General features: G+C 40.5%; 51 protein-coding genes and 1 pseudogene (1 of these 52 running past the window's edge). 28 read left to right on the forward strand and 24 right to left on the reverse strand.

Annotated elements, in window-relative coordinates:
* Positions 1-938: IS1634 family transposase (locus BM308_RS06330; protein ID WP_143098577.1), on the forward strand; the 938-nt coding region annotated here is incomplete at its 5' end.
* 229 nt (positions 939-1,167) lie between these two features.
* Here the strand turns inward: BM308_RS06330 and BM308_RS06335 are convergent.
* From BM308_RS06335 to BM308_RS06355, 5 genes are all read right to left on the reverse strand, one after another.
* The gene (locus BM308_RS06335; protein WP_074943817.1) at positions 1,168-1,611 is read right to left on the reverse strand and encodes a hypothetical protein; all 444 of its coding nucleotides are present in this window, start codon (positions 1,609-1,611) and stop codon (positions 1,168-1,170) included.
* Positions 1,612-1,641: 30 nt separating this feature from the next.
* Entirely contained in the window at positions 1,642-2,307 is a 666-nt protein-coding gene (locus BM308_RS06340) for an L-threonylcarbamoyladenylate synthase (RefSeq protein ID WP_373604442.1), read from the reverse strand.
* 201 nt (positions 2,308-2,508) lie between these two features.
* On the reverse strand, positions 2,509-3,918 hold the full coding sequence (locus BM308_RS06345; RefSeq protein ID WP_074943821.1) for a DUF3322 domain-containing protein: 1,410 nt from the start codon (positions 3,916-3,918) through the stop codon (positions 2,509-2,511).
* Positions 3,919-4,127: 209 nt separating this feature from the next.
* Positions 4,128-4,616 carry a tRNA adenosine(34) deaminase TadA gene (tadA, locus tag BM308_RS06350; protein WP_306705582.1) on the reverse strand — a complete coding sequence of 163 codons (489 nt, stop codon included), beginning with the start codon at positions 4,614-4,616 and terminating at the stop codon, positions 4,128-4,130.
* Between the two features lie 5 nt (positions 4,617-4,621).
* Positions 4,622-4,996 carry a diacylglycerol kinase gene (locus tag BM308_RS06355; protein ID WP_074943822.1) on the reverse strand — a complete coding sequence of 125 codons (375 nt, stop codon included), beginning with the start codon at positions 4,994-4,996 and terminating at the stop codon, positions 4,622-4,624.
* A 284-nt stretch (positions 4,997-5,280) separates the two neighbouring features.
* On the opposite strand from BM308_RS06355, the gene BM308_RS06360 reads away from it, so the two are divergent.
* The gene (locus tag BM308_RS06360) at positions 5,281-7,221 is read left to right on the forward strand and encodes a PP2C family protein-serine/threonine phosphatase (protein ID WP_074943824.1); all 1,941 of its coding nucleotides are present in this window, start codon (positions 5,281-5,283) and stop codon (positions 7,219-7,221) included.
* 112 nt (positions 7,222-7,333) lie between these two features.
* On the opposite strand, the gene BM308_RS06365 is transcribed toward BM308_RS06360, so the two are convergent.
* The 4 genes from BM308_RS06365 to BM308_RS06380 form a co-directional block, all read right to left on the reverse strand.
* Positions 7,334-8,203 (reverse strand): PHP domain-containing protein, encoded by an 870-nt coding sequence (locus BM308_RS06365; protein ID WP_074943826.1) that lies wholly within the window; start codon positions 8,201-8,203, stop codon positions 7,334-7,336.
* Positions 8,204-10,096, reverse strand: coding sequence for an ATP-binding cassette domain-containing protein (locus tag BM308_RS06370; RefSeq protein ID WP_074943828.1), 1,893 nt, complete (start codon positions 10,094-10,096; stop codon positions 8,204-8,206).
* Positions 10,096-12,618, reverse strand: a complete 2,523-nt coding sequence (rlmKL, locus tag BM308_RS06375) for a bifunctional 23S rRNA (guanine(2069)-N(7))-methyltransferase RlmK/23S rRNA (guanine(2445)-N(2))-methyltransferase RlmL (RefSeq protein WP_074943830.1) — start codon at positions 12,616-12,618, stop codon at positions 10,096-10,098. The genes BM308_RS06370 and rlmKL overlap by 1 nt, the downstream gene beginning before the upstream one ends.
* A 77-nt stretch (positions 12,619-12,695) precedes the next feature.
* On the reverse strand, positions 12,696-13,814 hold the full coding sequence (locus tag BM308_RS06380) for an SLC13 family permease (RefSeq protein WP_074943832.1): 1,119 nt from the start codon (positions 13,812-13,814) through the stop codon (positions 12,696-12,698).
* Between the two features lie 333 nt (positions 13,815-14,147).
* Here BM308_RS06380 and BM308_RS06385 point away from each other — a divergent pair, with 333 nt between their 5' ends.
* From BM308_RS06385 to BM308_RS06395, 3 genes are read left to right on the forward strand one after another with little or no spacing between them, the layout of a single operon-like run.
* On the forward strand, positions 14,148-15,821 hold the full coding sequence (locus tag BM308_RS06385; protein ID WP_074943834.1) for an alpha-glucosidase: 1,674 nt from the start codon (positions 14,148-14,150) through the stop codon (positions 15,819-15,821).
* A gap of 22 nt (positions 15,822-15,843) precedes the next feature.
* Positions 15,844-17,238 carry an MFS transporter gene (locus BM308_RS06390; protein ID WP_074943836.1) on the forward strand — a complete coding sequence of 465 codons (1,395 nt, stop codon included), beginning with the start codon at positions 15,844-15,846 and terminating at the stop codon, positions 17,236-17,238.
* 14 nt (positions 17,239-17,252) lie between these two features.
* Positions 17,253-18,149: an AraC family transcriptional regulator gene (locus tag BM308_RS06395; RefSeq protein ID WP_074943838.1), complete on the forward strand. Its 897-nt coding sequence runs from the start codon at positions 17,253-17,255 to the stop codon at positions 18,147-18,149.
* Positions 18,150-18,463: 314 nt separating this feature from the next.
* Here the strand turns inward: BM308_RS06395 and BM308_RS06400 are convergent, their stop codons facing one another.
* Complete coding sequence (locus tag BM308_RS06400) at positions 18,464-19,819, reverse strand: ATP-binding protein (RefSeq protein WP_074943841.1); 1,356 nt, start codon at positions 19,817-19,819, stop codon at positions 18,464-18,466.
* A gap of 659 nt (positions 19,820-20,478) precedes the next feature.
* Here BM308_RS06400 and BM308_RS06410 point away from each other — a divergent pair.
* Positions 20,479-20,955: a hypothetical protein gene (locus tag BM308_RS06410; protein ID WP_074943844.1), complete on the forward strand. Its 477-nt coding sequence runs from the start codon at positions 20,479-20,481 to the stop codon at positions 20,953-20,955.
* A gap of 102 nt (positions 20,956-21,057) precedes the next feature.
* On the opposite strand, the gene BM308_RS06415 is transcribed toward BM308_RS06410, so the two are convergent.
* The gene (locus BM308_RS06415; RefSeq protein ID WP_074943846.1) at positions 21,058-22,059 is read right to left on the reverse strand and encodes a GGGtGRT protein; all 1,002 of its coding nucleotides are present in this window, start codon (positions 22,057-22,059) and stop codon (positions 21,058-21,060) included.
* 14 nt (positions 22,060-22,073) lie between these two features.
* Positions 22,074-22,772 carry an iron-sulfur cluster assembly scaffold protein gene (locus BM308_RS06420; protein WP_074943848.1) on the reverse strand — a complete coding sequence of 233 codons (699 nt, stop codon included), beginning with the start codon at positions 22,770-22,772 and terminating at the stop codon, positions 22,074-22,076.
* Positions 22,773-23,199: 427 nt separating this feature from the next.
* On the opposite strand from BM308_RS06420, the gene sstT reads away from it, so the two are divergent.
* The 5 genes and pseudogenes from sstT (at position 23,200) to BM308_RS06445 (ending at position 27,841) form a co-directional block, all read left to right on the forward strand.
* Positions 23,200-24,441 carry a serine/threonine transporter SstT gene (sstT, locus tag BM308_RS06425; RefSeq protein ID WP_083425480.1) on the forward strand — a complete coding sequence of 414 codons (1,242 nt, stop codon included), beginning with the start codon at positions 23,200-23,202 and terminating at the stop codon, positions 24,439-24,441.
* Between the two features lie 214 nt (positions 24,442-24,655).
* A pseudogene (locus BM308_RS06430) lies at positions 24,656-24,943 on the forward strand (HU family DNA-binding protein); the annotation flags it as partial.
* 229 nt (positions 24,944-25,172) lie between these two features.
* The gene (udk, locus tag BM308_RS06435) at positions 25,173-25,793 is read left to right on the forward strand and encodes a uridine kinase (protein ID WP_074943852.1); all 621 of its coding nucleotides are present in this window, start codon (positions 25,173-25,175) and stop codon (positions 25,791-25,793) included.
* Positions 25,794-25,821: 28 nt separating this feature from the next.
* Positions 25,822-27,024: a NupC/NupG family nucleoside CNT transporter gene (locus BM308_RS06440; protein WP_074943853.1), complete on the forward strand. Its 1,203-nt coding sequence runs from the start codon at positions 25,822-25,824 to the stop codon at positions 27,022-27,024.
* Positions 27,025-27,268: 244 nt separating this feature from the next.
* A complete protein-coding gene (locus BM308_RS06445) occupies positions 27,269-27,841 on the forward strand; it encodes a manganese efflux pump MntP (protein WP_074943855.1) in 573 nt (190 codons plus the stop codon).
* Between the two features lie 106 nt (positions 27,842-27,947).
* Here the strand turns inward: BM308_RS06445 and BM308_RS06450 are convergent, their stop codons facing one another.
* Positions 27,948-30,404, reverse strand: a complete 2,457-nt coding sequence (locus BM308_RS06450; RefSeq protein ID WP_074943857.1) for an inorganic phosphate transporter — start codon at positions 30,402-30,404, stop codon at positions 27,948-27,950.
* Positions 30,405-30,683: 279 nt separating this feature from the next.
* Between BM308_RS06450 and BM308_RS06455 the strand changes: the two genes are divergently transcribed.
* Both BM308_RS06455 and corA read left to right on the forward strand, forming a co-directional pair.
* Positions 30,684-31,337, forward strand: coding sequence for a GntR family transcriptional regulator (locus BM308_RS06455; RefSeq protein ID WP_031491146.1), 654 nt, complete (start codon positions 30,684-30,686; stop codon positions 31,335-31,337).
* Between the two features lie 217 nt (positions 31,338-31,554).
* Positions 31,555-32,508 (forward strand): magnesium/cobalt transporter CorA, encoded by a 954-nt coding sequence (corA, locus tag BM308_RS06460; protein ID WP_074943858.1) that lies wholly within the window; start codon positions 31,555-31,557, stop codon positions 32,506-32,508.
* Between the two features lie 103 nt (positions 32,509-32,611).
* Here corA and BM308_RS06465 read toward each other — a convergent pair whose 3' ends face one another.
* Positions 32,612-33,142 carry an NUDIX domain-containing protein gene (locus tag BM308_RS06465; protein WP_074943859.1) on the reverse strand — a complete coding sequence of 177 codons (531 nt, stop codon included), beginning with the start codon at positions 33,140-33,142 and terminating at the stop codon, positions 32,612-32,614.
* A gap of 66 nt (positions 33,143-33,208) precedes the next feature.
* On the opposite strand from BM308_RS06465, the gene BM308_RS06470 reads away from it, so the two are divergent.
* From BM308_RS06470 to asnS, 5 genes are all read left to right on the forward strand, one after another.
* A complete protein-coding gene (locus BM308_RS06470; RefSeq protein ID WP_074943861.1) occupies positions 33,209-33,418 on the forward strand; it encodes a SlyX family protein in 210 nt (69 codons plus the stop codon).
* Positions 33,419-33,433: 15 nt separating this feature from the next.
* A complete protein-coding gene (locus BM308_RS06475) occupies positions 33,434-34,075 on the forward strand; it encodes a hypothetical protein (RefSeq protein ID WP_074943863.1) in 642 nt (213 codons plus the stop codon).
* Between the two features lie 231 nt (positions 34,076-34,306).
* Entirely contained in the window at positions 34,307-34,780 is a 474-nt protein-coding gene (locus tag BM308_RS06480) for a hypothetical protein (RefSeq protein ID WP_074943864.1), read from the forward strand.
* Entirely contained in the window at positions 34,764-35,297 is a 534-nt protein-coding gene (locus tag BM308_RS06485; RefSeq protein ID WP_074943866.1) for a hypothetical protein, read from the forward strand. Before BM308_RS06480 ends, BM308_RS06485 begins: the two co-directional genes overlap by 17 nt.
* A 19-nt stretch (positions 35,298-35,316) precedes the next feature.
* Positions 35,317-36,717 carry an asparagine--tRNA ligase gene (gene asnS, locus BM308_RS06490; RefSeq protein WP_074943868.1) on the forward strand — a complete coding sequence of 467 codons (1,401 nt, stop codon included), beginning with the start codon at positions 35,317-35,319 and terminating at the stop codon, positions 36,715-36,717.
* A gap of 120 nt (positions 36,718-36,837) precedes the next feature.
* On the opposite strand, the gene BM308_RS06495 is transcribed toward asnS, so the two are convergent.
* Positions 36,838-37,266 carry an EamA family transporter gene (locus BM308_RS06495; protein WP_074943870.1) on the reverse strand — a complete coding sequence of 143 codons (429 nt, stop codon included), beginning with the start codon at positions 37,264-37,266 and terminating at the stop codon, positions 36,838-36,840.
* Positions 37,267-37,628: 362 nt separating this feature from the next.
* Between BM308_RS06495 and BM308_RS06500 the strand changes: the two genes are divergently transcribed.
* The 7 genes from BM308_RS06500 (at position 37,629) to BM308_RS06530 (ending at position 45,891) form a co-directional block, all read left to right on the forward strand.
* Positions 37,629-39,131 (forward strand): anthranilate synthase component 1, encoded by a 1,503-nt coding sequence (locus tag BM308_RS06500; RefSeq protein WP_074943872.1) that lies wholly within the window; start codon positions 37,629-37,631, stop codon positions 39,129-39,131.
* A 4-nt stretch (positions 39,132-39,135) separates the two neighbouring features.
* Complete coding sequence (locus BM308_RS06505; protein ID WP_074943874.1) at positions 39,136-39,723, forward strand: anthranilate synthase component II; 588 nt, start codon at positions 39,136-39,138, stop codon at positions 39,721-39,723.
* A gap of 407 nt (positions 39,724-40,130) precedes the next feature.
* Positions 40,131-41,147: an anthranilate phosphoribosyltransferase gene (gene trpD / locus BM308_RS06510; protein WP_074943875.1), complete on the forward strand. Its 1,017-nt coding sequence runs from the start codon at positions 40,131-40,133 to the stop codon at positions 41,145-41,147.
* 13 nt (positions 41,148-41,160) lie between these two features.
* Entirely contained in the window at positions 41,161-42,582 is a 1,422-nt protein-coding gene (trpCF, locus tag BM308_RS06515) for a bifunctional indole-3-glycerol-phosphate synthase TrpC/phosphoribosylanthranilate isomerase TrpF (protein WP_074943877.1), read from the forward strand.
* Between the two features lie 33 nt (positions 42,583-42,615).
* Positions 42,616-43,845, forward strand: coding sequence for a tryptophan synthase subunit beta (gene trpB, locus BM308_RS06520; protein ID WP_074943879.1), 1,230 nt, complete (start codon positions 42,616-42,618; stop codon positions 43,843-43,845).
* Between the two features lie 9 nt (positions 43,846-43,854).
* The gene (gene trpA / locus BM308_RS06525) at positions 43,855-44,673 is read left to right on the forward strand and encodes a tryptophan synthase subunit alpha (RefSeq protein ID WP_074943880.1); all 819 of its coding nucleotides are present in this window, start codon (positions 43,855-43,857) and stop codon (positions 44,671-44,673) included.
* 174 nt (positions 44,674-44,847) lie between these two features.
* Positions 44,848-45,891, forward strand: coding sequence for a haloacid dehalogenase-like hydrolase (locus BM308_RS06530; RefSeq protein WP_074943882.1), 1,044 nt, complete (start codon positions 44,848-44,850; stop codon positions 45,889-45,891).
* Between the two features lie 92 nt (positions 45,892-45,983).
* Here the strand turns inward: BM308_RS06530 and BM308_RS06535 are convergent, their stop codons facing one another.
* The 3 genes from BM308_RS06535 to BM308_RS06545 form a co-directional block, all read right to left on the reverse strand.
* Positions 45,984-46,271, reverse strand: a complete 288-nt coding sequence (locus BM308_RS06535; protein ID WP_074943883.1) for a helix-turn-helix domain-containing protein — start codon at positions 46,269-46,271, stop codon at positions 45,984-45,986.
* Positions 46,264-46,626, reverse strand: coding sequence for a type II toxin-antitoxin system RelE/ParE family toxin (locus BM308_RS06540; protein ID WP_074943885.1), 363 nt, complete (start codon positions 46,624-46,626; stop codon positions 46,264-46,266). Before BM308_RS06540 ends, BM308_RS06535 begins: the two co-directional genes overlap by 8 nt.
* A 180-nt stretch (positions 46,627-46,806) precedes the next feature.
* Positions 46,807-47,871 (reverse strand): PTS sugar transporter subunit IIC, encoded by a 1,065-nt coding sequence (locus BM308_RS06545; protein WP_074943886.1) that lies wholly within the window; start codon positions 47,869-47,871, stop codon positions 46,807-46,809.
* Between the two features lie 300 nt (positions 47,872-48,171).
* Here BM308_RS06545 and BM308_RS13335 point away from each other — a divergent pair, with 300 nt between their 5' ends.
* The 3 genes from BM308_RS13335 to BM308_RS06555 all read left to right on the forward strand — a co-directional run bounded on the left by BM308_RS13335 (position 48,172) and on the right by BM308_RS06555 (position 50,453).
* Complete coding sequence (locus BM308_RS13335) at positions 48,172-48,336, forward strand: hypothetical protein (protein WP_177214424.1); 165 nt, start codon at positions 48,172-48,174, stop codon at positions 48,334-48,336.
* A 273-nt stretch (positions 48,337-48,609) separates the two neighbouring features.
* Complete coding sequence (locus tag BM308_RS06550; protein ID WP_074943888.1) at positions 48,610-49,797, forward strand: MFS transporter; 1,188 nt, start codon at positions 48,610-48,612, stop codon at positions 49,795-49,797.
* Between the two features lie 437 nt (positions 49,798-50,234).
* Positions 50,235-50,453, forward strand: a complete 219-nt coding sequence (locus BM308_RS06555) for a hypothetical protein (RefSeq protein WP_074943890.1) — start codon at positions 50,235-50,237, stop codon at positions 50,451-50,453.
* A 290-nt stretch (positions 50,454-50,743) separates the two neighbouring features.
* On the opposite strand, the gene BM308_RS06560 is transcribed toward BM308_RS06555, so the two are convergent.
* The 6 genes from BM308_RS06560 to BM308_RS06585 form a co-directional block, all read right to left on the reverse strand.
* Entirely contained in the window at positions 50,744-51,391 is a 648-nt protein-coding gene (locus BM308_RS06560; RefSeq protein WP_074943892.1) for a hypothetical protein, read from the reverse strand.
* 57 nt (positions 51,392-51,448) lie between these two features.
* Positions 51,449-52,726, reverse strand: coding sequence for a 3-phosphoshikimate 1-carboxyvinyltransferase (aroA, locus tag BM308_RS06565; protein WP_306705611.1), 1,278 nt, complete (start codon positions 52,724-52,726; stop codon positions 51,449-51,451).
* Positions 52,723-53,838: a histidinol-phosphate transaminase gene (hisC, locus tag BM308_RS06570; RefSeq protein ID WP_074943893.1), complete on the reverse strand. Its 1,116-nt coding sequence runs from the start codon at positions 53,836-53,838 to the stop codon at positions 52,723-52,725. The genes aroA and hisC overlap by 4 nt, the downstream gene beginning before the upstream one ends.
* A gap of 254 nt (positions 53,839-54,092) precedes the next feature.
* Complete coding sequence (locus tag BM308_RS06575; RefSeq protein WP_074943896.1) at positions 54,093-55,343, reverse strand: GGDEF domain-containing protein; 1,251 nt, start codon at positions 55,341-55,343, stop codon at positions 54,093-54,095.
* A 13-nt stretch (positions 55,344-55,356) separates the two neighbouring features.
* Positions 55,357-56,574 (reverse strand): GGDEF domain-containing protein, encoded by a 1,218-nt coding sequence (locus BM308_RS06580; protein WP_074943897.1) that lies wholly within the window; start codon positions 56,572-56,574, stop codon positions 55,357-55,359.
* A protein-coding gene (locus BM308_RS06585) for a GGDEF domain-containing protein (protein ID WP_074943899.1) crosses the window boundary here: on the reverse strand, positions 56,561-57,671 show its 3' portion. The gene runs 35 nt beyond the window's last position; 1,111 of the gene's 1,146 nt are visible here — the last part of the coding sequence; the start codon falls outside the window, past its right edge; the stop codon is at positions 56,561-56,563. The genes BM308_RS06580 and BM308_RS06585 overlap by 14 nt, the downstream gene beginning before the upstream one ends.

The raw sequence follows: 57,671 nt of genomic DNA on the forward strand, positions 1-57,671 counted from the left end.
AATGGGCTTTAAACCGTGGCCGTTCCCTGGCTTTAGAGCCAATCAGAGAAGATGAAAATCCTGAGAAGGTATATGCTGAAATTGAACGTACCGGATGGAGAACAGAAGGCAGCAGCAGAGTATTCTCCCTGGATGATATTGATGAGGATGATCCGGAAAACTACAACCGAATTTTTTATAAGGAGAAATATGTAATCATTACTCCTTCTGGAAATTCAAAAAATAAGGGAAAGACTTTAGAAGAAAGACTGATTGTAACCTACTCAATCAAGTACAAGCATTTCATGCAGCATAAACGACTGCTTACATTGAATAAAGCCAGTCGTATGATTGCTGCGAAAAACAGCAAAAAGATAGATTTAAAGGTTTCTGATAATGTCAGAAAATTCATTAAGACTTCTACCGTTGACTCTAAAGGTAAAGCCATTACCGACAGCGCTAACAGGTATTCTCTGGATGAGGCTGCAATCATAGAAGATTCAAGATACGATGGATTCTATGCTGTAAGTACCAATATCAGTCCTGAAGTTATGCCGGTTAAAGAAATTATTACTGTAAACAAAGGCAGATGGGAAATTGAAGAATCATTCATGATTATGAAAACTGAGATGCGATCACGTCCTGTCTATCTGCAGAACAGTGAACGAATCAAAGCCCATTTCACAACCTGCTTTATGGCTCTGCAGGTTCTTAGAATACTTGAGCAGAAACTAAACGAGAAGATGGGAAGGATTATCCCTATTCAGCAGCTAATCTCAACACTGCGCAAAATGCAGATCACCTCAATCGACAAGTACTACACAGGCACCTATACCAGAACTGATATTACTGATGGTTTATATGATTTGATGGGAATGAGATTTGACTGTGAACTACTCACAAAAGGAAAAATTGAGACCGCTAAAAAAATTTCAAAAAAAGTTTTAAAAAATTTATAAAGCCTCAAAAATATTGCTACTTTTAAAGTTATTAACTCTTTGAAGTTAATAACTTTTTAACTAAAACCTGTCAAAGACGAGTTGTATTTAAATGACAAATTGATTATTTTTTGGGAAAATTATTCAAAAATGTGGAAAGGATTACATTTGAAAAGAGAAAACCAAACACCTTCTCCACGAAAATAATCGGTTATGTGAAGCAGGTCAAAGAAACAGATACAGAGAAATTCTAATCGATTTTCTTCTCAAAATTCTTTTTGGTCCAGTCTGAAAGTGAAGATGCTCTTCTCTGGGCGACACTCATCTGAGACTCTCTGGTAACAGTTCCATCTGAAGCCTGACCATGAGAGGATCTTTCTTTGATGATTGCTTCGCCACGCTTACGGGCAAATTCCTGATTGAGCATGAACATGCGCTCTCTTTCCAGTTTTGATTTATTCTCTGAAAGGGAACTTATAATTGAGCTTTTTACTCGGTTTTCCATTTCCCGAGCAGTTTTGCTTTTCACGATATTACGATGAATCTCGACTCTGCGGTTATCGTATTCTTTGATGTAGGAAGCTGAAGGAGCCGCGTATTGTCTAGGATAGAGCCAAAGGCCAAGGCAGCTGATAAGGATCAGCAGAATCATATACAGCTTGACGAACTGTATAGTGTTGCGACTGTATTTCAAAACGGACTCCTAATATGTTCTAGTTCTTTATCATTCAAACGGAGAAGTATCCCCTGCTCCGTATCTCTTAATGCTTGGCATGCTATCCTCAAAAACCACAACTGTGGTTGGATTTGGTGCCAGAACACCTCCATCAACTATCAGATCGGTTATTGAGCCGATTTCATCATTTATTGTTACAGGGTCAGACTCTGCCAGCTCTCTGTCTGGAAGAATCAGGGTACTGCTCATAAGAGGCTCATCCAGCTCATCTAAAATCGCACTTAGAATTGCGTTATCAGGAACTCTGATGCCAATGGTTTTCTTTTTTTCATTCATCAGTCTTCTTGGCACCTCTTTGGTAGCAGGAAGAATGAAGGTATATGCTCCAGGGGTATTGTTCTTCAGCAGTCTGAAAACAGTATTGTCCACCTTCGCATAGGTTGAGATTTCACTTAAATCTCTGCACAGCAGAGTAAAGTTATGATGCTTATCAACCTGTCTGATTCTGGCAATTCTCTCCATTGCTGATTTCTGTTCAAGCATACAGCATAAGGCATAAGCTGAATCAGTTGGCAGAACGGCAACACCACCATCTCTTAAAATCTGACAAATCTGTTTTACAAATCTTACCTGAGGGTTATCAGGATGAATACTTATAAACTGCGCTGACATATTCTTCCCCCTTGCATCAACACAATGAGAAATTGCTGTCATTTTCAATACGCCACAAGGCAGTATCAAATCCATTGAGAACACAAAGGTTCTGCAATGTTCAACATACACTCATCGCTGATGAATTTATTGTTTTTATATTTTTTGAGTCTGAAAACTCATTCGTTATTCACAAAAAAGATGATATCCCTTCATATAAAGAGAAATCATCTCTTGCATATATATCAGTATTTTAACACATTTTTACTGATTATCGTCAGGATCATTCTGTAATGCAGGAGGCAACGATGCGGTTGACTCAACAACATCAGGAGAATTGTCCTCACCAAGGATACTGTTATCAAAAGGATCGTTCTCATCAACCTTCTCAACAGGCTTTTCTACTGGTTTTTCATCAATAGAGGTAGATTTAACGATACTCTTCTCAAGAGTTTCCAGATCAACCTTAGACTTAATCTCAGGAACTGCTGGTTCCTCCTCAACAGATTCGTAATTGATCTCAAGCAGATCAAAAATCTGCTGCAGAGGAATTCGTTCCTGAGGGATTCTTGCTCTCTTGCCGAACACGCCGGCAGCAAGCATGTTGTAAAGCATGGATTCCTGAACAGTTAGAGCCATGGAGGAATTGAGCTCCTGAATTTCAATATCATCAAAAGACCACAGATCCTTGTTGGCATCGAAAACTTCCTTGTTCAGGGTCAGGCTTACAGCATTAGGGATATAAACACGAATGTTGTTTATAACCGCAAAAGACCTCATTTCAACACCTGAAATATAGGTTACCTGTGATCTTGAAACCCAAGGGATTTTGCAGATATCTGCAATATTTGAAGAAAGCACCAGAATAACCACACCAGGAATATCTGGAATTGAAAGAGCTGTAGCAAGATCATCAAATAAAAGAACCTTGCGAGGCTTGATATCCAGCTTGCTTAACTCTCTGATAGGGATCCCGACATCTCTTAAACCGCCAACCTTGCTGCGCAGTACATTATCAAGGAAGATAGCTCTGATTGGCTGGGTTGGAGGAACCAGACCAAGCTGCAGCACATCCTTGCGCATAGGGTTTAAATCCAGATAATCACGCAGGAAATTCAGAATCAGAACACGGTGTGACTCAAACCATTCTGTATCGACACCGCGAACAGGAATCTGTCTAATCATCATGCCGGAATTGCGGTTCTGACACAGCCAGCGACAGACATCCACAAAGCGGACGAAATCAGCATCATCCAGACTTGTCAGATAATTGATGTTCTCCACACCGGAATCAATAAGATCAGGAAGCTTTAACTGAAGAGTATTCAGACGCATTTCAGCAGTATGATACTCAACCAGATGACCTGCCCAGGTTGCAATCTGATCAATCTTTTCAAAGACCAGATGAATAGGAACCTCAATTGTACCGATCTCAGGATAGGTCTTTTCAATGAAATCAACTTTTCCTGCAGTCAGTTCCTTGTGCCAGTCCTCACAGAAAGCTAAAAATTCATCCTTATTAGATAATACATCCTCATCTTTTGTAGGAGCACCAAGATAAATTCTTACAGGATCAACGGCTGATTTGGATTTTACAGAATCACTAAGCCAGTTAATTACCTTATTTCTATATAGTGCGTTTATTTCAGCACGGATGCTGTTACGTGTCTTCACAGTTTAGCTCCCTATACAAGTCACTTATTCTCACATAGATAATTATACAAATTTTACCTGTAACAAATTTGCGCTATATCAAGTAATTAAGAATTAATAGTGAAGGATTGGGACTTTTGTTACCTTTGTTATCTTTTGAAAACAAAGGAAAAAAGATAAAGAATAAGGTGAGAGCAATACAGAATCAGATAGGAAAATATGAATGGATATTATTCAGACTTTTGTGCTTCAGCTTTCTTCTGAATACGTCTTTCCCTGAAAAAATCAGATAGCATTTTTGAGCATTCATCTGCAAGAATACCGCCGATACACTCTACACTGTGATTATGTCTTGGATCGGACATGACATTAAAAACACTGCCGCAGGCACCGGTTTTCAAATCACTCGCACCGTAATATACCTTAGCGATTCTTGCGTGAATAATGGCACCCGAACACATGCAGCAGGGCTCTAAGGTTACATAGAGTGAAAGCCCCGGCATTCTGTAATTATTAAGGATATTACCGGCATTACGGATTGCAACCATCTCAGCATGGGCAGAGGGGTCATTATCAGTAATTGAGCGGTTGTATCCTGTGGAGATAACATTACCCTCAGCATCAGCTATAACACAGCCGACAGGAACCTCGCCTATTCTGTATGCCTCTTTAGCCATTTCCATGGCAAGACGCATCAGTTCTTCAGGTGTCTTCTGCAATTTTATTAAGCCACAAAACGCTGAACTATTATTGCGCCCCAGGTAAACAGGGTTACCCCCAAAGCAACAAATACAGCGGCTGAGCCTAAATCCTTTGCACGACCAGAAAGCTCGTGGAATTCAGAACCTATTCTGTCAACCACCGCTTCAACAGCAGAATTTAAAAGTTCGGTAATCACTACAATCCATGGAGTAATCACTAAAAGAACAAGTTCAACAGCAGAGTTGAAGATAAAGAAAGCGGCGACAGTCATAATCGCAGCTAAAACCAGTTCCTGACGGATTGCAGCCTCGTTTTCGATACCGGCCTTAAAGCCCTTCATGCTGTATTTATAAGCATTAAAAATTCTTACTAAACCTTTTTTCTGAACTTTTGCCATTTTCGATGTCTCCAAAAAAATCCGGACAATTATAGCACTTAAAGAGAAACAACAAGTCACTTTGAGTAGCCTCGGCAAAAAAAAGACTATAAAAAAAATAAGATTCTTATCAATTTTTCTAAAATTCTTTTACCTAGATCAAGCAAATAAACTCTTTGATACTTAATAAATTAAGAAAATAACTATATAATTCTAATGAGAAAAGTATCGCTTATAACAATAAAGATATCGGAACGAACTTTTATACCGAATTCAATCAAGCACATGTTGGACTCAATACACAAATGCAATTAAAGTCAAAGATTATCGCTGCAATCACTGTATGTTTTGTAACCATAGGTACAGGACTGAGCGTATACAATCAAGAGGTTGTGTTGCCAAAGGCTGTCAGCACCCAGTTTGACAACCAGAAAGACTACATTAAGGTTATCTATGATGCAGTTAAAAAACATGCATCAGCCATATCAGAGTCCGAGAATCAGAAATACGGTCCTTTCTTTTCAAAGATTAAAGACAGAGCATTTGATAAATTTCAGATTGATTCAAATAAGCAGGGCCTTCTGGATTATACCGCTTTCCCTTATTTTGCCCAGTCCAACGCAGATGAGCAGTTCTTTGTAACCACTCAGGATATTCCGGATGAAGAGAACTGTCTTGATATGTTCAAGGTTCCAAAAAAGAGTCATGAGACAGTTTTAAATAATCTTAAGGCTTTGAACGTCAATATTTCCTCCTACTGGTGCAAGATTGCCGAGAACAAAAAGTTCGTAGGCTACAGGCTTCACAACGATGCTGACAAGAATTTTATATACGTTAGAGTCATAGATGAGAATCTGGACTATAAGGAGCTGAATATCAATCAGTCTATCTCCAAGATTGATGTCTCAGAGATTATCAATGAGGATTCAGTAAACTCCTTTGCTGTAATGGATCCAACAAAAAAAGTTCTTTTAAGCTCCACGGATAAATTCAGCAGTGATGAAATTCCAAATGAAATGTTTAACGCTGCAAGAGAGAAAAATGAGATTCAGTTTGAAAGCAAATCCGATAAGGTTAAGCTTTTCACCCTGATTTATGATCCTGAATTTGATGTTTTTGTATCAGTTCAGACTCCAAAGGGTCTTTTAATCAAGCCTGCAATTACCGGAAACTTCATACTGGTTGGCCTGTGTCTTTTAGGTTTATTCGGACTTATTGGCTTTGCAATTAAGAATCTTGAGAATCTCAGAAAAGACATGAATGCAATCTCCAATAACATTGATGTAATCTCAACCAATATTCTTTCCGACCAGAGCAAGATGAACGAAATCCTCTCAAAGGTCGACAAATCAAAGATTTCCTTTGAACCACTCTCTAAGATTGTAAGCTCCGTAGACGGACTCGGACATTCTATAGTTGACACCGTAAGCGGAAAGATTAAAGAGCTTGAGGAAAAAAATATTGAGGACTGCAAGAATGCAGCCAAGCTTGCCCGCATTGATCTTATTACCACTATGCATCGTGATCTGATGCCAAGTGGAAAAGATATGCCAAATTCTAAATTTCTGGATATCGCCTCCTTTATCATGCCATCAAAGGAGAATCCATCTGATTTCTACGATGTATTCAGAGTTGATCAGGATAATATCGGTATTGTCTTTGGCTCCTGCTCAAAATCAGATACTAAAACCATTAGTGCAATCAGCACCTGTACAACCTTTGTGCGCAATGCACTGGTTAATGATACCAGACTACCAGGTGAAACCCTTACAGCTCTTAACAAGCTGTTTGCCCTAAAGCCTACTGAAGATTTCAATATTTCAATCTTTGTAATGATCCTAAGTGAGTTTACCGGTAACTTTATTTACTCTGTTGCAGGAAAGAAAACTCCTGTTCTGGTTCACCTTCACAAAGCTACAGTTTTAGAACCTAAGCTGATGCAGAGTGAACTGTGCTCCACCAAGGATACCGTCTATATCGACTCAAAGGGTAAATTCTCCTATCTTGATACTCTGGTATTTGTCGGCAAGGGAATTGATTCTGTTGTCAATGACAAGGATGAAGAGTTCGGAATGGAAAAGACTCTTGATATCTGTCAGCTCAAGTCAGATGAATCTGCCACTGACCAGCTGATTGCCCTGTACAAGGCCTCAAAGGAATTTACAGGCGAAAGAGAGAATGACGTGGATATCTGCGCAATTCTGGTTAAAAAGAACGCTAATAACAAGGAATTTGAAGAGGTGTAGGATTACATTTCTAATGAAAGTAAGGCTCTTGTATACACAGGAGCCTTTTTCATTTAGACATAGCCTGAAGAAATGTCTTTTACTTTATGAAAAAGACTTTCCTGAGTTTGAACTATGACACCTCAGGAAAATGATAGCTCAGAGCCTGAGGACAGTCCCAGACCTTCTTTAGATCTTTTGGAACTGAAAGTCCCAAGCCCAATTCTCTGAAAGGTCCTTCATTATGAAAATCAGAACCTAGAGAAGCCATAAAATCATACTTCTTACATAAGGAGGTCATGTAGTTGAGATCATTTTGACTCATCTGAGAACAGCCGACCTCCATCGCCTCACCGCCACAGGATTTAAAATACTCCATCAGCTCGCGAAGCTTGGTATTGGTCATTTCATATCGACGGGGATGAGCCAATACAGCTATACCACCGGATGACTTTATAGCATCACAGGCTACCGAAATATCCGGCCACTGGGTTTTGACATAACAGCTTTTCCCTTTTTTAAGATAATAGTTAAAAGCCTCATTGGTATCCTGTGCCCTGCCCATCTCTACAATATAGCGGGCGTAATTGCCTCGGGTTATTGAGGCACCATCAGCAGCTCGTCTACGGCATTCCTCATAGGCATTGGCAAAGCCCTGTCGCTCCAGCTTCGCTCCAATCTGACGGGCTCGTTCTTCACGGAAAACCTTCTGCCCTTCAAGATACTTTGTAAGACTTTGAGATTCAATATCAATAAAAAGTCCGACAATATGGATCTGATAACCATTCCACATGGTAGAAAGCTCAGCTCCAGGAATAAGTTCAAGTCTGCCTTCGGCAGCTTCCTTGGCCTCTTTAATACCTAGAACAGTATCATGATCAGTTAAAGCCAGATGAGTTAAACCTCTATCTAAAGCTCTCTGTACCAGCTCTGAAGGAGATAGAGCTCCGTCTGATGCCTTTGAATGGGAATGGAGATCGATTTTAGAAAATACAGCCGGCATTTAATCCTCGCTTAGCAACTCAAGTTCTTCCCATCTCTCATACAGAGCATCCAGTTCTTCAACCAGTTTTGCTCTCTCATCAGAGATTTCCTTTGCAGTTGCACCGCCATCTGTATAAATTGAAGGATCATTGAGCTTCTCATCCAAGACTGAAATCTTTTCCTCTAAAGCTTCAACCTTGGCAGGAATTTTTTCAAGCTCATGCTTCTGGGTGAAGGACAGTCCTGAGTTTTTCTTTTCAGATACGCCTGCATCAACTCTAACTACTCTGCCCTCAGTGGAGCTCTTATTCGCTGCAAGCTCTTTTTCAGCCTTATCCCTCTGAACACGCTCATAGTAGGAAAGCACATCAGACCAGCCACCGATTACTGACTCAATCTCGCCATTTCCATCAAATACCCAGGTTTCAGTTGCAACCTTATCGATAAACTGACGATCATGGCTGATGACAATTACTGTACCCTCGTAATTGGATATCAGATCCTCTAAAAGCTCCAGAGTCTCAAGATCAAGATCGTTGGTAGGCTCATCCATAATCAGAAGATTGGACTTTTTGGCAAAGAGTCTGGCTAACAGCAGACGGTTCTTCTCACCACCGGATAAAACACGTACAGGACTTCTGGCACGACGTCCGGTGAAAAGAAAATTAGCAAGATATGAAATTACATGCTTGCTCTTTCCGTTGATGGTAACCTCGGTATGACCATCAGCAACATTGTCTGCCACACTCTTGTCCAGATCTAGTGCCTCATGGTACTGATCAAAATACTGTATCTCAAGATTAACACCGGTCTTGATTTTACCCAGTGTTGGCTTAATCTGTCCTAAAAGGGTTTTAATGAAAGTTGTCTTGCCGGCACCGTTAGGTCCGGTGATTCCGATGCGGTCACCACGCATAACAGTGGCAGAGAAATTCTTAATAATATCTCTACCGTCAAAACTTAAGGAGATATCCTTAATCTCATAGATAAGGTTGCCGCTGCGGGCAGCCTCATTAGCCTCCATAATAACGTTGCCTAGTCTGTCACGACGGTTGGCACGTACTTCGCGGAGATGTTTTAAGTCTCGAACACGACCTTCATTTCGGGCAAGACGAGCTTTAACACCACGTCTGATCCAGGCTTCCTCTTCGGCAAGGATCTTGTCAAACTCGATATTGGCAAGCTCTTCCTTTCTTAATCTCTCATCACGCAGTTCAATGTACTTTGAGAAACTGCCAGGATAAGAGTACATAAGCCCGCGGTCAAGTTCCACAATTCTTGTGGCACAGCTGTCAGCAAAGGAGCGATCGTGAGTTACAAAGATAATAGTTCCGTCGAACTTCTTAAGCTCTTCTTCAAACCAGAGAATAGATTCAATATCCAGATGGTTGGTTGGCTCATCTAAAAGCAGCAGCTTAGGCTCTGAGGTTAACGCCACAGCAAGAGCGGCTTTACGTCTGTTGCCTCCGGAAAGATCGGCAAGAGGTGTATCCGGATCAAGTCCGATACGGTTTAAAACCTTTTTTATAACCGCATCCTTAGCCCAGCCGTCATGCTTATCAATGAATGATGACAGCTCCATCTGCTCATGAGGATCGGTACAGCAGAAGAATTTTGCTAGAGCCTCTCCTACAACAGGAACGCCTGTTGCAGCAAGCGAATAGACAGTACCGCATTCATATTTTGGAGGATCCTGATGCAGTGCTGCTATCTTAAGGCCGTTCTGAATAATGATTCGTCCAGAATCGAGTTCGCGTCGACCTTCAATTAACGATAGCAGGGTGGATTTTCCGGTACCATTACGACCGACCAGACAGATCCTCTCGTTTTCCTCAACAGAAAGATCTGCCCCGTCTAAAAGTTTATCAGCACCGTTTGTAAGATGAGCATCAATAATAGAAATCAGGCTCATTACAGATCCTTAATTCCGTCAGGACCGAATACACGAGGCTTACGTTTAGGAGTTCTGCTCTTTGAACCAAAGCCGCGATTATTATCCTTACGATCCTTGGAGAATCTGCCAGTCTTTCCTTCCTCAAAACGGTTTCTGCGAGGAGCTGCGCCGTTAAACTCAGAATCAGAACGAGTAAATCTGCCCTGCTTCTGAGACTTGTAAGAGGAATTTGAAGTCTTCGCATTACCCCATACCTTGTTGGTCAGAGTTTCTCTTACAGATTCCTCATAATCATTTCTGTCGGTATAGTCGTGGAAGGTCTCATTCTTGACGGTAAGACTCTTCTGCCACTTAGGAGCAGACTTGCCGGAGGTCATAGGTTCAGGCTGTTTGAGCATATCTGCCTTGGTGAATACCAGTCGATAGCAGGTATGAATTTTCTTGTCACGGGCAAAATCACGAGGCAGAGTCTTCTCTGAGATATTCTCAAAGCTGAAACCGTACTCGGCAATAGACTCATCCAGAGTGAATCCTCTCATATTGTTGCAGAAGATCACTTCACCGCCGTCATTCAGATGACGGGTAAGATTTGCTAGTAGAGCCACATGATCACGTTTAACATCAAAGGATGATTCCATTCTCTTTGAATTTGAGAAGGTTGGAGGATCGATATAGATTAAATCAAACTTCTCCTCCTGATCCTTTGACAGCCAGGCAAGACAGTCTGCCTGAATAAATTCAGCCTTATCAAGAGACAGAGAATTGAGTCTGAAGTTATCCATACCCCAGTTCAGATAAGTGTTGCTCATATCCACAGACACAACACGGGAAGCTCCGCCTAACGCAGCAGCAACTGAGGCTGAACAGGTATAGGCAAAGAGGTTCAGAACAGACTTGTCCTTTGACTTTTCACGGATAAGCTTACGGATAAGTCTGCCATCTAGGAACAGACCGGTATCCAGATAGTCATAGAGGTTAACCTTAAATAAGGCGTTATCCTCATTCACAGTTAAAAATTCGCCACGCTGTTCCTCTGACTTTTCATACTGTTTATCACCAGACATAACCTCGCGGTTCTTTAGAATTACCTTATCACCGCTTACCCCTGCAACTTCAACGGTAGCACTGAGCATATCCAGCTCATGGCGTTTGGCAACACGAGGATTGACCTTGGCAGGAGCCTTGTAGGCCTGAATTACGTAGTAGCCGTTGTAGTAATCAATAGCAGCAGAATACTCAGGAACGTCAGCATCATAGACTCGATAGGCATTGGTATTTACGTTCTTGGCCCATTTCTGCATATAGGCAAGATTCTTTTTGAGGCGGTTGGCAAAATCTGTAGCAATGGCAAGATTCTTCTCTTCCTTTACGCTTAGAGTCTCGGTCTCATTGATATCAAATACTCTCAGCTGACACTCAAGCTCACCGTTGTAGAGTTTGTAAACCTTGTCGGCGTGAAGACGCATACAGGACAAAAGTTCTGCAGAGGTTGAAATAACAGCTGCTCTTGCGCCTTTGAAATAGTGTTTAAAACCGGCACCAATCTGAGTATACAGAGAAATAAGCTCATTGAAGTTACCCATTCTCTTTCCGTAAGGAGGGTTAGTAACAATGGTAACCTTATTCTCATTGGTAAATGGATTGTAAAGATTCTGCACATTGCTGTGGTATACCCTTACAAGATCGGCAAAACCGGCTTTCTGAGCATTCTCATTAGCAATAGCAACAATTCGGTCATCAAGGTCAAAACCTATAATCTGAATTCCCTTGGCAACAGCTGTTTCAATACCCTTGCGGCTACGCTCACGGGCATCTTCCACAAGCTTTAGCCAGACTTCGCGGTCAAACTGCTTTAAGGCAAAGAAGCCAAAATGCTCACGGCGAAGACCTGGAGCAGTATCAGTTGCAAAAGATGCAGCCTCAAATAACAGGGTACCTGAACCGCACATAGGATCAAGGAAATTCTCATTGTTGTAGCCTGAACGCTTAATCATGGCAGCAGCAAGATTTTCCTTCAAGGGAGCTGCACCGGTACCACGGTGATATTCTCTCTTCAAAAGAGCCTTGCCAGAAAGATCTAAAAGAATATTGGCACTGCCCTTCTTGTCCAGATGACAGTTGATAACTACATCAGGATTATCCTTATCCACATCTGGTCTTCCGCCCAATGACTTCTGCATACGGTCGCAGATGGCATCCTTAACCTTCAGGGCACCGTATTGGGTATTGCGGATTGAGGAATTGGTTCCGGAAAAACTTACGGAAATGGTATTGCTCTTATCGAAGTATTTTTCCCAGGCAACACCGTTGGCACCGATATAAAGTTCGGTATCGGTCTCGCAGAAGAACTCTGATAATTCAAGGAGAATACGGGATGCGAAACGTGACCACAGACAGGCCTTCATACCGGTGGTGAAATCACCTTTGAAAGACACACCTGCTACGGTTTCCTTAGCATCCTTAGCGCCTAAATCAATAAGTTCATTAAGTAAAAGACTTTCCAATCCCTTAGGACAGGTCGCAAAAAAAGATAATGCCATGAATATAATGCTCCATTAAAACTGACTACATTATACTTGCATATACCTTATTTATGTGAATTTTTTTGTCTTTACTCCTAGAAAACGGATGGGAAAAGAATATGGATAGGCACCAGTACAAACAGAAACTTGATGTTGTATTTGGTGAATTTTCTCAGGTAATAAAGAGGTCTTGAGCCATCCACCTTCATATAGGCCTTAAGTGAAATAAGGCTTGCCATTGAAGCAACACAGGTTCCCATACCGCCGACATTCACACCCTTTAAAAGACTATCAGAATCCAAGGCAAACTCAGCAAGCATTACAGTAGCAGGAACATTGCTGATTATCTGAGAAAGGGACAGGGACACAAAATACTCGTAGTTTTTAACAAAGTGATGAGCAACATCCGCAACCATGGCATAGGTGCAGATATTACTTACGAATATAAAGAGAAATACAAACAGGAGCAGCAGTTTGTAGTCAGCCTGACGGAACATCTTTCTGTCTACGACAGCAACTGAACACACCACAATCCAGGCCATGGAGTAGACATCTATGATTCTTAAAACCGCCATGAGGCAAAGCACGAACAGCATAATAAAGGCTATGGTTCGAAAAGGCTTAAAAGGAGTGGTCAGCTGTTCCTTAAGCTTTAGGGGGCTTTTATCAATAAACAGCGTAAAGATATATAAAAGAACAGCACAGACTGTAAAGACTGGACCTGTAACCTTTACAAACTCCAGAAGATCGTAATGATAGAAACTATATATAAAAAGGTTCTGAGGATTACCGACAGGAGTGAGCATACTTCCAGCATTAGCACCGATAGTCTGCAGAGAAACCACAGGAATAATCAGATCGTCACGGCCTAAATCCTGCAGTGCCTTAATGGCCAGAGGCACAAAGATAATCAGAGCCACATCATTGGTCACTGCCATTGAAAAAAAGAAACAGACAAAGATAAACAGTCTTGAAAGCGATCTTGCATCGTATACAAATATGAAACACTTCTTATATAGGTAATCAAGAACACCGAGCTTTCTGAAACCGGCAACCACAATCATAAGACAGAACAGCAGAACCAGAATTCTGAGATTAAGACCTTCTTCGATTCGGCTTAAGGTTACGTTAGGACCAAAGGATGAGATCACAGCAAGAATCAGAGCAATGTTCAGATCAAGATTCTTTTTAAAATAATACAGTAAAAGCTTCATATCACACACCAAAAATCAGTGTGCAAAGTATATAGCAAAATACGAAAGACGGCTTAATAAATTAAAAATATCAATTCAGTGTACTTATTTCGTGATCAGTTTCATAAAATAAAGTAAATATTTTATATTTTCTACAGTCATTTCTGAACACTATAAATACGCTCTTATCTTATACAATGACTTTGTTTTATAAAGAGTTTTTAATTTTATCCGGGATTAACATTACTTTTAACAGGTCAATTCTGTATATATAAATCCAAAATTGTTCACTATTTAACGCAAAATAAAAAATGTATACTCTGCGCATAATATGGTTAATGGAGTGTATAAGAAATGAAATTAAACTGGTGGCATGGAAAAATTGCATATCAGATTTATCCAAAATCCTTTATGGATAGCAATGGTGATGGTGTAGGTGATCTTAAGGGAATTATCTCTAAGCTTGACTACCTGAAAGACCTTGGTGTAGACATCATCTGGTTATCACCTATATATGTCTCTCCTTTTGTTGATAATGGATATGACATTGCTGACTATCGCAATATTGCTCCGGTTTTCGGAACCATGGAAGACTTTGATGAGCTTTTAGCCAAGGCAAAGAAACTGGATCTGCATATTATTCTTGATCTGGTTGTAAATCACTGTTCTTCAGAGCATGAGCTCTTTAAGAAGGCACTTAAGAATCCTGAGAGTGAAGAAGCTTCATACTTCTACTTTGTTAAAGGCAAGGATGGCAAGGCTCCTGATAATCTTCGCTCCTATTTCGGCGGTTCTGTATGGGAGAAGGTAGAAGGTTACGATGACATGTACTACCTTCACTACTACGCAAAGCAGCAGCCTGATTTGAACTGGAACAATCCAGTGCTGGTAAAGAAAGTCTACGACATGATCAACTGGTGGCTTGATAAGGGAATTTCAGGCTTCCGTGTTGACGCTATCATGAATGTGGCCAAGGACTTATCCTTCCCAGGACTTCCTGCAGATGACATCGACGGTCTATGTGCAGCCAACAAGATGACCGGCAAACTGACCAACAGAATTCCTAAGATGTTAAACGATCTTAAGGCTAACACCTTTGATAAGTACAACGCTCTGACTGTAGCAGAGGCTTTTGGTGTAAGCGATGAGGTTCTACCAAAGCTTTACGGCGATAACGGCTGTTTTTCAACACTGTTTGATTTCTCTGCCCGTGAGCTTTACGAATCTCTGCCAGGTTATTATGCATTCCCTCATTCAACAGTTAAACACTACAGGGACCATAACTTCTCAACTCAGAAAAAGGTTGGTTTAAGCGGCTTTATCTGCCCTATCCTGGAAAATCATGATGAGCCTCGTTCAGTAAGTCTGTACTTAAAGCCTCATCAGCAGAATGCCAACGGTGCCAAGGCACTGGCTACCGCCTTCATGTTCCTGCGCGGACTTCCATTTATCTTCCAGGGACAGGAACTTGGTATGACCAACACTCATTTTGATTCACTTGATGAGTTTAAGGATCTTCTGTCCCACGACGAATACAAAAAATGCCTTGCTCACGGCTTAACTGAAGAACAGGCCATGGAGGCTCTGAACAATCACGCCCGTGACAATGCAAGAACACCTATGCTGTGGAGCGATGCTGCTAATGCAGGTTTCTCTACCGGCACACCTTGGATGAAAGTTCATCAGGACTACAAAAAACTGAATGTAGAAACCCAGAAAAAGGATAAAGACTCAGTTCTTAACTACTATAAGAAACTGACTGCTCTAAGAAAGTCTGAGGACCTCTTAAACTGCTTTACTTATGGTCGTTTTGACGAAGTTGATCTGCATTCAGATGAAGTAATTGCATACACCCGAACCGATGATAACTGTAAGGTTGGAGTTTTCTGCAACTTTGAGGATTCCGATCTTGAGATTTCTTTAGGTGAAGGCGAAAAATTACTTTTACAGAGTTCTGATGCTGTCAGAGTTTCAGGCAACAGGCTCGTAATCGGCCCTTGTGCTGCAGCAGTAGTAAGATTGAAATAAATATTTTTAAAGGAGTAATAAAATGGTTATTGAAGCATTAAAAAACCGTGCCGATAAACCACTTCCAATTGGTGTAACTGAAAAGGTTGCATATGGTCTTGGAGATTTTGCAAGCTGCATGCTTTATGTGGCTACACAGGCTTTCCTGATGTTCTACTATACCGAGTACGTTGGAGTTAACGTTGGTATAGTTGCAACCATCATGCTGGTTTCAAGATTATTTGACGGTTTCTCAGATATCTTTGTGGGGCATCTGATAGAAAGAACCGAATCCCCTTACGGTAAAGCCAGAGCCTGGATCTTAAGAATGCTAGTTCCTTACGTTCTTGGTGCTACCCTGCTGTTCTCCGTACCTGAAGGTTTAGGTGAGACAGCAAAACTTATTTATATTTTCTTCTCATACAACTTTGCTATTACTGTAGTTTACACTGCAATCAATCTTCCTTACGGCGCAATGAGTACCATGATGACCAGAGACAGTTACGAGAGATCTGTAATTGTTATCTACAGAATGGTGCTCGCGGCTGCAGGAAATGCAACCATTACAGCTGTAACCATGCCTCTGGTTAACTTCTATGGCAATAACACCCGTGCATGGACCTATACCTTCCTGACCATCGGTTTGGTTGGTGCGGCAGTATTCTTTGTAACCTTCTTCTTCTGTCATGAGCGAATTGCCTCCCCAGTTCCTGCTCCAGAACAGCGCGACTTCAAGAAAGCAATGAAAGGACTGTTCGCAAACCGCTACTGGTTAATGCTTACTCTGGCTATGGTCTTCGTAGTTACCTCAGATGTTACCTTCAATACTGTAAACATCTATTTCTGCAAGTACTTCCTGAATGATCCTGAGCTGGTTGGATCTTACGGTCTGCTGGTTAACGCAGGAAGATTCTCTACCATGATTCTTCTGCTTCCTTTCATGCTGAAGATTGCAGGCAAGAGAAACTGTTTGCTGATGGCATGTGTAATGCTGTGTCTTGCAATGGGAATCAGATTTATCTTCCCTCACTCAGTTACAGCCTTCTACGTAACCTCATTATTCTATGGCTTTGGTCAGGGTTTCACCTGGACAACTCTGTTTGCTATGATTCCAGATACTGTTGAGTATGGTGAGTACCGTGACGGTGAACGTCATGAGGGATACATCTATGCAGGTGCTTCATTCGGAACCAAGGTTGGTGCCGGTTTAGGTCCTGTGCTAATGGGCTTTGTGCTAGACTTCGGTGGTTATGTGCCAAATGCTGTTGAGCAGACTGCTACTGCAAGCACTGCAATTCTGTGGACAAGCACCGTGCTGCCAATCGCAATTCTGGCATTAGGTATCATTTCTATGCTAGGCTACAAGCTGGATAAGGAATATCCAGAAATCATCAAAGCTCTTGATGAAAGAAAGAACGCCACTGTAGAAGCAGAATAATCGGAGACATAATCTTGACCACCGTTTTAGAAATAGAAAATCTTAAGGAATCTCTTAACCGAGGCGATATTAAATTCCCTCTTGAGAGCTACGTGTGGTCAGGATATAACTTTGATAACAATATAAAAATGCATTGGCACAGTGATGTGGAGCTGGTTCGCTTTATAAAGGGAGAATTCAGTTACACCATAAAAATGCAGGAATATAAAATAAAAGACAGAGCAATTGCATTTATCCCTGCCAATGTACTTCATTCTTTTATTCTTCCTTCTTATTCGTCCGAAAGTGCAGTGGTTTTCAATCCGAAAATGCTGCCTTTCAGTGAGTATGACGAGAACGAAAGTGCTTTAAGCAAAGCACTTATCAAAGGATACACATCCCTATATAATCCGATAACACCAGATGATCCGGATTTTGAATACCTTGATGAAGCTATTGACTACATAGTCAATAAATCAAAAGACAATTCTGTCTGTTCAAGACTTAGAATCAAATCTAAGCTGATTGAAATCTTTGCAATTCTGCAGAGCAAAGGTTATTTCTCAGATGAAGCTGTTTCTTCAGACAGCTCCTTCATGCAGCGAGAAGATCGAGTAAAGCTTCTGCTCAAATATATATCAGAGAATTACCCTAAGAATATCACTGTGAACGAAACCGCTGAAAAGCTTGGATTTACTACAGAGTATTTCTGCAGATTCTTCAAGAAGAATTTTGGTGAGAGTTTCATTGATTATCTCAATGACTATAGAATGGATCGTGCGGCGCAGGCTCTACTGCTAACAAATCTTCCGATTGCCAAAATCGGTGAAAATTGCGGATATCAGAATTCTGGTTATTTTTTTAGAGTGTTCAAAAAGAAATTCGGGTGCACACCAAATCAGTTCAGAACATTAAAGTCTACAAAGAGCTAGAGTTTAAAGCTCATCTAGGGAGTCCTTTCGGTTTAAGATCTTCTTAAAAGCGAATAAACCTGATAACTCCATCTTTACATAAAAACAAAATCTTTTGGTCATTTTCAAATCTCTCAAAAAAGAAACTTTGTACAGACATGCCATACAAAGTTATCAAACAAACACAAGAACTTTTGTAATTTCAAGAGGATAACCTCTTGTTTCTCTCCTGAGATTTGGCTCACTGGCCGGTTTAATAATCCGTCTAAATAACTTAACGGACGGAGAGAAAATTCCTTTAGTAAAAATTTTAAAAGATTTTAACTATTTGTTTTCTAAAGACATATTGTCATATATGGAGGAATACAGAGAATGTCATCTTTTATACTCAGATTCTTAGGATGTATGACATAGCACCCACCGATCCTCTTACTATATTTTTCCTTAAAACGAGTAAGTGACTTAGTTGTGTATCTTTTTCCTGATTTAACCTCTATAGGAAAAGTCTTGTATGTCAGCTTACTGTTATTGGAAATGAGGAAATCTATCTCTATATCGTTTCTATGTTTTTCTTCATTATATCTCGTATAGAAAAAGAGTTTATGGCCATTTGCAGTTAACATTTGGGCAATCATGTTCTCATATAGCATTCCTTCATTTAAGGATAGTTTATCCATCAGTATCTGTTTGTAGACTTCATTCTCCAATATTTCATTTTCATTAAACGCATGAGAAACTAGTAGTCCGGTGTCACTCATATAACATTTAATATAAGTTTCAGAGGCATTTAAAGAAGGCGCTATATTAGGATCATCTGTCTTTCTGCATTCATTAACAATCATACTGTCAGTAAGCCAGAAAAAAGTCTCAGCATATTGTTCAGCAAAGGATCCTTCAATAATATTGCTGAAAACAACTCTCTTTTCATGTTTTGATAAAAGAGCTGGCAACATATCATATAAGGAAATAACTCTAGATCTGTACATAGCTTTGATCTTCATTATGTCCTCACGATATAGATTAAGTATATTTCTCTTAACTCGGTCAACCTCACCCAAATTCTTATTTGAATCTATATAGGTCATAACTGCCTGAGGCATGCCACCTACAAGCATATATTCACGAAATAACTGCATTGCCTTTTCATGAATACCTTTCTCTAAAGGAACTTTCTTCTCAAAACAATCTTTGATATAGGAAACAATCGGCTTATTTCCAAGTGCAATACAAAATTCTTCAAAATCCATCGGATACATTTTTAATGCACGTTCCTCCGATGGAATAACAATATCCTTAATGTTTTCTCTGATGGAAATAAGAGAACCTGTTTCTATGTAATCATATCTTCCATCTGCTACAAGATACTTAATCATTTCTCTTGCAGTTGGGAAACGTTGAACCTCATCAAAAATAATCAGACTTTTTCTCTCTTTAAGTTCTACTCCATAGACATTCTGAAGCATCATAAATAGAGTGTTTAGATCATTATTAAACCTTACAAAATATTGTTTGATTTCATCAGATGTTCGAGCAAAATCAATCAAAAGAAAACTCTCATATTCTTTTTTAGCAAATTCCTGAACTATAGTTGATTTACCGATTCGTCTCGCACCTTCTATTAATAAAGCTTCTTTGCCTTCAAATTTTTTCCATTCCAAAAGAGAATCATAAATCTTTCTATTAAAAATCAATTTAATACTCCAGGTTTTCTATTTTTCTGCAAATAATACGCAGGTTGCTTGTTGTTATACTTTTGGTATATACGCAGTTTAATTATAAGCAGTCTTTGGTGTATGCGCAATTTAATTTCTTTTAAACTTTGGTGTATACGCAGTTTCATTTTTCATAAATTTTGGTGTATGCGCAGTTTCATTTTTCACAAACTTTGGTGTATGCGCAGTTTCATTTTTCATAATTGTAGTAGTTGTAGTAGTCAAGAAAAGTAGACATGAAAAAAACTTTTTATTGCATTTCTTTTTCAAAAGTGGACACGGGCCAAATTTTTTTAATTTTTTGTTTTTCAAAAGTAGACATGAGGGACTTTTTCTAGCAGTTTTCTTTTCCAAAAGTGGACACACCTTCTGAAGCTGTGTGTTTGCGCCTTTTCTGAACAAACTATGGTTCCTCTGTCAGAATCCTTTTTTCAAAAGTGTTTTTCTTTTCAATTTCCCCCAGTAGTCAAGATAAAGTAGACAAGAAAAACTATTTTCTGATTATCTTTTCCCCAAAAAAATATCATTTCGTTAAATGATCTCTTAACAGCATAATAAATCACTAATTTTCTTTATCGATAATAAAAACATAGATAACTTTAAAACACACAAACTTTTTATTATCGTGGGCTACTGCTATGAAATACCAGACAAAACTATTCTCAAACATCCTAAAGAAAATTAAATCCCAGTTCGATTACGACAATTTCCAGCCACAGAAAGTAATCGACAAAATCAACGGTAAGAAGGACCTATACATTGTTCCGGTAGATGAGGAATTCGATCCTGAGCTGAAAATTAAAAAGGATGTTGTAGGGATCCTGGAAAAGAACAGAGACGAAATTCTATCAAAGCTGATTAAATACTGGGATGATACTAAGGATAAGGCAGAGTTATTCAAATGGAAAATTGATTTCCCTTTAAATTCCTTAATCGGCGTGAAGTTTTCTGATTCAATTTCAGAGTCTAAATTTCAGTTTAAATCTGAGGAGCTGGTGAATGATACTGCTACTACCTGGTTTAAGGCCAAGCTTAACATCATTGACACCAATATGCAGGTTAAGGTTTCTGCTATGCCTTCAGTAAACGAACTTGTTTTAGAGGCTGCAGTTTAAATAGGACAATACTGAGGTTAACTCAAAATTGAAATGACATTTACGAAAAAGGCTTTCTCAACGAGAAAGCCTTTTCTTTACTTATTCAGATAAGGTTTTAAATTACTTGTTTAAAGCCTGTGAAACCTGAACAGCGATAGCTACAGTTGCACCTACCATTGGGTTGTTACCCATGCCTAGGAAGCCCATCATCTCAACGTGAGCTGGAACTGATGAAGAACCTGCGAACTGAGCATCTGAATGCATACGACCCATGGTATCGGTCATACCGTATGAAGCAGGACCTGCAGCCATGTTATCTGGGTGTAGAGTACGTCCGGTACCACCACCTGAAGCAACAGAGAAGTACTTCTTACCCTGCTCGATGCACTCTTTCTTATAAGTACCAGCTACTGGGTGCTGGAAACGGGTTGGGTTGGTTGAGTTACCGGTAATAGAAACGTCAACACCCTCGTGATGCATAATTGCAACACCTTCACGAACATCATCAGCACCGAAGCAACGTACGTTTGCACGCTCAGTATCTGAGTAAGCCTTGGTGTTAACAATCTTCAGCTCTGAAGTGTAGTAATCGAACTGAGTCTGAACATAGGTAAAGCCGTTGATACGTGAAATGATCTGAGCAGCATCCTTACCTAAACCGTTCAGGATAACGCGTAGAGGCTCTTTACGTGCCTTGTTAGCGTTACGAACGATACCGATAGCGCCTTCAGCAGCAGCAAATGACTCGTGACCAGCTAGGAAGCAGAAGCACTTGGTCTCGTCACGTAGAAGCATAGCGCCTAGATTACCGTGACCTAAACCTACCTTACGATCCTCAGCAACAGAACCTGGAATACAGAAAGCCTGTAGACCGATACCGATTGCCTCAGCAGCATCAGCAGCAACCTTGCAGCCCTTCTTAATTGCGATAGCTGCACCAACGGTATATGCCCAGCTTGCGTTCTCGAAAGCAATACCCTGAATATCCTTAACAGTCTGATATGGGTCTAAACCGTACTGAGCGCAGATTTCCTTACACTCTTCAACAGACTTAATGCCGTACTGAGCTAATACACCATTGATTTTATCAATACGACGCTCATAACTTTCAAATAATGCCATCTTTTAGTACCTCGTTACTCGTGTCTTGGATCAATATACTTAGCGGCATTATCCCACTGGCCGTAGTGACCGCGGATCTTGTCTAAACACTCTTTGCCAGATAACTCTGGGTGAGCCTTTAACAGATCCATTAACTTGCCAAGATTTACGAACTCGTAACCAACAATCTCATTGTCCTTGTTTAAAGCTACGCGAGTTACATAACCCTCAGCCATTTCTAGATAACGTGGACCTTTATCCTTGGTTGCGAACATGGTACCAACCTGACTACGTAGGTTCTTACCTAAGTCCTCAAGAGAAGCACCGATTGGAAGACCACCCTCAGAGAATGCAGTCTGAGTACGGCCGTAAACGATCTGAAGGAATAGCTCGCGGTATGCAGTGTTGATAGCATCGCAAACTAAGTCAGTGTTTAAGCCTTCAAGTAGGGTCTTACCGATAAGGATTTCTGAAGCCATAGCAGCAGAATGAGTCATACCAGAGCAGCCGATGGTCTCAACTAGAGCTTCCTGAATGATGCCGTCCTTAACGTTTAAGGTCATCTTGCAGGCGCCCTGCTGAGGAGCACACCAACCCACACCGTGAGTTAAACCGCTGATATCTTTGATTTCTTTAGCCTGAACCCACTTACCCTCTTCAGGAATAGGAGCAGGACCATGGTATGCACCCTTGGTTACAGGGCACATATTCTCTACTTCTTTAGAATAGATCATTGGTGGTACCTAATTTGAATGTGTTCAATAAATGTTATTTTCATGTTGTAGAACATCTGATTATTTCTTATTTCCATGCTTTTTCACAGATTTGTTAAATCCGTTTTAAAAGCAAAATGTTCTAAAACACAAAGATTATAATACACACCGCTTAAAATTTCCAAAAACTTAAACTCAAAATTCTATTTTCTTGGTTTTGATTCCAGAATAATAGACTTAATTATGCGGAACCAAAATCAGAATTCGTTTTTTGGATTTGCACACAAATGATACATAAATCTAAAAGTGTGATCTAAACTTGCACTTATGGACTTTTTATTGTAAAAATTCTTATCGGACAAAATTTCGATAAAAAAACAAAACAGATTTGAAATATAAGCTGTTAATAAAACGATGAGTTAATTTTAAGCATTTCAAGGAATTTACTATGCTAGAGAGTGAAAATCCAAAGGGACCGCTGTTCTTTATGGTTCTTTCAAGAACACCATTTATTCTTCAGATTGTATGCGGTCTGATTCTAGGTATATTTGCAGCTTATGTTTATCCAGATGACACTACCGTAATTCCAACATTCGGTGTTATCTTCGTTAAGGCACTGAAAGCTGTTGCGCCTATACTGATTTTCGTTCTTGTATCAGCAGCAATTGCAAAGCACAAATCAGGAATGCAGACCAACCTCAAGCCAATTATTGCACTTTACTTCGCAGGCATGGTTCTATCCGGCGGTCTGGCTCTTGTAATGAGCTATATGTATCCAAGCACCTTCAGTGAGCTGGCATCTAATGCAAATGTTTCCGCTCCTCAGGGTATCAAGGAAGTTTTAGTAAACTTCGTAACACAGGCTGTTGAAAATCCTGTTTCAGCATTCATCAACGGTAACTTCGTAGCAATTCTTCTATGGTCAATTGCTCTGGGTATGATGTTCAGATACTCACACGACAATACCAAGAGAGTATTAGATGATCTTGCAATTGCAGTATCCGGTGTTATCCGTATGGTTATCCGCTGTGCACCTCTTGGTGTATTCGGTCTGGTTTACTCTTCATGTACACAGGAAGGTGGCTTTGCCAACCTGCTAAACTATGTTCATGTTGTTGTAGTGTTGGTTGTTACAATGCTGATTATTGCTCTGATAATCAACCCTATTCTTGTATTCATTACTACCCACAAGAATCCATATCCACTGGTTCTAAAGTGTCTAGCTAAATCAGGTACAACAGCATTCTTCACCAGATCATCAGCAGCAAACCTGCCAGTTAATCTGGCTTTATGTGAAGAGTTAGGTTTAAACAAGGCTACCTATACTATTTCAATTCCTCTGGGCTGCACCATTAATATGTCAGGTGCCGGTGTAACCATCGTTATTATGACCATGGCAGCTGCCAATACATTAGGTATCCATGTTGATTTTGCCTCAGCATTCCTAATGTGTATTGCCTCTGTTCTATGTGCCTGTGGTTCTTCAGGTGTTGCCGGTGGTTCTTTAATGCTGATTCCTCTGGCCTGTTCAATCTTTGGTATTCCAAATGACATTGCAATGCAGGTTATCGGTATTGGCTTTATTATCGGTGTAGTTCAGGATTCATGTGAAACAGCTCTGAACAGCTCTACCGACGTTATCTTCACAGCTGCAGCTTGTGAAAGAGCAGAGAGAAAAGCTAACAACTAATTATTTGACTTTTTCAAATTTTAGAACCTCCAGATAGCTGAGAAATACAGCATTCTGGGGGTTCTTGTCTTCTAGACCCCGCATTAAATCTAGCATCTTAACAGTTAATATTTTTATCTAGGTCACAGTTTCATACAAAAAAACGCTTGAAAACGTTGATACATCTAAGATTTGATGTATAGTCACTTAAAACAACAAACAATCACAAAGGAAATATACTATGAATAAAACTCAACTTGTTGATGCTATTGCAAAGACTAGTGGTCTAACTAAGGTTGATTCAAAGAAGGCTGTTGAAGCTTTCCTAGAGTCTGTAGAGGCAGCATTAGTTAAGGGTGACACCGTTCAGCTAATCGGTTTTGGTACTTTCAAGGTATCAAAGAGAGCTGCTCGTCAGGGTCGTAACCCAAGAACTGGCGAAGTTATCAAGATTGCAGCAAGCAAAGTTCCTGCATTCTCAGCTGGTTCCGCTCTAAAGGACGCAGTTAACAAGAAGAAGTAATTTCTTTTAAATTCATATGGGAAGCCAGAATTGTTAAAATTCTGGCTTTTTATTTTGGATTCGACAAATCTCTATTTCAGTAAAAAAAATGACGATAAATGTGATCTAAATCATGTATAATAGCCTCCGTTTGTGTATATATCCATGTAACTCTGATTAGAGATTATTAAAATAAAGACAATTTAGATGTGGATGCCAGATCTATATTTAAATTGGAGAGAGTAAGATAGTGAAGACAGTATTTATTGGAATTGCAGGCGGCACTGGTTCAGGAAAATCAACCTTTACCCAAAGACTCAAAGATTATTTCGGTGATAATCTGACAGTTATCTATCATGATAATTACTACAGAAGACGTGATGATCTCAGTTTCGATCAGCGCAAACTCATCAACTACGATCACCCAGATTCTCTTGAAACCTCTCTCTTAATTGACCACATCATTCAACTCAAAAACGGACAGGACGTCGAAGGCCCTCTATACGATTTCGCTCAGCACAACAGATCGGATAAAACAGTTCTTATCAAACCATGTAAGGTCATCATTGTTGAAGGAATTCTGGTTCTGCATGAAACTCTTTTAAGCGATCTGTTTGACTATAAAATTTACCTTGATGCCGACGCAGATGAACGAATTCTGAGAAGAGCAGCAAGAGATATCAAGATGAGAGGAAGAGAGCTTCCTGATATCATCGCCCAGTATCTTTCTACTGTTAAACCAATGCACAATCTGTTTGTTGAACCAACAAAGTCAGTTGCTGACATTATTATTAACAGTGCTCTGAATGAAGCTGCATTCGATATTGTCAAAACCAAAATAGAAAGCATCATCTCCACAAAAGAAAACTGATTCTTAAACCACAACCTAGAGTATAAATATGGCAGCAATACTTAATCTTTTGGGAATGGCTCTGATTATCGGAGTAATGTTCCTGTGCTCAAACGGCAAAAAGCAAATCAAATGGAAGATGATTGTAAAGGCACTGATTGCTCAGTTCATTCTCTGCATCATCTTTATTAAGGTACCAACAGGTATCTGGATAATCGAAAAGATTTCCGATGCCTTTACCGTCGTTCTAAGCTACGGCAGAAACGGTCTTACATTCGTATTCGGACCTCTGATGGATATTGAAAAATCAGGCTTTATCTTCCTGTTCCAGGTTCTGACAAATCTGATTTTCTTCGGCGCTCTGGTAAGCGTTCTATCCTATCTTGGAATTTTAGGTCTGATCATTAAGGTTATCGGTTCTGCTGTTGGTAAGTTTGTAGGTACCACCCGTGTTGAAAGCTTCATTACTGTAGCCAATATGTTCTTAGGTCAGACAGAGTCTCCTCTGCTTGTTGCAAAATACCTTGAGAGCATGACCAAAAGTGAAATCTTCGTAGTAGTTGTTGCCGGTATGGGAAGTATGTCTGTTTCAATTCTTGGCGGATACAATGCCCTCGGTATTCCTATGCAGTTCCTGATTCTGGCATGTACTCTGGTTCCTTTTGGCTCAATCATCATGGCAAAGATTATTTACCCAGAGCAGGAAGAAGTTGCTATTACCTCTAAACTTGAAATCGACAGAAAGGTCGCAGGCTGTAATGTAATCGATGCCTTAGGCAACGGTGCAATGGACGGTATCAAGCTCGTATCTGCAATTGCAGCATCCCTTGTTGCTATCGTAGCTGTAGTTGCTCTGATTAACGGTATCTTATCCCCAACCGGTGTAACCATTGAGAAGATCTTCAGCTGGATTTTCTACCCTATTTCTTTCTTTATGGGATTAAATGGTGAATACACCGATTTTGGTGCTCAGCTTTTAGGTTCAAAGCTTGTTTTAAATGAGTTCGTGGCCTTCTCTGATCTAGCTCCAGCTCTGTCAGGCATGGATTACAGAACTCAGGCTGTTCTGTGTATCGCAATTGCTGGTTTTGCCAACATTGGAAGTATGGCAGTATGTGTAGCTTCAATCGGCTCACTATTCCCTCCTAAGAAAACAATTTTAGCTCAGATAATTGTAAGAGCTCTGGTTGCTGCTTTCGCACTGAACCTGTTTAATGCATTCTTAGTAGGCTTTGTACTGACCTTCGGTTAACAGTCTATTCTTAAAAAATATAAGAAGCTAATATTCACTGATGCTGGATATTAGCTTTTTTTATTTTCAAATCACAGCCTGTATAATCTCCGTGCCCTATATTCTCCAAATAAAACTCAATTTCACTACAGACTACCATTTTGACGAAGACTAACGATTTTCTTTTTTTCATTAAGATCAGATTTGTTTTGAAGATTTCTCCTAAAATCTTTTATAATTGCCTCAAAAAAATTCAGGTAATTTAATGACAACACTAGAAATCTTTATAACCGCAGTTGCCCTTTCTATTGATGCATCTGTATGCTCTGTAATCTACGGAAAGAAACAGACCTGCTCTGAATCCAGATTTCGTCATGCACTTAGTATGGCCTTCACCTTCGGCTTTTTCCAGTTTCTGATGCCTCTGATAGGTTTTATTGGAGGAGCATCAATCATTGATTTAATCGATGAGTATGACCACTGGCTTGCTTTTATTCTGCTTACAGGTGTAAGTATAAATATGCTCAAAGAAGCTTTTGAAGGAGAAACTCAGGAAGCAAAACACATCAGTTTCATGATCCTGTTAAGTCTTGGAATAGCCACCTCAATAGATGCTCTAGCAGTTGGATTTTCATTAGGTCTTACCAGCAATCCAAGAATCCTGTACGCATCTCTTATCATTGGAATAGTCTGCTTTATGATTTCCTTTGGAAGCTTTATGGCAGGTCAGCAGCTTTCAAAATTCAGAAGACTCGATAGAGTACTTAATGTATTAGGAGCTCTTACCCTGTTTCTAATCGGAGTAAAAATCCTGTACGAACATGGAGTCTTCTTATAAAGACTTTTTAAGAAAAAACATATAACAATACACAATATTACAGAGACGAAAAAGGCGCAGAGTTTTACCAACGCGCCTTCTTTGTATTCTTTAGAAAAAGAACTGATTAGGAGTTCTTTTCCTGCTCCATAGCTGCTGGTGATTTTGGAAGAATAATCATCTCACCGTCATCCTCATAGGATGGAGCCTCAATTTCAGAATCATTCTTATCTGAGGAGGAAATACTGATATCCTCACGATCTTCACGGAACGCTGTTGCTAAAGATGAACTCTGAACCTGACTGTCAGCCTCATCAAGATGAGTCTTACCAAGGACAATCTCAGCCAGAGCACGCTCCTGCATACTTACAGCAACATAACGGTTGGCAAGATCACGCATACACTGCAGGAAAGTCAGATACATCTCAGAGGAATGCATGGAAACATGTTCTCTGCCGATAATAGAAACAAGCTCCATCTGACACTTATCAATATCACGGTTAAGTTTCTTGGCATGCTTAACAACAGACTCAACATTTGATGCTGACTGTTTAACCTCAATGGCACGAAGATCATCAACCAGTCTGTCGATTCTCTTAACCAGATCAAAAAGACTGTCCTTCATGGCTCCGCCGAAGATAGTATGACGGTTGGCAACATGGTTCACAGCCTGATCAAGAGCATAATGAACAGACTTGGAAGCCTCTCTTAAATTTGAGAATACCAGATAGAAGAAGAATTTTGCATCATTGGTACTGCTGGATACCTGATTCTTAACAGGCAGAAGCTTCTGCTCAGAACCTACAGCCAGAGAGTAGTAGGCACTTCTTTCAATGGAAATGGCATCAGCGATATTAGAAGCCTTGTTTCTTACCTTGCGAAGACCGAATTCGTTATCCTCAAAGAATGCATCCAGAGCAGTCTTGATACAGGTGATTTCCTTTTCATAATAGCTTGGTACAGTTGAAGCTACACCGTTTAGAATCTCACGGTCAGACTTGGCAGAAAGAATTGAGCTTACAGCAGCAGTCTGAGTCTTTCTGATGAAATTGGTATAAATAATCAGAGCAAATACACAAGGAATTAGGAACAGAGCTGCATAAAAGCCCAGATTACACAGAATAAAGTTAATGAAGGCAGCAAAGCTGAAAGCAGAAATACCGGTTAAGAACCAGCCTGCAATCACAGTTACCACACCAGAAATTCTGTAAACAGCACTCTCTCTATCCCAGGCACCGTCAGCAAAGGAGGAGCCCATTGCCACCATGAAACATACATAGGTGGTAGATAAAGGCAGCTTTAATGAGGTTGCAATTGAAATCAGGGTTGCTGCCACAACCAGATTTACAGAGGCTCTAACATAGTCAAAAGGCAGTCTCTCCTGACCTTTAACTACAGCAGGCTGTCTGTAACGGTGACGAATAAATTTAGCTGAGTTATTAGGAACAGTTCTGTATACAGCACGGGAAACACCTAAGCCCATTCTGGTAATGATTCGACCGATGGTTGAAGCACCGAACTGCTCACGGGAACCTGAGGTTGATGAGGACAGATTGATGGAGGTCTGAACCACCTGACGTGCCTTCTTACTTACCCACAGGGTCAGACACATTACAGAACCGGCTAAAAACAGCCAGAACGTACTGGTAACATTATTCTCATTAAGATGGCCCATGAGGAATGACTCATTGCCTGAGGCATTGGCAGACCAGAACTGATAGCTGTCTAAAGCAGCCAGAGGAACACCCACGAAGTTTACAAGGTCGTTTCCTGCAAATGAGAAAGCCAGAGCAAAGGTACCGGCAAGAATAATCAGTTTGAACACATTTCCCTTAAGCAGCACAATAAGCTGACCTAACAGGGAGAAACCGATAAACAGAGCCCACATAATGGTATTGAAGTGAGTATCGATATAGGCCAGATACTCAGGCTTCATAAAGGAAGCTCCCTTGGCTCCCTTGATAACCAGGAAATAGGAGATGGCTGTCAGAGAGAAACCGCAGAATATACCGCCAAGATAACCTATAGTTCTGTCGAATCTGAAGGTAAACAGAAGTCTGCAGATAAACTGCACCGCCATACCGGTAATAAAGGCCAGAACTACAGAAAGCAGAATTGCAGAGACAATGGTTGCGGTTCTGTCCAGCTTAATATAATTAAAGATATCTGATAGAGGAAGGTCTGTTCCATACACCTTGTAAAAGGAAGCGAAAGTTGCAGCTCCTAAAAGCTCGAACACAATTGATACGGTGGTGGAAGTCGGAAGTCCGAAGGAATTGAACAGGTTTAAAAGCAGAACATCAGAAATCATTACTGCTGCAAAAATCAGCATTATTTCCTCAAAGGAGAAGAGCTCGGGGAACAGCATTCCCTTTCTTGCAACTTCCATCATTCCTGAGGAGAAGGTTGCTCCGCACAGCACACCAACAGATGCTACCAGCATAATTACAAATAAAGGAGCTATTCTTGTGCCGACTGCAGAATTAAGGAAATTAGCAGCGTCATTACTTACACCCACAAAAAGATCCAAGGTGGCAAGAAGCATGAGCATAACTACTAAAACTAAGACAATTGCTTCAAACATATTTTTCCTAATTGTGTTCTATATTTTTTGTGAATTTTAGCATAAGTTGCCTTGGTTTTGGCTAGCCTTACTGTTCAATGTATTAGACAGTTTTCATTCATAAAAAAAATCAGGAAAATCCGGTGAGAAAATAAAAAAAAGTAACATTTTACTAATTGTGACAAATATCTCGTTATTTTGGTTCAAAACGTCATTTTTTTTAGAAAATTTGAGAAATTGAGATTGCAGATCATATAATGAAAAGAAAATTTTTAACGTCAAATAAACGTAAAAAATATTATGGAACACGACTTACAAAAAGATATTATCTACACCCGAATAAAAGAAATGATTGTTAACGGCACATTTGCCATGGGTGAAAAGATCTCTGAAAGAACACTTGAGCAGTCATTAAAGGCAAACAAGGCACCTATCAGAGATGCTCTGAAAAGACTTCAGGCTGAAGGTCTGGTCGTGCGTAAACCAAAAAGCGGAACCTATGTTTTCTCTTTATCCCAGAAAGAGCTTTTAAATCTTTTAAACTTCCGTTTTGTCATCGAATCTCAGGGAATGATCCTCTCTTTTGGTCAGAACCAGGAGAAACTGATTGAAAGAACCGAGAACATCATTATGAAGATGAAATCTGCCCTGGCCTTAAATCAGGGTGATGTCTATCTGCAGCAGGACTCTCTGTTCCATGAGACTCTGGTTTCTCTGTGTGAGAACAACTACTTTATTACCTCCTTTGAAAGAATCTCTGCAATCATGGATACTGCCAGAAACTTTTTAGGCAACAATCTTGAGCATATGCAGAAATCAATTGTTGAACATCAGAATATTGCCAATGCAATCCGTGAAAAGAATATCGGACGTGTAGTGGAACTGCTGCGCGAGCATATTCTTCCGGAGTTTGGCGCCTACTGGAAAAACTTCAACCTCTCTGATGCAGACTGATCTTAAAAGCGGTCAGTCTTTCAAGGCTTTATCAGCCATGCCATAATTCCACACAAAGAATTTTTAAATATTATGTTTTTTGTGTGGCAAAAATTTTTCTTTTGTGAAAAAATACACACGGAAAACAATTGGTAGCTTTGGGCTGAAAGAAACAGCCTTATGCCATGCTGCTAGTGCGAATAACCAAACAGCGTCAGCTGTTTTTCGGAGAATCCAAATGATCTCAGCATGCCTTTTAAATGAAGAAGACGATACCCTAGCTATCGTTCCTATTAAAACAACAGAGCCTCTGCCATCAGATGTAATCTGGCTGGATGTTAATCAGCCTGATGAGGAAGAACGCAGCTGGCTTGAAGCCTTACTTGTAGAAGATGTCCCTGAAGAGGACGAGATGGATGACATTGAGTCATCATCACGTTTCCGTGTAGGTCCTGACGGTGTACATATTCTTTCCTTATTCCCACAGAGAATTTCAAACGAAACTCATGGTGTGAACATGTCTTTCACAATGAGAAAGAATCTTCTGATCTCTTTCCGAGAGGATGATATTTCCATTGTCAGACTACTTCGCTACTACATAAGACATAATAAGGTTGATATACGTTCTGCTTTAGATATCCTGGTAAAACTTCAGGAGCTTAAAGTAGATCAGTTATCTGATTTGATCGAGGATGCGTACAGCACTCTGGAAGAAACTTCCGATCAGATAACTGATGAACAGCACGTGGATGAAACCCTGGAGGAGCTTGTCAATCAGGAGGAGTTGAACTCCCAGATTCTGCAGGCACTTCACGATACCAGAAGAGCTTTAAGATTCATCAGAAAGACTTTCGGAAGTTCACTTGAGGATCGCCAAATTAGAATTCTGGATGAGGTTTTAACCGATATTGAGTCTATTCTGCCTCACACCTCATTTATTTCCAATAAGATCAACTTCCAGCTGGAAGCTTCGATGGGTTATACCAATCAGAAGCAGAACAGCATCATCAAGATCTTCTCAGTGGCTGCGGTAGTGTTCATGCCACCAACCTGGATTGCATCTGTTTACGGTATGAACTTCAAAACCATGCCAGAACTTGACTGGTACCTAGGTTACCCATTATCCATTGGAATGATGATTCTGTCTGCAGCCATAACCTATTTCTTCTTCAGAAAGAAAGGCTGGCTATAGTAGGACTCAATCAACACTGATTCACAGATTCTAGATATGACTAAGGCTGAGATTCTCAGCCTTTTTGTATTCGTTTCCCAAACCATAACAGACAGAAAAAATACTACTTAATCAGTCCCTGTTCTTTTGCTCTTTTTACAATTTCCTTAAAAGCAACAACGGAATCATAGGCAGTAGAGTCTGCTAATCTTAAAACATCCTCTTCAGAAAGATAAAGAATACCGGAAACCTCACTCTTCTGTCTTACTGTTATGCTGTCAGTAATGGCAAGGTATAGATATCCGTAGAAATAACGCATACCGCTTTTGGAGATAATCTTATGAGGACCGAAACAGTGGAATTCACAGGAATGCATATTAGCATCTACACCAATCTCCTCTAAAAGCTCTCTCTTGGCACTTAATATTTCATCCTCGCCATGCTGCATGACTCCACCGACCACAGCGTCAAAAGTACCAGGAGAATAATCCTTGCAGAGGGTTCTGATTTCAATAAGAAACTTACCGCTATGATCCATTACCGCAATATAGGAAGCTCTGTGAGGAAGCTGGTCTTTTCTCATTTCCTGACGGGTAACAGTCTTGATGATGTTATTATCCTCATCGACAATATCTACTAATTCTGTTGCTGACATGATTAATTCTCCAAATTATCAGAAAAAAGCATATAATTTGTGCGTTGAAAAAACAACGGATTTTTTATGGAAAAAGAAAACAGAAACGACATAATCTCACTTGAGGAAAAGATTGCCTGGCTTGAGGATATCATCGACAGACAGTCAAAAGAACTAAGTGATTTATACGACAAGATGGATAAACTGGAGCGACAGTTTAAGGTTCTTTATTCTAAAGTTGGAGATCCTTATGCAACCCGTTCCCAGAAGGATGAAGTTCCTCCTCCTCATTATTAGTCTCAGGGTATTTTTATGAAAAAACTAGTAATTCTGCTGCAGCTTTTTGCTGTAATGTTCTTAAGTGCATGTTCTAATGGTGAACATATAGCTGATCTTAAATCCCCTACCGAAGTTGTCTCATACAACAACGGACCAAAGGTATGCATTGCTGATGTTACCGACAACCGTCTTTTTGTTGGCAATGAGAATCAGCCTAATCTGCCATCAGGCGAAATATTAAGTCCTGATTACAAATCACGTGCCTATGCAAGACTTAAGAATTCATTCGGTTCACAGACCGGTGCAATGCTGCTGCCTCGTGATAAGACTGTAACCATGGTGGTTAAGGAAATTCTTGAGAGAGCATTGAATGATGACGGTTATACCGTTGTTCAGGATGCCGCAGCCGAAGATTCAGATACCATTATTATGGCTGTAAGTATCAAACAGTTCTGGACCTGGGCTGGTCTTGAGAAGATCAACGATAACATCAACTCAGATATTGAGCTGGATGTCTATACCCAGAATCAGGGAGCACAGAAGCACATAAATCTTAAGAACAGACAGACCAGAAAAGTGCTGACTGACACCAGAACTTTATACAAGACCACTACAGAACAGTCTTTATCCAATATCTACAATCTTGCTGTAGAGAAATTTAAAAATCTTCAGTAATCCTTAGTAAATACAACAGCCTCTAGCAGATCCTCAGAGGCTGTTTTAGAAACGCCTTTCCCTATACATTGAAAGAACACCTCTGTAAAAACACCTTTTTTGCATCATCCTCTTAATTATTAAGTGAAAATCAGTAACTTTTTTCTGCCTTAATCCCTCAATAAAATTGAAAAAACGCCCATTCAAAGCGTATAATGTTCATTCAGTTTTTGTTTATTTTGAATATTGATTATGAAAAAAATGCTTATCGCAGTTGCAGGTTCACTTGCCCTGCTTGCAGCTGGCTGTACATCACTTCCAGAGGGCGCTCGTAAGATGACTCTGAATATCAATTCAGTTGACTTTCAGAATAAAAACAATGTTGAAGGCTTTTTAGTTGACTACACTGTTCATCACTCATCTGCCGAACCAATGCCAATTGACAAGGTAAAAATCAATATCAAATTAAATGGCAGAGAAGCTGCTAATTATGTAAATGATACAGACACTCGTATTGTTAATCGTGAGGATAAGCAGTTCCAGACTTTCGTTCCAGCAAACAAGACCTATGCTGTTGCAAAGAAGAGTCTGATTTCAAATCCAATGCTTCAGCTGCAGGTGGATGCAACTGTTGAAATTATCGTTGATGAGAACACCAGCCACGCTGAGTCTGCATTCAACGTCAAGAAAAACTATAAAGGTATAATCCATGGCACAGCTAACTAACGCAGATTACAGAAAGAATTCCTTTGAACCAAGAATTGCTGTTGTTCAGTTAATCTTCGGTATCATCTACGGATTTGTTACCGGTATAGGTATCATTCTGGCTTTCAGAGTACTGGAGGCTACCGGTGAACAGCCTTGGCTTCAGTATTTCTTCGTAGTACTGTTCGGTGTACTGGCTGCAAAAAGCTTCTACATCTACGCTAAAACACGTATTGCTCAGAATACCGGAATACAGGTGGTTGCAAGAGTTGAGAACATTGTTCCAACCCACGGTATCACTATTGTTGAGGGCATGCTGGTGATGCCTGATGAGACCACTCTTCCAATCGAGAGCCGCTTTGCAGGTGAGACCGTTGCCCACGAGCTGAAGAGATTCCTGGATGAAAACAAAACCAAAAAGCTTCCAGCTTTACTGGTAAATAAAGATACCAAACATCCAAAGGGACAGTTCCTGGTAAAGACACGTGCAGGACATCTTGATCCTGAGTACATGAATTCATTAAAAACAAGTAAATAATAATTAGGATTTTCAGATTATGAGTCTTTTAAGTACAAAAGAAATCCTTGCAGGAAAAGTTGCTATCGGAGAAAAAGTAACTCTTGCAGGCTGGATTCGTACCCGTCGTGATTCAAAGGCCGGTTTTTCATTCCTGGCTGTTAACGATGGTTCTGGTTTTGATAACGTTCAGGTTATTGCTCAGAATAATTTAGATAATTATGAGTCAGATGTTTTAAGACTGACCACCGGCTGTGCTGTTGTAGTTGAGGGAACCTTAAAGGCTTCTGAAGGTAAAGGCCAGGCTTACGAGGTATTAGCCGACAAGATTATCGTAACAGGTTTCGTTGAAGATCCTGATACCTACCCTATGTCTGCAAAGCGTCATACTGTAGAGTATCTGCGTGAGTATGCCCACCTGCGTCCTCGTACCAATCTGATGGGTGCTGTAATGCGTATCCGCAACACCGTTGCTTATGCAATTCACAGCTACTTCCAGCAGAACGGCTTCATGTGGGTAGCAACTCCTCTTATCACTGCATCAGACTGTGAAGGTGCTGGTGAGATGTTCACTGTTACCAACTTCGATTTAAACAACGTTCCAAAGAACGACAAGGGCGAGGCTGACTTCTCAAAGGACTTCTTTGGCAAGCACGCTTACATGACTGTATCAGGTCAGCTGAATGTTGAGACCTATGCAAGTGCCTTCTCAAAGGTATACACCTTCGGTCCTACCTTCAGAGCAGAAAACTCAAACACCACCCGTCACTTAGCTGAGTTCTGGATGGTTGAGCCAGAGATGGCATTTACCGACTTAAATGGCTGTGCAAAGACCGCAGAAGGTCTTCTAAAGCACGTATTCAAGACAGTTCTAGAGCTTCGTTCAGATGACATGAACTTTATCGCTCAGCGTGTTGATAAGGATGCAATTACCCGTCTTGAGAACTTCGTAAAATCAGACTTTGCTCAGGTTGATTACACTGACGCAATCGAGATTCTAAAGAAGGCTACCAAGAAGTTTGAGTACCCTGTTGAGTGGGGTATCGATCTTCAATCAGAGCACGAGAGATATCTTGCTGAAGAGCACTTCAAGGCTCCTGTAGTTGTTAAGAACTATCCAAAGGATATCAAGGCTTTCTACATGAAGCAGAATGAAGACGGCAAGACTGTTGCTGCTATGGACGTTTTAGCTCCAGGTATCGGTGAAATCATCGGTGGTTCTCAGCGTGAGGACAATCTTGAGAAATTAGATAGACGTATGGATGAGCTTGGACTTAACAAGAAAGACTACTGGTGGTACAGAGATCTGCGCCGTTACGGTTCGGCTCCACACTCAGGCTTCGGCTTAGGCTTCGAGCGTCTGATTGTTTATATCACTGGTGTTGGTAACGTACGTGACGTAATTCCATTCCCACGTACTCCACGTTCAGCTGAGTTCTAATTCAATCCAATGAATTTAATATAAATTTGGGGAGCAATGCTCCCCTATTTTGTATGAACCAAACAAAAAAAATTTGCAGAAATCTTCAGTTTTGAAGATTATTCCAATTCACCAATCTTCCTACCTGTTTATAATCCACAATCCCAGAAGACACACTACAACACCAACAATCTTATTCCAGCTTACAGGTTCCTTATACAGAAGATATCCAACAGCAATCAGTAATATAGCTAAAAACGCGCTCGTTACAATATAGGCAGAGCTTATGGGCCACCCAGCCTTATAAGTATATATAAAACCAGCTTCAAGTCCTAACAGACACAGACCGAAGGCAAATGGCACCCAGTTGGTTTTTGCATACTCAAGCAGAAGGCCTGACTTCTCGTCCTTGGTAAGGAAATAGATGACAAAAGAGGCAAAGGCAGCAACAAGGTAAGTGATGGTAAGTGCTGCAAAAGGATTTATTCCTGAAGGAAAGGATTTTGCACAGATATTATAGAAAATGTTGGACAGCACAATCAGTGCAATCGGCCAGATGTAGGCTATCATAGAAGTACTCCTTAATAGTGTTACTTTTGGCCTGAATCCGCACCAGGTACCCAACGCGTAGTTAAAATTCTATCACTGCATAGAAGGTGCACCACTAAAGTATGTAATTCTTTCCTTTATGGTGCAATTTAATTTATTTTACAGAAAACACTATTTTTTCTAATAGATTGGGATATGATAAAGAAAAGTTACAAATTATCTGAGGATTTTATGATGATTAGAAGTTTCAACGGTTCATGGTGGCGCCCTGCTTAACTGCGGGTAGAACTGTTGTACTTATAGAGGACCCGCATAATAGCGGGTTTTTTCGTATATATGGGTCATAAATTTCAGAAAGAATTATCAAAATATAAGGTGTGAATATGAAGTCGATAGCGTTTGATACAAAATATCTAAAAGAAGCTCACCTGTTTTATAAGGAATACTGTCACAAGAACAATACCATTCTTTATGAAAGTGCCGAGATTATAGACAAGAGCGGAGTTCAGTCATTAATCGGTGTTTCTGCAGCCCTGAAGATCACCTGTGAGGATCTGAAGGTTAAGGCTCAGGCTTTAAATAAGAACGGTAAGGCTCTTTTAAAGCTGATTGCAAAAGAGCTAAATCTTTCTGCTTCCGAAGACTCTCTTTGTGTTGCCTATGAAAGACCTGATCATGAAATGGATGAGGAGAGCAGATTAAAGGCACCTAATCCATTTGAGGTTTTAAGAAAAACCATAGTAAGTATCAAAGGCTGCAAGAATATCTTTATAGGTGGACTGATATCCTTTGACTATATCAATAACTTTGAGTACATAGGTGAGCTTAAGAAAGGAGAAAATCCTTGTCCGGATTACGGCTTCTACGTATTTGATATAGCTATCAGATCAAATCACCAGAAACAGAAGACTCAGATCGATGCCTATGTATTTGATGAAGATTCTTACAAGGAAATCGCCTTTGAGACCCTTGATCTCAGAGATAAAATCGACGACTTCAGTCAGGAAGATTCACTGGTAATAAAAAAGGTCACACCTAAGATTGATCCTGATCTTGATGATGAGAAATTCGGTGAAATTGTTGCTAAGGTAAAGCAGCACATTATCGACGGTGATGCTTTCCAGGTGGTACCATCAAGAACCTTCAGACACAGATGTAATGATCCGCTGCTCGCCTACTCCTATCTGAAGAAACTCAATCCTTCCCCTTATATGTACTACATCAAAGATCCTGACTTTATCATCTTCGGAGCAAGTCCTGAGTATGCGGTAAGATTTGAGGCGGAGGAAAGACGAGTTTCAATCAGCCCTATTGCCGGTACCCGCGCTCGTGGTCTTAACGAGGATGGCAGCATCAACAAGGAGCTGGACAGCCGTATCGAGCTTGAACTTAGAACTGATACCAAAGAGGTGGCCGAGCATCTTATGCTGGTTGATCTGGCCCGTAACGATCTTGCAAGAATCAGTAAATGCGGTTCCCGTTATGTAGACAATATGCTGCATATTGATAAGTACCAGTCTGTAATGCATCTGGTATCAGATGTTCATGCAGTTCTAAGAGATGATCTGGATGCTCTACATGCCTACTGTGCCTGTATGAATATGGGAACTCTTTCCGGAGCTCCAAAGATCAAAGCTCACGAGCTTATCTATAAGTATGAAGGCAAGAAACGTGGTTCCTACGGTGGTGTTATAGGCATACTCTCAGAGGATGGTTCAATGGATACCTGTATTGCTATCAGAAGTGCCTTTGTAAAAGGAAATACCGCTTATGTACAGGCAGGTTGCGGTGTAGTATTTGATTCAGACATCAAGGCAGAGTGCCTAGAAACGGTCAACAAGGCAAAATCCGTTCTTTGTGCCCTAGCTCTGGCAGATGAGGAGTAGCATCATGGCAAACATTATATTTATCGATAATTTTGATTCCTTTTCCTACAACCTCGTAGATGAGCTTAAGGTTCTTGGCAACAATGTCATGGTATTCCGCAATGATGTAAGTGTTGCCACCATTATGGAACAGGCAGAAAAACAAAGCGAGAAGTACAAGGTTATTATTATGCTCTCCCCAGGCCCTTCAGCCCCAAAGGATGCAAACAATCTTCTAGCGATTATAAAAGAGAGTCTTGGTAAATACCCTATGCTTGGAATCTGTCTTGGCCATCAGGCTCTGGGTGAGGTTTTAGGTGGAAAGGTTGTAAAAGCTCCGGTGATTGTACATGGCAAGAGCTCCATGATGCAGCATACAGACAAACTGTGTTTTAAAGATCTGCCTAATCCTCTTAAGATTGCAAGATACCACTCACTGGTGGTTGAGGATTTACCTTCTGAGGTTGAGACTCTGGCACAGTATGACGGTATGTGCATGTCACTGTACTCAGAGAAGTACAATGTGCTTGGATTCCAGTTCCATCCAGAATCAATCATGACAACCTTTGGAAGAAATCTTCTGAAGAATGCAATTTCGACTCTGACTGAGTAAATTTAATATAAGCACCAGCAGCTAAAGTAGTAATGCTATGCTGGTGTTTTAATATCAACCTAATCTCTTCCTCTCTCTTTCTCACTCTTTCTTTCATACTTCTTGCAGGTGCACCAAAAACGATAAATCATGCTAATTTTTAGTGCAAATTAAACATTTTTCTGTTTAATATAAAATTCACATTTACTTTTATAAAAATTTGTTTAATATAAAAACATAAGGTAACTAAAAAAGAGTAAAAAAATGACACATTCAGTACAGATTACATTTAAGGCATCATGGTGGCACCTCGCAAATTAGCGGGGATTTTGTGTTTGTACTAAGAAAAGATTCAGATGAAAAACCCGCAAATAAAATTGCGGGTTTTTTCGTATATACAGTTTGAAATTCACATTAGGAGTCTGATTATGAACTCATTACTTGAAAAGCTTTATGCAAAAGAAGATCTATCTTTTACCGAGACTAACTTAATCTTCAAGGATATCTTTGCAGGTAAACTTGATCCAATCCTTTTCAGTTCTCTTCTAACCTCTCTGAAGATGAACGGCTATACAGCAGATGAAATCGGCGGTGCAGCAACAGCAATGATTGATGCAGCACTTCCTTTCGAGCGTGAACGCAGCATCGATACCGGTGAAATCGTAGGTACCGGCGGCGACCGTTTAAAGACCATCAACATTTCTACTATTTCAGCCTTTGTCTGCGCAACCTTAGGTCTTCATGTAGCAAAGCACGGTAACACTGCAGTTTCCTCAAAGTCAGGCGCATCAGACGTTTTAACCGAGCTTGGATATAACATCAGAGCAGAAGAGAATGTAACCAGAAGATGTCTTGAAGAGGAAGGCTTTGCATTCTTCTTCGCTCAGAAATATCACACCGGCATGAAGTACGCAGCTCCTGTACGTAAGGCATTAGGTACCTCAACCATCTTCAACATTCTAGGACCTCTGACCAATCCTGCCCGTGTCAACTATGAGCTTTTAGGCTGCTATGACGTAAATCTTCTGGAAACTCTGGCAAGAAGTCTGAAGCTAACCGGTGTACAGAGAGCCATGGTAATCAACGGCAACGGCATGGATGAGATTTCAATCTTCGGTGAAACCCATGTATCAGAGCTAAAGAAAGACGGCTCAATCAAGAACTATGTTCTGACCAATGATGATTTCGGTATCAAGGGCAGTTTCAGACAGGAAGACCTTCTAGGCGGTTCACCTGAGGAGAATGCGCGCTCAGCACGTGCTGTGCTTGAAGGTAAAGGTACCGATGCACACAATGCAGTAGTTGCTGCCAATGTATCAGCTATGCTTTATCTTGCTGAAAAGGTAAACAACTTCAAGGACGGTTACGAGATGGCTTATGACGCTATCCGTTCAGGCCGAGCCATTGAGAAATTAGAAACCATCACCAGACTGTCAAACTCATAATTAAGGATAAGAGATGTTACACACAGAACCACTGACAGCTGAAGCAAAAGCATATCCAGGACTTAATTACGAGGAAATTGAGGGAACTGTACTTGCAACCATCATCAACCGCAAGGTTTTAGATGTAAAGGACATTAAGGTCACAGGTGAGCGTACTCTTCCACGGGTATCATTTAAGGATGCCTTAGGCAGAAAAGATTCCCGTAACTTTATTTTAGAGTGCAAGCAGTCATCCCCTACCTTAGGTGATTTCTGCAAGGACTTTGATCTTGATAAGCTTATAAACTGCTACGAGAAACATGCCAGTGCGATTTCTGTTCTGTGTGAAAAACATTTCTTCAAGGGATCACTTGAGTATCTGAAGTTTGTAAAAGAGAGAACCACTCTTCCGGTTCTGTGCAAGGACTTTATCATCTGCCGAGAACAGCTTGATGAGGCTTATATCGCAGGTGCAGATGCCGTGCTTCTGATGCTGAGTGTACTTTCAAAGGAAACCTATGAAGATCTTTACGCTTATGCACATAAGCTTGGTCTTGATGTTTTAACCGAGGTTGACACTAAGGCAGATGCACTTTACTGCAGAGAACATAATATCGAGATTGTAGGTATTAACAACCGTGATTTAAGAACTCTGAAAATCGATCTCAACAATGCAAGAGAGCTTTCAGTCCTCTTTGATAATAAGGTAAAGGTTGTCTCTGAGTCCGGAATCAACAGGCACAGTGATCTCACCTTCCTTAAGCCAATCAGTAATTTCCTTATAGGTTCAGCTTTAACCGGTGATGAGGATGTAGAGTTCAAGGCAAAATCCATGCTCTACGGACTCAACAAGGTATGCGGTCTTACCACCAAAGAAGCTGTTGAATGCTGTGCAAAAAACAACGTAAGTATCGGTGGTCTTATCTTTGCGGAAAAATCCCCTCGCTATGTAACTCCAAGCAAGGCAAAAGACATTACCAAAGGCTGTACTGATGACTTGAAGTTTGCCGGTGTCTTTGTAGATGAAGAGCTTGAGGTCATGGTAAAGACAGCAAAGGAAGTAGGACTCTCCTATATCCAGCTGCACGGACATGAAAGTACCGAGCTTATAAAAAAGCTTCGTGAAGAACTTCCTGATATAAAGATCATCAAAGCAGTAAATATTAAGAGTAGCGATGATTTTGCACTTATCGATAAATACGATGAGCTGTGCGATCTCTTTATTCTTGATTCAGCCTCCCCAGGATCAGGGGCAAGCTTCGACTGGAACTCTATTCCCAAGAGCTTAAATCATGAAAAGATTCTGCTCTCAGGCGGCATTGGTCCTGATAATGTGGAGCTTGCCCTAAAACAAGGCTTTTTGGGACTGGATTTGAATTCAAAGCTCGAAAAGGTTAAAGGTATAAAGGATACCGGACTGATTAACGAAGTCTTTAAGACCATCAACAGATACTAATAAAAGATAAAAAGAATAAATACGGAGTAATAAATGACTATTTTAAATCCATTTTTTGGAAAATACGGCGGACAGTACGTTCCTGAGGTTCTAATTCCAGCCTTAGATGAGCTTGAGAAGACCTTTGTTGAATGCAGAGATGATCCTGAGTTCAGACAGGAGTTATCCGATCTTCTGAGAAAATATGCGGGAAGACCAACTCCGCTTACTCTGTGCAGAAACCTGACCAAGGGAACAAAGACCAAAATCTTTTTAAAGCGTGAAGATCTGCTTCACGGCGGAGCCCATAAGACCAATCAGGTGCTAGGACAGGCTCTTCTGGCAAAGCGCATGGGCAAAACCAGAATCATCGCTGAGACCGGAGCCGGTCAGCATGGTGTAGCAACCGCACTTATCTGTGCCCTACTCGGCTTTAAGTGCCGAATCTATATGGGTGCAGTAGATACAGAAAGACAGAAGCCAAACGTATTCCGCATGAAGCTTATGGGTGCCGAGGTTATCCCGGTATCAGTTGGTGCTGCAACCTTAAAGGAAGCCTGCAACGAGGCTCTTCGTGACTATGCTGCAAACTTTGAGAATACCCACTACATGATTGGTACTGCAGCAGGTCCTCACCCATTCCCTACAATCGTCCGTGAGTTCCAGAAGATTATCGGCGAGGAGATACATAAGCAGATTATAGAGGAAACCGGCAAACTTCCGGATGCCTGTATCGCCTGTGTAGGCGGCGGTTCTAACGCTATCGGTGTATTTACAGACTTTCTGGATACCGATGTTCCTCTGTACGGAGTTGAGCCTTACGGTCTTGGCATTGAGACTCCTAAGCACGGCGGTACCTTAGCCCGCGGTGAGGACGGTATCTTCTTTGGAGCATATTCAAAGAATCTTCAGACCAAAGACGGTCAGATAAACGAGTCCTATTCCATCTCCGCAGGTCTTGATTTCCCATCAGTAGGACCTCAGCATGCCTACCTGAGTGAAACAGGTCGTGTCACCTACGTTGGTGCCACTGATGATGATGCCTTAGATGCCTTTGTGGAACTGTCACAGAAGGAAGGTATTATCCCTGCCTTAGAGTCCTCTCATGCACTGGCCTTTGCCTTAAGACTTATGAGACAGAATCCTGACAAGGAGCAGACTTTGGTGGTTAATATCTCAGGTCGCGGTGACAAGGACATCTTCAACGTATCAAACATTCTAGAGCAGAAAGGCTGTATATCCTCAAGCGGAATCTCTACTGCCCCACTGAAGGTTACAAAATAAGGAGAAACTATGAACAACCGTTTTGAAAAGAGATTTGCTAAGCTTAAGGAACGTAATGAAGGCGCCTTTATGCCATTTGTCACCCTGTGTGATCCAGATAAGGCAACGTCTCTTGAGATTTTAAAGAGTCTTTTAAAGGGTGGAGCAGATGCCTTAGAACTAGGCTTTCCATTCTCAGATCCATGTGCTGACGGCCCAATCATCCAGAATGCAGACAAGCGCGCTCTAAACTCAGGCGCTACTACTGATGATTTCTTTGAGGTTGTAAAAGACTTCCGCCGTGTGGATGATGAAATTCCTATCAGTATTCTGGTATATGCAAACGTAGTTGTTGCCCGTGGTATCAGAAAATTCTTTGCCGATGCTGCTGCAGCAGGTATTGATGCGGTGCTGATTCCTGATATTCCAAGCAACATGATTCACACCTCCGGTGATTTTGAACAGGCTGCAAAGGATGCAGGAGTAGACACAGTACTGATCGCTCCTCCTAATGCTTCAGATGAGATTCTTGAGACCATCTCAAAACACTCAAAAGGTTATACCTACGTATTATCCCGCTATGGTATCACCGGTACCGAAAACACCTTCGGAAAGCCTGTAAGAGTTATTGAAAAGATTAAGGAGCTAGGCGGTGCCGCACCGGTTTTAGGTTTCGGTATCTCTACTCCTGAGCATGTTAAGAAGGCGATTGAAATTGGTGCTGCAGGTGCAATCGCAGGTTCTGCCTGTGTGAAGATCATTGAAGAGAATCTGCACGGACTGCCTCTGATGCACTCAAAACTTGAAGAGTATGTAAGAAGCATGAAGGCTGCAACCTTAAAAGCTTAAATCCTAATGGCAGGTCAGATTATGGTGCTGACCTGCTCCTTTCTTAGAAACTACCGCATTTTCAATAACAACTTTGTGACCTTTCTTTTAAGTTAGTGATTTTCTGCTAGCAGTTTTCTTCTCAAAAACTACAATCAAAACGAATTGTCCTCTTAATTTGACTGGAGATTGTATATGTTTAGCTCTTTTAAGCAGATAACCTGTGTAGTTGGAGTTTCTCTATCCCTGACTTTGGCAGGATGTCAGAGTACCACTCAGAATCAGAATCTTACCTACTGGACACCTCAGTCACAGGTAGCCAAAGACTTTGTTACCTATGTAAATGAAGTTACTGATCCTAAATCAGGCAAGTTCATTCCAAAAGAGGATCGTATTGCGGTCTTCGATATGGATGGAACTCTGGTTGGTGAAACCTATCCATCTTACTTTGACTGGGTGATGTTTACACATAAGGTTCTGCGTGATCCTGACTACAAGGCCCCTGCCTACATGAAAAAATTTGCCAATCAGCTGGAGGAAGGATGGAAGAGCGGAAAGCTTCCAAAGGATGCCGAGAAGATTCATGCAAAATACTCCTTTGAATCCTTTAAGGGTATGACTATTGATGAAGTGCAGGCCTATGCACGAGAATTCATGAAGACAGATGCCAAGGGCTTTAACAACCTAAAGCGTGGCGATGCTTATTTCCGTCCTATGATTTCACTGGTTAAGTATCTTGAGAAAAAAGACTTCACCATTTACATCGTCAGCGGTACAGAAAGAAATATCGTAAGAGTTCTTCTGGAGAATGTACTTGATGTTCCTTCAGACAGAATTATCGGCTCAGATGGTGTAATCAAGGCTACAGGCCAGGGAAACAAAGATGGACTTGATTATGTATATCAGCCAGAAGACAAACTTATTTACACCGGTGAGTTAATCACCAAGAACGTAAAGATGAACAAGGTACCTATTATTGCAAGAGAAATTGGAAAGGTTCCTGTTCTATCCTTTGGTAACAGTTCAGGTGATCTGTCTATGTCTCAGTACATCACCAACAACAAAAAGTATGAATCACGTGCCTATATTCTCTTAGGTGATGATTCTCAAAGAGAGCACGGCAGTGATGCCAAGGTAGAGAAACTGAAGAAGTGCTGTGAGGATCATGGCTTCTATACCATTTCCATGAAGAATGATTTCGCTACAGTATACGGAGATGATGTTACTCTGCAGAAGTAAACTGTGAAATGAATTTAGCATGAATAAGCAGTAGCTCTAAAAACTACTGCTATTTTTTTATGGGAAATAGCAAAACATACCAATATTGCAAGTTAAGAATTAACCTTAGGCACAAACTCTATTCTCAAACTTCTACCCATGGCATCTGCAAGTTTTCTGAGCAAAGCTACGCTTGGATTTCTCGTGCCATTCTCAAGTCTGGAGATATCAGCCTGACTTATTCCTGATTTTATGGAAAGTTCTTTCTGAGTTAAACCAGACTCATGTCTTGCTTTCATGAGAGCTTTTGTAATCTCCATTTCAGGTTGAAGTGCTTCATATTCTTTTTTAAACTCTTCATCCTGTAGAAGTTCATTTGTCAGTTCTTCTAGGTCAGTCATTTCTGTAACTCTCTTTGGTTAAAAAATAAGTCTTTCTTCGTTCTTTTGCCAATGTAATTTCACTTTGTGGAGTTTTTTGTGTTTTCTTAACAAATCCATTGGTTGCAATAATGATTTTTTCATTATCAAAAAAATAAAGAATTCTTACGATATTACCACCTTCTATAGTTCTCAATTCAAAAATACCATCATCAAGATGTTTACTTAACGGAGCTCTAGCTTCATTTCCAAGCTCTTCAAGGAGATGAAGGTCTGTTACAACTTTTGCCTTTAGCTTCAAACTTAAAGATTTAATAAAAAGAGCTAAAGGTTTTGTTCCATCAGAATCTCTGAAAAAATATACTCGAAATTTCATATAATCCTTATATGTTATATATAGCATATTATATCATATTTTCAAGTTCTGAATTACTCAAACATTACCGTGAAGGTGCAATTGGTAATATGTGGAGATTAATTGAAAATAATATGAAAAGAATAAAGATGAATCATAAAAGATTACAGTGCTCATATATAATGAGCACTGATTTTTAAACTAGGATCTAGAAAGCTTCAGATCTCCTTCACGAACCCAGCCGATCTTCTTTAAAACCATATTGATTAAAGGACAGATAACAGCTGGCATTACAAATGAAATCATAATAAGTCCAAGCCAGTCAAAGGAAGTAATCGCGGCCTTTGAGCCTGATGCAACATCATTGACCCAGCCACTGTATACACCTAACTGACCGACAAAACCACAGGTTCCCATACCTGAGGAAACCGCGGTGCCATTCATCTGCAGACCAAAGAAGCAGGTAGCGACAGGTCCTGTAATAGCAGAGGTTAGAATAGGAGCAATCCAGATCTTTGGATTCTTGACAATGTTGCTTAGCTGCAGCATTGATGTACCGATACCCTGTGATACCAGACCACCAACACCATTCTCTTTATAGGACATTACCGCAAAGCCAACCATCTGGGCACAGCAGCCTGCAACAGCAGCACCACCGGCAAGACCCGTCAGACCTAAAGCGGCACAGATAGCAGCAGAAGAAATAGGAAGAGTTAGAGCTATACCTACCAGAACACTAACCAGAATACCCATTAAGAAAGGCTGCAGTTCTGTAGACATCATAATCAGCTGACCTAGTGAGCTTGCAGCCTTACCAATTGGAGGAGCAATAGCGATAGCCAGAGCTACACCAACAAAAATTGTCACAAATGGAGTAACCAGCAGATCAACTTTGGTCTCTTTAGATACAGCTTTACCAAACTCTGCTGCAACAATAGCAATTATTAAAACAGCCAGAGGTCCACCTGCTCCACCTAAACCATTGGCAGCGGCGCCTACAACTGTAAGTGAAAACAGAACCATTCTTGGACATTTAATGGCATAACCAATAGCAATCGCCATGGCTGGACCTGACATAGCAGAGGCATATCCGCCTATAGTCACAAGAATTTCAATACCAAGCTGTCTTCCCAGGGTGGACATAATGGTACCAATAAGTAGTGAACAGAACAGGCCCTGAGCCATAGCTCCCAGTGCATCAATACCGTAACGATGCAGAGAGATTTCAATATTCTTTCTCTGTAAGAAAGCTGATAACGAACTCATCGTATATTTCCTAACAATTTTATTATTTTTTATTCTGAAAATACGGTCTGTTATAACCGCAAAGATGCTGCCTATTTTAGCATTTTGAAGAGAAATATGATCTTAATTTACAACCCCGTATTTAAGGCTTACGTGCAGTTTTACCAGGCTCAATACAGCAGATTCACAATTAAAAGGCTAAAAATTGAGATTTAAACCACATTGTTAAAAACAAAAGATATGAATCTCTCAAAGAGCTGTATATCCTAAACAATACACAAAATAACAAATAAAAATAATAACAATAAGAAGAGAATGAATATGGATAAATTAGTTACAACTGCATGCGGTTTAGGACCAAACTTCTTTCTGTCAGCATGTGATGCAATTCTGGCTAGAAAATCACCAGAGAAAACTATTCTAGCAAAAGGTTCAGAGTCAATTCTTTCTACCAAAAACTCTGATAATAAGAAACAGAAGATTTAAGATTATTCTTAGAATCTCAACAAATATAGTCAACCGCCAAAGCTCATAATAAACACCGCCGAGCTTTGGATAGATGTCCGTGTGTTTACTCTCCTGCAATACCATCCCATTCCATCATATTAAGTCAGTCTCATGCACTTTAAGTAATCCTTCTGTTTTAAACAAAACATAATAGAAAGATTCACGATGTTTTTTCTCATTCCCTCATATAATTGCACATAAAAAGACTATAATAAACTTCATTTTTGAGTAACCCTAATCTGAGGTCTGCCTTTGGCAGAAAGTATTTTGAATCTTAATTCTCCTAAAGAAAATATTCTTTTCATGCTCGGACATTTTGCAACCGACATCTCTCACGGTTCGCTGCCAATTATCCTTGCATATATGTATCAGGCAGGAAAGCTTGATTCCTATTCCGATGTAGCCATGCTGATGATGGCCAACACTATTCTAAATGCTATAGTACAGCCTTTTGCAGGTAATCTTGCCGACTCAAAACCAAGACCATATCTTATGAGTCTCGGTATTGCCCTATCCTTTAGCGGTGTTATGTTCATCGGACTTGTTGAGAATCAGATCCTGCTCTACTCTCTTGTCTGTCTGAACGGACTTGGCAGTGCCATCTTCCATCCTGCAGGAGGAAAAATGGCAAATACCTTCGGCAAAGCAAAGCTTGGCAAGAGCATGTCAATCTTCTCGGTAGGCGGAAATGCAGGTATGGCAGCAGGTCCATTCTACTTTACCGGCCTTTATATCCTCTTTGGTCTGAATGCAACTCTGGCGATGTGTGTACCTGGTCTTATCATGATCATTATCTACACTCTTAAAAACCGCTACTATGTTGTTGCCTGCAGACAGGAGCAGAAAAAGGTTGCCAAGGCAAAGGCACAGTCTGAGGAGCAGGAGAACATCAGAGGTTTTATCATCCTTGTATGTGTACTCTTTTTAAGATCAGCCGGCTGGTTCTCCTTTATGGCCTTCCTGTCACTTTACTATATGCACAATCTGAACATTTCAGATGAGCTTGCTACCCTGCTAAACGGCATGGTCTGTCTGTGTGGTGCCATTGCCACCTACTTTGGAGGAACCATCTCCGATCGCATCGGTTTCAATAAAATGGTGACCATAAGCTCCCTGCTGTCTGTACCATTTATAGTAAGCTTTACCTTTACCTCTAATCCTTTGCTGGCAACACTGCTTTTAATTCCATTCTCAGTGCTGTTCTTTACAGGTATGTCCCCAACAGTGGTTATAGGACAGAAATTCCTGTGTCATCATGTGGGAATGGCAACCGGCTTTACCATCGGATTATCCATGAGCTTTGGCGGACTGGTAGCACCTCTGGTAGGCAGACTTGGTGATGCTTTTGGAATTGAATACGTTATGTATGCTGTTGCCGCCTTTATCACAACCGCAGCTGTTACTACTCTGGTTATTCCTAAGATTCCAGTAAACAGATAACAGCATAAAATCCCAGACGGTTCAGTTACTCTCTATCTGCTGAACCGTCAGTCCCGCAATTTCTATCAAAAAATAAATCCTTTCTCTATTATGCTCATTAAAATATAACTTTTCAGCTTTAATATAGATCACATCTTTTTTAGGAAAATATTAAAACAGACATTTTAGAATGTCGGGAATCCCTGATAATTCTGAAATTTTTACAATTAGAGTTGCCACCTAAGAAAGCGCATTGCACTAGGATTGAGCAAGTTTTTCACCATAACAAAGCGTTTTTCTTAAAAGATAATTCTTTTTATATTCAGTTAGTTAATGACTAATATTAAAGTTTTAGGGGTTACTCTCAAAGTTAATATTTTATACATTTTATTCAATCTAAAAAATGATAGAATGAAATCGTAGTTGGACGCTACCCGAATTTTTTTGGAGGTGGACAAATGAGAAGTGATGATGTTTTTGGGAGAGATTTTATTGATATCGTATGCAGACTTTTGAAAGTTTTTGCTTTTGGCTTCTGCGCAGTAATGGTCTTCTCCTTAATCAATACCAACAGCTTTGAGTCATGGAGCAATGTAGCTGCCGTTCTATTTGCAGTTGCAGTAGTCATGTGCTCAATCTTCTTAGGTCACAATCTAAAAAAACGCTGGATTAACTAGCTACATAAATAATTCACAGAAGAGTGCAAAGGCACTCTTTTTTTTGGCCTCTAACCTTCTGCCGAAGCTGACACACCAGGACTTTTGCTATAGTTCCACCCTATAGCCAGCTATTGAAATTAAGTATTTCACGAAGCTTCCGTATTTTTATATACTGCTTTCTGAGGGTAGTTAGATTGATATTCTGGCATAAGCAGTTAGCTGCCTTTTACCAAATCTTTTGGTGCTTAAAATTTGTTAAGTTTTATCTTACCTTTCATAGTCCAGTGCCTTTTGACACTGGATTTTTTTTAAATGGCGCTGATGGCGTCGGCAAGTTCAGATAATGAGGCTTTAAGCTGACTCTCAGAGAGATCCTCATCATAAACATGGACTCCCAGAGGAATTGAATGGGCAAGTTTGGTGAAGGCGTACACATGAACATTCACTGAGCGCTCGGCATCATTGATGGTTCCTGTAGCCTCGAACAGTACGCTTTTATTGTTTTTGGAAACAGGAGCGTAATTGATGTTGGTAATAGTGGTCTGATACTCTTCAAGCTTTTCCTTTAGACGGTTTTCAAGCTTGGTAAAGGTCTTAGGTCTGAAAGCGGTGATTAGAGTGACATATGCCCAGCTTCCAAAACCGAATTTCTCGAATTTTCTGTCAATTCCAATCTGCTCCATAGCAATAAAATGTTTAAGATAGTTAGAACGACCTTCAATCAGATCTCTTACCGCATCACATTTTCCGGCCATAAAACCAAGCTTGACGCTTTTGCCGTACGCGCGCTGGTGCATTCTGAACAAACGGTGCTCGGCAGGCACTCTGCAGTAATTGTCAGGAAGCTTTACCTCAAAGGCCTTGTGCATAAAAGCAACGTTCTCAGTCTGAGCGTTTGCACAGGATACTGATGAGATAAAAAAGATACCGAGCAGAACAGATAGAATTTTTCTCATAAAAACCTCAAAACACTTTTAAGGTGAGAATGATCTCACCTTAATGTTAGATTTTTATTAGTTCTTTGCAACAGAGTTCAGAAGAGTAAAGTAAGTTGGGAAAGTTTTTCTGATGCAGTCAGGATCATTGATCACAACATCTCTGTCAAAGGCAATCAGTGACATACACATTGCCATACGATGGTCGTTGTAGGTATCAAATACAGGAGTTGCATCATTACGCTTTGAAGTATCAATACTGATCCAGTCATCTCCGGATTCAACCTTTACTCCAAGCTTGCTCATCTCCTTAACCATGGCATCAATACGATCGGTCTCCTTAACTCTCCAGCTGGCAATATTCTTGATGACAACCGCTGAATCAGTATACATGGCAAGAGGAACCAGAGTCATGGCAGCATCAGGCATTGCATTCATATCAATCTCAATACCGTGAAGCTTACCTGACTTAACAAGAATAGAGTTCTCCTGACGGGTAACCTTGGCGCCCATCTTCTTTAGAATGTCAAAAAACTTGATATCTCCCTGGACACTGTCTGAAGGCAGACCGTAAATCTCAAGCTGACCTTTAATAGCAGCAGCTGCCGCAAAATAGGTTGCACCGGTAGCATCGCCCTCAATCAGGTAGGAGCCAGGAGAAGTATATCCACTGCCTTCCACCTTAAAGGAGGAGTAGCCGTTGCGATGGACCTTGGCACCGAATTTTTCAATCAGCTTTACGGTTAAATCCACATAAGGCTTCGAGATCAGATCACCGCTTACAGAAATATCAAGACCGCCGCATACAGGAGCAGTCATTAACAGAGCTGTAATAAACTGACTTGATGTATCTCCGCTGACACGAATTGCGTGTTTCTTAGGAGTGGTACCACGGATCTGCAGAGGAGGAAAACCGTCATTGTTCAGGTACTCGATATTACAGCCAATCTCCTTTAAAGCCTCGGTTAGAGGTCCGATTGGGCGTTCCATCATACGAGGTTCACCGGTTAGAGTGAACACACCTGAGGATACAGACAGTGCTGCACATAAAGGTCTCATGGCAGTGCCGGCATTACCGAGATCTAGTGTAAGCTGATTTAAACCGTTGTCAAAAACACCGTCAATACCAGTTACGTCAATAGATCCGGTAACAGCATTAAGATTTACTCCCAGCTGTTTTAAAGCCTCAATCATACGGGCTGTATCATCAGATTTTAAAACGTTTAAAAGCTTGGTTTTGCCTTTGGCCATAGAAGAAACCAAAAGCGCACGGTTAGACAGACTCTTTGAGCCCGGCATAATCACCTGTCCGCTAACAGACTGAATCTTCTTTAATTTAAGTGAAGCTGTTTTCAATTCTTCATGTCCTTAAGTATTGTTTCAACACACTCAAAAAATCTGTCATTCTCCTGAGGGGTTCCGATGGAGATTCTAAGGATAGTCTTAAGCTTGTAACCTAAAAGAGGTCTTACAATCACGCCCATATGCAGCAGACGATCAGCAATCACAGCGGCATCATAGTCCTTAAAGTCGATAGCCACGAAATTTGCAAAGGAAGGGATCATGAACAGACTGTTCTTCTTACAGAAATCGGCATATCTTACGCGCTCACGAGTATTGTTCTCTACGGTCTTATCCAGAAATTCCTTATCATCCAGTGCAGCACAGGCTGCAGCCAGAGCTGCAATATTCACATTAAAAGGAGCTCTCAGACGGTTCAGAATAGAGGTAATCTCTGGGTTGGCCAGCATATAGCCTACTCTTAAGCCTGCAAGACCATAGGCCTTTGAGAAGGTGCGTGAAACAATCAGATTCTCAAACTCATCAAGCCACTTTGCTGTATCCTCAAATGAATCATCTCCGCTGTTAAACTCATTGTATGCCTCATCGATAACAACCAGAGTCTCCTTTGGAACCTTCTTAAGGAAGTTATACATATCCTTTGAAGAGATAGCTGTACCGATTGGGTTTGATGGATTTGCAAAAGCGATAATTCTGGTTTTGCTGTCAATTGCAGCAAGAATTACCTCTAAATCGGCACAGTAGTTCTTAAGCGGAATAACCTTGGCCTGTGCTCCGTTCACAGTGGTTTCCATAGGGTAAACCACAAAGGAGTATTCAGGGAAGATTACGTTAACATCTTTGTTAACAAAGGCTTCAAACAGAAGATTTATAAGTTCATTAGAGCCTGCGCCTAAAGTAATACGCTCAGGCTCATAGCCGAATTTGGACAAAAGCTTCTGCTTGAGGTAATAGCCGTTTGAATCAGGATAAAGATTGCCCTGCTCAATCGCCTCAAAAGCAGCTTTTTTTGCCTTCTGGCTCATGCCGAATGGATTTTCGTTTGAAGCAAGTTTGATTACATCGGAAAGACCAAGTTCACGCTGAACTTCCTCAATAGGCTTTCCGGCCTGGTATGGTTTTATTAAAGTTATGCCACCATTAGCAAATGAACTGTACTGTGTCATTTTTACATCCTTATTTTATTAAAACCATTGTAAAGACAAACGAAGTAAAGCTCAAATACCGGTATCACAAATAAAAAAGGTGTCCGTTTGTGTGCAAAATCATTTAAAAAAATGTCTTAAACACCAAAAAAAACTTTATATGCTTAAATTGTGAAATTTGGAATACAGTATAGCGAAAGGAATCAGGCTTTTAATTATCCGCTTCGTTAAAAGATTACACATAACAAAACTGCAATGTGAACAAAAGACAGGAACTATGGCAATCGGCTAATAAGATGACGGCTGTTTTTCTCACTTTCAGACTTCATGTCATACATTTTTCTGTCAGCAGCCTCAATAAACTTCTCAACAGTATTAAATTCATCACTGTAGCTGACTGCACCGATGGCAATTGAAAGACGATAAGGATCGGTATTGGTCATATTGGCATTTGAGATATTTTTATTCAGATTATCAATAAATTTGCCGACGGTATTCTCAGGATTCTCCTTGATAACCACAATGAACTCGTCACCGGCATAGCGGCTTAAAAAACAGTCCTTTGAGAAGGCTGACTGACGCAGACAGTTAGCCATACAGATCAGAGCCTTGTCGCCCTGAGTATGACCGTAGGTATCGTTAATACTTTTGAATTTATTTATATCTATAAAAATAAGATTAAGAGAAGAAGTCAGCTCGTCATCCTTTTCAAAAAGTCTGGAGAGATAACGATAAAGCTCGTTGCGGTTGTTCATACCGGTCAGAAAATCTCTGGATACGGCTCTGGACTGAGATACTATGTGAACCACGAATACAAATGAAACCATAGCGATAAAGAAAATCGGCAGATTAAAGATCACAGCAAAAGGCCACAGAAGCATTGGCACATAGACAAAGAGAACCAGTCCGAACTGAGCGGTTCTCCGAGACAGGAACACACCTTGCAGAAGCTCAGAGACAAAGATATGCACATCTTTCAGGGTTAAAAGGAAACATAGAAACTGAGCTAAGGCCAGACACATTAAGACCTGGTAGAAAACCCGGCAGAATGAGGTAGACAGGACCTCTGCAGAGTAAATCACCAGCTTTAAGACAAAACAGATATAAGCTACACAGAAAAGACTCACCAGAATAAAGGCTGTTCTGTTTAAGGTTCCCTGAAATGTTCTGATACTGTGTATCTGTTTTCGCATTACTATAAACAGATAGTAAGGAAAGAAACTGTTCAAAAGCAGAATGGAGAAAGTCAGAATCAGAAAAATCCGATCAACCCAGGCAGTAGTATCAAGTTCGAGATCAAAGACAAATACATTTAAGGTTGAGAACAGACCGATAGCCACACACTGAACAATCAGCATATTGGATATTCTGGAGATAAGATAGGTATTTGAAGTACGGTTGGATTTCTCGTTGTACTTGATTCTGCTGATAACAAAAAACGCAGCCAGAACCAGATATATGAGCGAATGCCCATAAAAAAACTGAAAAGATCTATTCAGTGTATAGAAATCCAATCCAAACTGCATATCAAGCTCTTCCTCAGAGAATAGCGGTATTTTCTCTGATTGTAGTAATTCTTTTCAGTTCCTGCTGCTTGTATAGATTTGCCTTAGCCTCATGAATGAAAGAATTCTGATCTTTTAAATCATGGCTGTATGCCACATACCCAACAGATAGAGACAGTTCAATATTGTCGTTTCTGATGCTGTTTAACTCTGAAACTTTCTTATTTAGTCTTTCAATATAATCTTCAATATTGAATTCAGGCACTTCATGAATAACTGCTACAAACTCATCTCTTAAGAAACGGCATAGAAACAGACCATTCGCTGGTGCTGCACTCTTAAGACAGTTGGCAACACTGATAAGAGTTTTATCACCTGCCTCATGTCCATAATTATTGTTGAGATTCTTGAAATCGTCAATAGTGATAACCATAAGTTTGAAACTTGCGTCAAGCTCTGAGCGTTTTGCAAAGAGTCTGTCAAGATATGTCATCAGAGCATTGCGGTTATTCATACCGGTAAGAAAATCCACCGAAACCTGCTTCAGTTGGGAAATTACATGAATCACATAGACCAGAATCACTGTGAATGTATACATTACAGGAGCATAGAACAGGAAATTCAAAGGCAGTAGTAAAAACTGCAGGTAAAGAATCGCACCTAAAGCAATATAGATTCCCCTCTCGGAGAAGTATGTTCCCTGTAATAGCTGATAGATAAACTTATGAAAATCAGGCAGAGCAACAGCAAAGGAGATGATACCGGCCAGAACAATCGCATCATCAAGATTATGCAGAAAAACAGTACTTAACGGAGCCTCAAGATAAACCAGACAGGTAGTGTAGCCAATTGCAGCAAAGAAAATCAGAGTGCAGACAATAAAGAAAGCCGTAAAGATTCTGAAATTCGAGCCCCGGACAAAGGTACCGCGGTTATAGAACTGTCTGATGAGAAACAGCAGAATATACGGATAGATAAAGGACATGTAATTGGTCAGAAGACCGATGATAACAAGGGCAAAGCGAATTCCCTTGACATTACCGAGCTGAAATTTCTCATTCAGATAGAACAGAGTACAGAAAGCCGCATAGGCCACAGAATGAAGCAGCAGCAGATAAGCTGCATTGATACTGATTCTGGTGGAGGAATTAAGGCGAGACTTATCATGGCGGATCACGCTGACTAAAATCAGCATACAGATCACCACAAAATACAGCAAGGAAGTATCAGTTACGAAACTAAAAGACAGCATCTTGAGAGGCTTCCTTTTTCTTCATTTTTTCCCTGTACATCTGCTTGTCTGCCCTGGACACAAGCTCCTTGATATTACGTGCATTAGGCTCTGCATGTACATAGCCGCAGCTTACGGACACCTCATATTTCTTGTCCGAGAAAATCAGGCGCTCTTCAAGCTCAAAGGAGATGCTCTGAATAATTCTCTTCACATCTTCCTCATCCTGAGTCTGGGTTATCAGTACAAACTCATCACCGCCCATTCTGGCCACAAAGGCATTATGCTCACCGGCAATGCTCTTTAGGGTCTTGCCCACAAGAGAGATAGCCTCATCACCTTCAATATGACCGTAGGTATCATTAATCTGCTTGAAGTGATCGATATCGATAAAGACAATATAGGCACCGGAGTGATCTTTGCTGATAAAGACATTATTGATGTACTTGCTGAAGCTTACACGGTTATTGACTCCGGAAAGAGGATCCTGAGAAATCAGAGTACGTGATCTGGTCATGTAGTTAAAGAACAGGAAGGCTGCCAGTGAAAAACCTACTTCCACGTCATTGAACAGCATCTGCTGGGCAAAGAGAGCGATACCTAAAACCACATAATAGAAAAAGTGCTTTCTGGCTATATATTTGATATCAAAATCAAGATTGTACAGATAGGACTTATAGCACAGCCAGGCTCCGACGATTACATAGAAGTTGACGATAAAATAAAGACTTATGGAGGTGGCAGAATCAATAATATCTCTTTTATCCTCCAGAAGCATTGCATGGAAATTGAACAGTACCAGAAGACCGGCCTCGAAAAATCCCGGGACAAGGTAGCGCCAGTCATTGGTGTTGGAATAGCGGAGAAACTTTTCCTTTAATTCATTTAAAACCAGATAGAAAACAGCAACTACAGCAAGCAGCACACTCAGCTGCCAGAGAAGCACAAATACATAGGAATTGACTTGATCAAGATTGAAAGAGGAAACTCCAATAACAATGACTCGCATGAGCATTGTAATAAACACTGAAATAATTGCTATTGCATGAACGCCTAAGGTTCTTCCTTCGGATTTTATATTGTTATATAACATTGGCATCAGCATCAGTGTTGAAAAC

This window comes from Succinivibrio dextrinosolvens, from assembly GCF_900116345.1.
GTDB lineage: Bacteria > Pseudomonadota > Gammaproteobacteria > Enterobacterales > Succinivibrionaceae > Succinivibrio > Succinivibrio dextrinosolvens_B.

Bases quoted from the DNA above. Each gene is read 5' to 3' on its own strand.
- BM308_RS06340 (WP_373604442.1), bottom strand. From the start codon at position 2,307: ATGACAGCAATTTCTCATTGTGTTGATGCAAGGGGGAAGAATATGTCA.
- BM308_RS06355 (WP_074943822.1), bottom strand. From the start codon at position 4,996: ATGGCAAAAGTTCAGAAAAAAGGTTTAGTAAGAATTTTTAATGCTTAT.
- BM308_RS06360 (WP_074943824.1), top strand. From the start codon at position 5,281: ATGCAATTAAAGTCAAAGATTATCGCTGCAATCACTGTATGTTTTGTA.
- BM308_RS06365 (WP_074943826.1), bottom strand. From the start codon at position 8,203: ATGCCGGCTGTATTTTCTAAAATCGATCTCCATTCCCATTCAAAGGCA.
- BM308_RS06370 (WP_074943828.1), bottom strand. From the start codon at position 10,096: ATGAGCCTGATTTCTATTATTGATGCTCATCTTACAAACGGTGCTGAT.
- rlmKL (WP_074943830.1), bottom strand. From the start codon at position 12,618: ATGGCATTATCTTTTTTTGCGACCTGTCCTAAGGGATTGGAAAGTCTT.
- BM308_RS06380 (WP_074943832.1), bottom strand. From the start codon at position 13,814: ATGAAGCTTTTACTGTATTATTTTAAAAAGAATCTTGATCTGAACATT.
- BM308_RS06385 (WP_074943834.1), top strand. From the start codon at position 14,148: ATGAAATTAAACTGGTGGCATGGAAAAATTGCATATCAGATTTATCCA.
- BM308_RS06390 (WP_074943836.1), top strand. From the start codon at position 15,844: ATGGTTATTGAAGCATTAAAAAACCGTGCCGATAAACCACTTCCAATT.
- BM308_RS06410 (WP_074943844.1), top strand. From the start codon at position 20,479: ATGAAATACCAGACAAAACTATTCTCAAACATCCTAAAGAAAATTAAA.
- BM308_RS06415 (WP_074943846.1), bottom strand. From the start codon at position 22,059: ATGGCATTATTTGAAAGTTATGAGCGTCGTATTGATAAAATCAATGGT.
- BM308_RS06420 (WP_074943848.1), bottom strand. From the start codon at position 22,772: ATGATCTATTCTAAAGAAGTAGAGAATATGTGCCCTGTAACCAAGGGT.
- sstT (WP_083425480.1), top strand. From the start codon at position 23,200: ATGCTAGAGAGTGAAAATCCAAAGGGACCGCTGTTCTTTATGGTTCTT.
- BM308_RS06440 (WP_074943853.1), top strand. From the start codon at position 25,822: ATGGCAGCAATACTTAATCTTTTGGGAATGGCTCTGATTATCGGAGTA.
- BM308_RS06445 (WP_074943855.1), top strand. From the start codon at position 27,269: ATGACAACACTAGAAATCTTTATAACCGCAGTTGCCCTTTCTATTGAT.
- BM308_RS06450 (WP_074943857.1), bottom strand. From the start codon at position 30,404: ATGTTTGAAGCAATTGTCTTAGTTTTAGTAGTTATGCTCATGCTTCTT.
- BM308_RS06455 (WP_031491146.1), top strand. From the start codon at position 30,684: ATGGAACACGACTTACAAAAAGATATTATCTACACCCGAATAAAAGAA.
- corA (WP_074943858.1), top strand. From the start codon at position 31,555: ATGATCTCAGCATGCCTTTTAAATGAAGAAGACGATACCCTAGCTATC.
- BM308_RS06465 (WP_074943859.1), bottom strand. From the start codon at position 33,142: ATGTCAGCAACAGAATTAGTAGATATTGTCGATGAGGATAATAACATC.
- BM308_RS06470 (WP_074943861.1), top strand. From the start codon at position 33,209: ATGGAAAAAGAAAACAGAAACGACATAATCTCACTTGAGGAAAAGATT.
- BM308_RS06475 (WP_074943863.1), top strand. From the start codon at position 33,434: ATGAAAAAACTAGTAATTCTGCTGCAGCTTTTTGCTGTAATGTTCTTA.
- BM308_RS06480 (WP_074943864.1), top strand. From the start codon at position 34,307: ATGAAAAAAATGCTTATCGCAGTTGCAGGTTCACTTGCCCTGCTTGCA.
- BM308_RS06485 (WP_074943866.1), top strand. From the start codon at position 34,764: ATGGCACAGCTAACTAACGCAGATTACAGAAAGAATTCCTTTGAACCA.
- asnS (WP_074943868.1), top strand. From the start codon at position 35,317: ATGAGTCTTTTAAGTACAAAAGAAATCCTTGCAGGAAAAGTTGCTATC.
- BM308_RS06495 (WP_074943870.1), bottom strand. From the start codon at position 37,266: ATGATAGCCTACATCTGGCCGATTGCACTGATTGTGCTGTCCAACATT.
- BM308_RS06500 (WP_074943872.1), top strand. From the start codon at position 37,629: ATGAAGTCGATAGCGTTTGATACAAAATATCTAAAAGAAGCTCACCTG.
- BM308_RS06505 (WP_074943874.1), top strand. From the start codon at position 39,136: ATGGCAAACATTATATTTATCGATAATTTTGATTCCTTTTCCTACAAC.
- trpD (WP_074943875.1), top strand. From the start codon at position 40,131: ATGAACTCATTACTTGAAAAGCTTTATGCAAAAGAAGATCTATCTTTT.
- trpCF (WP_074943877.1), top strand. From the start codon at position 41,161: ATGTTACACACAGAACCACTGACAGCTGAAGCAAAAGCATATCCAGGA.
- trpB (WP_074943879.1), top strand. From the start codon at position 42,616: ATGACTATTTTAAATCCATTTTTTGGAAAATACGGCGGACAGTACGTT.
- trpA (WP_074943880.1), top strand. From the start codon at position 43,855: ATGAACAACCGTTTTGAAAAGAGATTTGCTAAGCTTAAGGAACGTAAT.
- BM308_RS06530 (WP_074943882.1), top strand. From the start codon at position 44,848: ATGTTTAGCTCTTTTAAGCAGATAACCTGTGTAGTTGGAGTTTCTCTA.
- BM308_RS06535 (WP_074943883.1), bottom strand. From the start codon at position 46,271: ATGACTGACCTAGAAGAACTGACAAATGAACTTCTACAGGATGAAGAG.
- BM308_RS06540 (WP_074943885.1), bottom strand. From the start codon at position 46,626: ATGAAATTTCGAGTATATTTTTTCAGAGATTCTGATGGAACAAAACCT.
- BM308_RS06545 (WP_074943886.1), bottom strand. From the start codon at position 47,871: ATGAGTTCGTTATCAGCTTTCTTACAGAGAAAGAATATTGAAATCTCT.
- BM308_RS13335 (WP_177214424.1), top strand. From the start codon at position 48,172: ATGGATAAATTAGTTACAACTGCATGCGGTTTAGGACCAAACTTCTTT.
- BM308_RS06555 (WP_074943890.1), top strand. From the start codon at position 50,235: ATGAGAAGTGATGATGTTTTTGGGAGAGATTTTATTGATATCGTATGC.
- BM308_RS06560 (WP_074943892.1), bottom strand. From the start codon at position 51,391: ATGAGAAAAATTCTATCTGTTCTGCTCGGTATCTTTTTTATCTCATCA.
- hisC (WP_074943893.1), bottom strand. From the start codon at position 53,838: ATGACACAGTACAGTTCATTTGCTAATGGTGGCATAACTTTAATAAAA.
- BM308_RS06575 (WP_074943896.1), bottom strand. From the start codon at position 55,343: ATGCAGTTTGGATTGGATTTCTATACACTGAATAGATCTTTTCAGTTT.
- BM308_RS06580 (WP_074943897.1), bottom strand. From the start codon at position 56,574: ATGCTGTCTTTTAGTTTCGTAACTGATACTTCCTTGCTGTATTTTGTG.